This window comes from Actinokineospora alba, assembly GCF_004362515.1.
Lineage (GTDB): Bacteria > Actinomycetota > Actinomycetes > Mycobacteriales > Pseudonocardiaceae > Actinokineospora > Actinokineospora alba.
Genome location: NZ_SNXU01000001.1, coordinates 3,882,019 through 3,937,282 on the forward strand (window position 1 = coordinate 3,882,019; position 55,264 = coordinate 3,937,282).

The window sequence follows — 55,264 nt, forward strand, 5'->3', positions numbered from 1 at the left end:
GCTGCACCGAATCACACCGCCCGGGCAGCGGAAGGCACAATGACTCGGTGACCAGCAGCACCGAAGGGCATCGATCCGGTTTCGCCTGTTTCGTCGGCAGACCCAACGCGGGCAAGTCCACGCTCACCAACGCCCTCGTCGGCAGCAAGGTCGCGATCACCTCCAGCAAGCCGCAGACGACCCGGCACGCCATCCGCGGCATCGTCCACCGGGACGACGCCCAGCTCGTCCTCGTCGACACCCCGGGCCTGCACCGGCCGCGCACCCTGCTCGGCCAGCGGCTCAACGACATCGTCCGCGAGACGTGGTCCGAAGTGGACGTCGTCGGGTTCTGTGTGCCCGCCGACCAGAAGGTCGGACCCGGCGACAAGTTCATCGCCGCGGAACTGGCGAAGGTGGCCAAGCGGACCCCGATCATCGGCGTGATCACCAAGACCGACCTCGTGTCCCCGGACCAGGTCGTCGAGCAGCTGATCGCGCTGCAGGACGTGATGGAGTTCGCCGAGCTGATCCCGGTCTCGGCGGTCGACGGCTTCCAGGTGCAGACGCTCACCGACCTGTTGGTCGCGCGGCTGCCGGAGGGCCCGCAGCTCTACCCGGGCGGCGAGCTGACCGACGAGCCGGAGGCGACCCTTGTCGCCGAACTGATTCGCGAAGCGGCACTTGAGGGCGTGCGCGACGAGCTGCCGCACTCCATCGCGGTGACGGTCGACGAGATGATCCCGCGCGAAGGCCGCGACGACATGCTCGACATCCACGCGCTGCTCTATGTGGAACGGCCCAGCCAGAAGGGCATCATCCTGGGCCACCGGGGCGAGCGGCTCAAGGCGGTCGGCTCGACCGCGCGCAAGCACATCGAGGCCCTGCTCGGCACGCGCGTCTACCTCGACCTGCACGTCAAGGTCGCCAAGGACTGGCAGCGCGACCCGAAGCAGCTCCGCCGCCTGGGGTTCTGAGTTGGCCTCAGCACACCGCGCGGACCTGGAACGGGTCGAGATCGGCGAGCTGGGCGAGGTCACGTTGGCGACGGTCGCCGGGCGGTGCGCCGCCCGGCTGATCGACACCGTCGCCGTCGCGGCTCCGGCGGCCATCGCGGCGACCCTGATCTGGCCGGGAAACGGGCTGCTCGCCCTGCTCCTGATCGCCGCTGTCGGGATCGCCTACGACACCGCGCTCGTGGCGGCCCGAGGGTCCACTCCGGGTAAGGCACTCCTGCGGCTCGGCGTCGTCGACGCCGAGACGGGCGCCGACCCGGGCCCGCTGTCGGCGGGATTGCGGGCCGTGGGCCACTGGACCTTGCCGGGCGCTGCCGGGATCGTGGTCTACGGGCTGCTGGGGCTCCTTCTTCCCGACGCCCTGGCGGGCGTCTGTGCCGTCGCTGCCGGGTTGCTGGTGGTGGTGAGCCCGCTCTTCGACGAGGGGCGCAGGTGTGGCCTGGCGGACCGGGCGGCGGGAACCGTGGTCCTGCTGCACCCGCGGATCTGACCGGTGCTCGTCCGGTGGGCGGCACTCGGCGCGGGCGTGGTCGCGGGGTGCGCCTACGTGCTCGCCACCGACCCGACGACGCCGGGTGGGCTCGTCTGCCCGTCGAAGTGGGTCGGCCTGTGCTGTCCAGGCTGCGGTGGTCTGCGGATGGTCTACAGCCTGCTCCACGGCAGGGTCCTCGACGCGGTCCACTACAACGCGGTGACCCTGCTCGTGCTGCCCCTGTTCGTCTGGGCGGCGGTCCAGTGGGCGCGGGGGAGGGCTCTGACCTGGCCGCGGTGGGGTCCGCCGGTGTTGATGGGCGTCCTCGCGGCCTGGTTCGTGGCGCGGAACCTCCCGTTCGAGCCGTTCAGTCGGTGGTACGTGTGAGAATGTGCCGGTGAGCCTGTATCGCGACACCGGCGTGGTGCTGCGCGTGCAGAAACTCGGTGAAGCCGACCGGATCATCACGCTCATCACGCAGAAGCACGGCAAGGTCCGCGCCGTGGCCAAGGGTGTGCGCCGCACGACCTCGCGGCTCGGCGCCCGGGTCGAGCCGTTCGCGCACGTCGACGTCCAGTTCTACACGGGACGGACCCTCGACGTGATCACCCAGGTCCAGACCCTCGACGCGTTCGGCGCGGGCATCGTCAACGACTACCAGCGCTACACGGCGGCGTGTGTCGTCCTGGAGACCGCCGACCGGATGTCGGCGGAGGAGGGCGAACCCGTCTTCCGGCTGTACCTGCTCGTCGCCGGGGCGCTGCGCGCACTGGCCGACGGCCAACGCGACGCCTCGCTGGTCCTCGACGCGTTCCTGTTGCGCGCCATGGCTTTCGCCGGCTGGTCACCGGCGATCACCGAATGCGCCCGTTGCGGCGACCCCGGTCCGCACCGGGCGTTCAGCGTGCACGCGGGCGGGTCGGTGTGCCCCAAGTGCAAGCCCCCGGGCTCGGCGAGCCCGCCGTTCGAGGTGCTGTCTCTCATGGACGCGTTGGCCACGGGCGTCTGGGACATCGCCGAAAGGTCCACTGAGTCATCGCGGCGCGAGGCCAGCGGCCTGGTCGCGGCTTTGCTGCAGTGGCACCTCGAACGCCAACTCCGGTCGCTGCCGTTGGTCGAACGCCGTCGCGTCGAGGAACGCACGCCTGCCCGCGAATCGCCGTAGCGGTCCGGGAATCAGTCGGTTGAAGGTCCCGCGCCGTCGGTCAGTACTGTCATTGCGGTCAATCCGGCGAGTGAGGGAGTTGCGGTGCTGCGACGGCGGCGGGACAGCAGGCGCGAGTCGGGACGCCCGGTGGCGCCCCCGGAACCGCACCCCTCCGGCGCCCGCCCACCCGCCATCCCGGCCGAGTTCGTGCCCAAGCACGTCGCGATCGTCATGGACGGCAACGGCCGCTGGGCCAACCAGCGCGGCCTCACCCGCATCGAGGGACACAAGCGCGGCGAGGCGCAGGTCGTCGAGGCGGCGCGCGGCTGCATCGAGATGGGCGTCAAGTGGCTCTCCCTCTACGCGTTCTCCACCGAGAACTGGCGGCGCAGCCCCGAGGAGGTCCGCTTCCTCATGGGCTTCTCCCGCGACGTCATCGGCCGCCGCACCGACGAACTGGACGAGATGGGTGTCCGCGTCCGCTGGGCGGGCCGCAAGCCGCGGCTGTGGCGCAGCGTCATCAACACGCTCGAGTCCGCGCAGGAGCGCACGAAGGACAACGACGTGCTCAACCTCGCCATGTGCATCAACTACGGCGGCCGCGCCGAACTCGGTGACGCGGCCCGCGAGATCGCCCGGCTCGCAGCCGCCGGGAAGATCAACCCCGAGAAGGTCGACGAGCGCACGATCGGGAAGTACCTCTACCAGCCCGAGATGCCCGACGTGGACCTCTTCATCCGGCCGTCGGGGGAGGAGCGCACGTCGAACTTCCTGCTGTGGCAGTCGGCGTACGCGGAGATGGTGTTCCAGGACGTCCTGTGGCCCGACTTCGACCGCCTCCACCTCTGGCAGGCGATCGAGACCTACGCCCGCCGCGACCGCCGGTTCGGCGCCGCGGCCGACTCGGCCGAGGTGGCCGCCCAGCTCAACCCAGGAGGAGGCGCATGACCAGCGAGGCCGTCACGACCGCTGACCTGCTCACCAAGGCCCGTGAGGCCCTGGAGAGCTACCACGACGTCAACGTCGACGACGACGGCGCGCTGACCTTCCGGCACGGCGACGTGCCCTCGGCCGTGCAGGCGATGCAGCTCGCCGAGGGCCTCACGGTGCTCAGCCTGACCTGCGTGGTCGCCTGGGACCTGCCCGACGAGCCCGCCCTGGCCATCTCCGCGGCCGAACGGGCGGGGCAGGGGCTGTTCGGGACACTCGGCGTGGTCCATACGGACCGGGGGATGGATGTGACCCTCCGTTACGCGTTCCCGGCCGACGGCCTGGGGGTCAGCGCGCTCGGGACCCTGCTCATGCTGGTCGTTTCCACTGCTTCACAGTTGAGGACCGAGTTGCTGGGAACAGCCAGTGAACAAAGTGCTACTGGGGACTCCCCAACGTGATGCGCATAATGGCATCATTCGCCGCGTGACCACCCTGCACCGTCGGAGCCTGCGCTGATGAGCAAAGAACCGGCTGACCAAGCCGACCCTGTCGAGGCCGTTTCGCCTGCTCAGGACGGCGCCACCGCGCAGTCCGAGGCCGAGGCGACGTCCAGTGTCGCTGTGGCCGACCGAGCCGAGACCAAGCCGGCCGAGCAGCCCAAGCGCGGCATCACCTCCCTTGAGGTGCTGTGCGGCCTGCTGGTCGTCGCCCTGATCGGGCAGCAATGGCTGGCGTCCTGGCTCGACGTCCCGGCCATCCAGACCGGCTCGACGATCTTCGTCGCCGTCTGCGTCCAGGCGCTGCCGTTCCTCGTCCTCGGCGTGATGATCAGCGGCGCCATCGCGGCCTTCGTGCCCGCGACGCTGCTCGACAAGATGTTGCCGAAGAAGCAGGCCTTCGCCGTCCCCGTGGCGGGTGTCGCGGGCGTGGCGCTGCCGACGTGTGAGTGCGCCGCGGTCCCGGTGGCCCGCAGGCTCATGCAGCAGGGCGTGCCGACGTCGGTCGCGCTGGCGTTCCTGCTGGCCGCGCCCGCGGTCAACCCGATCGTCCTGGTCGCCACCAGCGTCGCGTTCCCGAACAGCCCGGGCATGGTCGCGGCCCGCCTGGTCGGCTCGCTCGCGACGGCGATCATCATGGGCTGGCTGTGGGCCCGCTTCGGCAAGGCCGAGTGGATCATCGAGCGGGCCCTGCGCAGGCTGCCTGAGCAGGACGGCCGCTCCCGCTGGCGGATGTTCTTCGAGACCTCCCGCGCCGACCTGGTCGACGCCGGCGGCTTCCTGGTCATCGGCGGCTTCACCGCCGCCGTGCTGAACGTCGCGATCCCGCGGGAGTGGATCAACACGCTCGGCGAGCAGATCATCCTGGGCGTCATCGTGATGGCCGTCCTCGCGGTGCTGCTGGCCCTGTGCAGTGAGGCCGACGCGTTCGTCGCCGCCTCCATCGCGGGCATGCCGCTGCTGCCGAAGCTGGTCTTCCTGGTGGTCGGCCCGGCCATCGACGTGAAGCTGTTCGCCCTGCAGGCGGGCACCTTCGGCAAGTCCTTCGCGATCCGCTTCGCACCCGCCACGTTCATCGTGGCCGTGGCGTGCGCGGTCATCTCAGGCGTGATCTTCCTCGGGGGTGTCGGATGAGGCGCGAAACGCAGAACATCCTGCTGGTCCTGGTCGGCGGTGCGCTGCTGAAGATCTCGTTCACCGGCACCTACCTGCTCTATGTCAAGCCCGCCCACCAGTACTGGCTGATCGCGGGCGGCCTGATCATGGTCGCCTTGGCGGCGGTGTCCATCGGGCGTGACCTGATGTCGACCCGTGAGCCCGCGCAGCCCGCGGTGAAGCTCAACTTCGGCGCCGACAGCGACGGTGCCGAGCCCGCCCCGGCCCCGGCCGCCCACGGCGACCACCACGACGATCACACCGACGAACACGGCGACCACCACCACTCCGCGAAGAGCGCGTGGCTGCTGCTGCTCCCGGTGCTCGCGATCTTCCTGGTGGCCCCGCCCGCCCTGGGCGCCGACTCCGTCATGCGCGGCGACAACCGTGCCGCCGCCACCCGCTCGTCGGGCACCGACGGCTCCACCGCGTTCCCGCCCATCCCTCAGGGCGACGTCGTCTCCCTGGCGATGAGCGACTTCGCCGCCCGCGCGGCCTGGGACTCGGGCAAGTCGCTCGACAACCGGACGGTGCGCCTGACCGGCTTCGTGGTGACCCAGGACGGCGCCACCTACCTGGCCCGCCTGTCCATCGCCTGCTGCGCCGCCGACGCCTTCCCGGTCAAGGTCAAGCTCGACGGCCCGGGCACCGCGGGACTGGCGAACGACACGTGGCTGGAGGTGACGGGCCAGTTCCAGCCGGGCACCGCCACCAAGGAGACGGACTACGTCCCGTCGATGACGGTGGCGTCCATGGTCCAGATCCCCCAGCCCGAAAACCCGTACGAGGCCTGACAAGCTGACCCGGCCCGCGACACATCGGCGGGCCGGGTCAGGCGGTAATCGGTGATCTGGCTCGCGCGAGCTGGTCTGTCACGGTCCGTCGCCGGCGACTGCCGCGCGCCAGTTCCGGTGAGAGCGGCACGGCCCGATGCGGCGCGGCTTTCGCGCGGCACCGGCCCCCTGTCAGGTAGGCCAGGTGAGTGGGGCGAGTTCGCTGGTTCTTGGTCGGGCGAGTTGGTTTGTCGGGGTTCTCCGCTGAGTCGGCCTGGTGAGCCCGGTGGGTGGGGCGGGTTGGCTGGTTCTTGGTCGGGCGAGTTGGTCTGTCGGGGTTCTCCGTCGAGTCGGCCAGGTGAGCCCGGTGGGTGGGGCGAGTTCGCTGGTTCTTGATCGGGCGAGTCGGGGGTTCTCTACTGAGTCGGCCTGGTGAGCCACGCGGGCGAGGAGAGTTCGCAAGCCTTCGGCCGGGCATGGCTGGGCCGCAGGCCGTGTCAGACCGGAACCGTGTGCTTCAGCCCCTCTTGCGGTGCTGCGCCGTGCGGGCCACCGAGTCGAACCGGCTCGCGGTGTGGTGGGCGGCCAGTTTTCGCCAAGGCTCGGCTTGCGCGGCCGCCATGCGGCGCCACAGCGTGGCCAGGGCGTGCGCTGCCGCCTCGATGGCTACGGCGTCGTCCTCCGGGCTCCCGTAGCCACTCTTGAAGTTCGCGTACGCCCGCGACTTCGCCTTCATCAGATCTGCTGAGGCCTGCTGGACTTCCAGCCAGAGCGCGCCCGGGTCCTCGCCGCTTACCCCGTGCAGGTGCGACATCTCCGCCAGGCGCCTGCGGGCCTTCTCGCGGATGTCGCCGATCGGACCGCCCGTCTTGGCGTCCAGGTGGTAATCGTTCGTGCCCTCGTCCCGCAGCACCGTCAGCGCGAGGTCGACGGCCTCGCCGTCCCACCCGGTCGTGTCGGCGATGAACGCCCGCGCTTCCGCTTCGTGATCCACCGGGCGTTCATACCACTCGCGCGTTGCCCCAGACTGAGGTTTGCCGCGATCTCGCGTTGGCGGTCAGACGCAGTTGGCGCAGGTGCCGAAGATCTCGACGGTGTGGCTGACCTGGGAGAAGCCGTTCTCCTCGGCCACGCGGTCGGCCCACCGCTCCACGGCGGGGCCCTCCACCTCGACGGTGTGTCCGCATTCGCGGCACACCAGGTGATGGTGGTGGTGGCTTGAGCACCGGCGGTAGATGGCCTCACCGGAGTCAGTGCGCAGTACGTCGATCTCGCCCGCGTCCGCGAGCGACTGCAGGGTGCGGTAGACGGTCGTCAGGCCGATGCCCTCGCCGCGCTTGCGCAGTTCCTCGTGCAGTTCCTGAGCGGAGCGGAAGTCGTCGAGTTGGTCGAGCAACTGGGTCACGGCGGTGCGCTGCTTCGTCGAACGCTTGCCGGGGACAGTGGCTGAGGCGCGGTCGGTCGCGGTCACTGCGGGTTGCCTTCCTCCACGTGGGCGACTGCGTCGACGACGATGTGGGACAGGTGTTCGTCCACCAGCCGGTAGACGACTTCGCGGCCGTGTCGTTCGCCGTAGACGACGCCCGCGGACTTCAGCACGCGCAGGTGCTGGCTGATGAGCGGCTGAGCCACATTCAGCGCGTCCACCAGTTCGTGGACGCAGCGGTCGGCCTCCCGCAACTCCAGCACGATGGCGATCCGCACCGGCGCGGCCAGAGCGCGCAGGAGGTCTCCCGCGGCGGTCAGCGTGGTGGCGGGCCGTCGGTGCGCGGGGGGAACGGCGGGACGGTCAGGGGAGTGCTCGTGCTGCTCGGCGGCTGCCCGCAGCTCGTGCGACGCGGCTTCCGAGGTCACGATCGACGTCCTCATCTCCTGCTGTACCGACAGTGGACTCCGCCGGATTTGGTTACCGTGTTCAACATCCTAGGCGGTCACTCTATTTCCAGGTCACGGCGACGTGCGGGCATTGCTCACACCACCGACAAAGCCACCGCGACGAGCAGTACGAGGACGAGCACCCGCCCGAGCCGGTGCCCCGGCGAGAGCGCCTGCCAAGTGGCGGCCAACAACACGGCGACCCCCGCCGCCAGCAACCCCAACAACGCCGCGCCAAGCACCCCGCGGACCAGCACGCCCGCGGTAAACAGGCCGATGACCACGAGAAACGCCAACAGCGGCGGCACCTTCGCCAACGGCCCCTGACCGGCGATGAGCGGTGCCCGAGTGGACCGACCCTGGCGCAACGGTGCCTCCTGTGTGATCTCGCTCCGAGTGGAACCTGCCCCAACAGCACTCGACCTGCGGCCAAGAGCTTAGAAGGCGCCCGCCCGCTCCGCTCCGTCTGCCGCGCCATTCAGAGCCCGCCGACCACACCAAGCAGGCCAGCGCCGCCACTGCCAGCACCGTCACCGCGGCAGCCACCGCCACCGCAGCGCAGCCCGCCGACAGCGCTGCCGTGCGCAAAGCGCCGCCGCCACCGTTGCCGCTGTGGCCAGCCCCAGCTTGGGACCAGCGCCGCGGGAGTCAGCGCAGCCCGGCGCAAATCCGGGCAGCCCGGCGTGGCCGCCGCCACCGCTACCGCCGCGCTACCGCCACCGTCGGTGCCGCGCTGCCGCGCTACCGCTGCCGCGCTACCGCTGCCGCGCTACCGCTGCCGCGCTACCGCTGCCGCGCTACCGCCGCCGCAGTCAGCGCAATTAGCGCAGCCGTCTCCACCGCCGCCGCTGCGGCCAGCCCCCGCTCGGTACTAGCGCCACCGCCGCAGCCAGCGCTGCCGCCGCAGCCGTCGCCGCCGCGCTGTCGCTGCTACAGCGATGCAGTCGTCATCACCACTACCCGCTGCAGCCCCGACCGGCCGTGGGGCAGCAGGATCGTTCCCGCCTCCGCCGAGCATGGCGTGGAAGCCGCCGCGGGTGGGCGATGGTGGCCACGGGCGGGCTCGCCGGGTGGGCTACCGTGCGGCGTCCTCGCACCACCGCCTGGAAGGCCGCCGCCGTGTTGCTGATCGCCCGGTTCACCGTCACCGAACCCGAGCCGTTCACCACTCGCGCGCACCGGGCGCTGGAACTGCTGCTTGCCCAGCGCGGCTGCCTTCGTGGGCTGCTCGTGCGGTCCACCGAGTCCGCCGAGACCTGGGTGTTGACGGTCGAGTTCGCCTCCGTTTCCGCCTACCGCAAGTCGATGTCTCCCTTCGAGGTTCGTGAACACGTGATCCCGTTCCTCGCCGAGGCGGACGCCGCCGAGACCGCCGCGTACGAGATCGTGCTCGAAGCCGACCCCGCGACGGTCCGCAGGCACACGAGCCTGCTTGCCGCCGACGCCGCGACCGTGCGCCTCGGCGAAGCGGGCGGCCCTGCCGAACCTCGGTGACGAGTGACCCCGGTGCGACGTGGCCGTGAATGGCCCGCCTGTACTGGAACGCTTTCGGTGCAATCAGTCCAGTGGGTGAATATCCGCCATATCCGTAGTTCTTGACCTTGCTTGTTCATCCCTTTGAACACGCTCATTCCCCCGATCGAGGAAACGATTCGCCGGGATATTCTCCACGCCTGCGACTTTGAGTTCCCCGTGGAGGATCAGTGTCAGCCGACCGGATCGATACCGTGGTCAGTCTCTGCAAGCGTCGAGGCTTCGTGTACCCGTGTGGCGAGATCTACGGCGGCACGAGGTCGGCGTGGGATTACGGCCCGCTCGGCGTGGAGCTCAAGGACAACATCAAGCGCGCCTGGTGGAAAACGATGGTGCAGGGACGCGACGACGTCGTGGGTCTCGATTCGTCGGTGATCCTGCCGCGCCCGGTATGGATCGCATCCGGGCACGTCAACGCCTTCCACGACCCGCTGGTCGAGTGCACCTCCTGTCACAAGCGCTTCCGCGCGGATCAACTGGCCGAGGAATACGCGGCCCGGACCGGCAAGGACGTGGCCGTCGGCGCGGGGGAGGCCACCCCGGTCTTCGACCTGTCCGACGTGCCGTGTCCGAACTGCGGCAACCGCGGGCAGTACACGGAGCCGCGCGAGTTCAACATGATGCTCAAGACCCATCTCGGCCCGGTGGAAACCGAAGAGGGAATGCACTACCTGCGCCCCGAAACCGCGCAGGGCATTTTCGTGAACTTCCTGAACGTGCAGACCACCTCCCGTCGCAAGCCGCCGTTCGGTATCGGTCAGATCGGCAAGTCGTTCCGCAACGAGATCACTCCTGGCAACTTCATCTTCCGCACCCGCGAGTTCGAGCAGATGGAGATGGAGTTCTTCGTCGAGCCCGGCACGGACGACGAATGGCACCAGTACTGGATCGACGAGCGGACACGCTGGTACACCGATCTGGGTATCGCCAAGGACAACCTGCGGGTCTACGAGCACCCGCAGGAGAAGCTGTCGCACTACTCCAAGCGGACCGTGGACATCGAGTACCGCTTCAGGTTCGGCGGCCAGGAATGGGGTGAGTTGGAGGGCATCGCCAACCGCGGCGACTTCGACTTGACGACGCACTCCAACCATTCCGGGGTCGACCTGTCGTACTTCGACCACGCCACCGGAAACCGTTACCGGCCCTATGTCATCGAGCCCGCCGCAGGCGTGGGCCGCCCGATGATGGCCTTCCTCCTCGACGCCTACTCCGAGGACGAAGCACCCAACGCCAAGGGCGGTGTCGACACCCGGATCGTCCTGCGGCTCGACCGCAGGCTGGCGCCGATCAAGGTCGCTGTCCTCCCGCTTTCGCGCAACGCGGACCTCTCGCCGAAGGCCCGTGATCTCGCGGCGAGCCTGCGCAAGCACTGGAACGTCGACTTCGACGACGCCGGGGCGATCGGCCGCCGGTACCGCAGGCAGGATGAGATCGGCACCCCGTTCTGCGTCACCGTCGACTTCGACACCCTCAACGACCACGCGGTGACCGTCCGGGAACGCGACACCATGTCGCAGGACCGTGTTTCGATGGACCAGTTGGAGTCGTACCTGGCTGGTCAGCTCATCGGCTGCTGAGTGCCGCTCAGGAGGCCACCACCTCCGGCCTCGGTCGGGCCGACGCCAACCGGTAGGCGCCGCGCAGTTCGTCCACGACGGCCGCGGTGTCGTCGCGGATTCGGCCTGGTGTGGTGTGCACGGACACCACACCGTGCGCGGTGAGGCGAGCGGCCCTGGTCGACACCGTGTGTTCGGTGCGCGGTGCCCAGGGACGGTGGATGTCGGCGTCCCAGGCCATCGCGATGTCGTCCCACCACGCGTCGACCAAGCCGAGGTGGACATCGTCGGGCGTGCTCAGGCGCGCACCCCACTGGGGCGGTGGCAGCCCGGCCCGCTCGACCAGTTCGCGAGCGATCCGGCCGCCCGCCAACCGGATGCCCCGATCGATGTCGCCCAAGACCTGCCGCAGCAACGTCGTTCCGCGAGTGGAGCCGCGCGCGAGTTCGTCGTGCACGGCGTCGAGGCTCACGCCGCCCCGGTGCACGGCTTCGAGCACGAGGATGCGGACCTCCCCGAATGTCGGTGTCCGCCGACAGGCATCCACAGTCGCCCGAGCGAGTGGGGCCGTGGCGAAACCCTTACGCCACAGAGGGTCCGGTGGACGATGGGTACGCTCCACGGTGACCGAGCCGTCGGTTCGCTGCGGCCCGCGGTCCGGGACAAGCAGGTGGATGGCTCCCATCGGGGGCAGCGGCAAACCATGCAGCCACATCGCTTCCCGGCCGGTCACGACACCCTCCGGGCCCACCATTCGCAGCGCCGCCTGCAGACGTTGGGTGCGCACCGGCGGGGCGTCGCTGAGCAGCACGACCCCCGGCTGAAGTCGTTGCCACGGCCCGTCTCGCCGACATCGGTGCTGGATGCTGCGCCCGGAAAGCCCCAGTGCGACAAGTTCCGACGCGCGGGCGACACGGTGTGGGAACAGGCTCGGGAGATGGTCGAGATCGAGCACGGCTCGGTTGGATTCCATGCCTCGAGCAAATCGTGATCTTGGCGGCTTCACCAGGGTGGCGGGTTCCGCTGTGGATGATGTGGCGTGTCTGTGGACAACTCGGTCCGGGGTGTGGGGATTCGTCATGACCATCACGTACAGTCCCCGGGCCACCCCCGTGCGCGATTGGTGAAAGGATGCGGACTGTGTCTCCCCACCCCCGTCCCGTCCTGCGCTTTTTCCGCCGGCTGTTCATCGGAATGACGCTGATGAGCATGCTGGTCGTCGGCGGCACGGCGTTCCGGGTGTGGCAGGTCGGCCGGGTCGATGATCGTGATCACGCCGATGTCGTCGTGGTACTCGGCGCCGCCCAGTACGCGGGCAAACCGTCGAAGGTCCTGGAAGCCCGCCTGCGCAAGGCGAAAGCCCTCTACGACGAAGGTGTCGCCGAGTACGTCGTCACCGGTGGCGGCAGGCGCGCCGGGGATCGTTTCACCGAAGCGGAGGCGGGCCGAAAGTGGCTCGTCGACCGGGGGGTGCCCAAGGAGAAGGTCATCGGTGTCGGCGAGGGCAATGACACTCTAGGCACCATGCGCGCCGTCGCGACCGAGGTCAGGCAGCGCGGCTGGGGCTCAGCGGTGATCGTCAGCGACCCGTGGCACTCCCTGCGCGCCCGCACCATGGCGCACGACGCGGGGATCGATGCCTGGACGTCGCCGACGCATTCGGGGCCGATCGTGCAGACCCGCGAGACGCAAGCCCGCTACATCCTTCGCGAGACCGCCGCGCTGCTCTATTACCGCGCGACCAAAGCCCCGGCCGATGGGATCGTGCTCGACAGCGAAGTCGGCTGACCGGCACGTACCCTCAGCCCGTGAGCCCCGGCTACTCAGATCATGACAGCGAACGGCTGTTCGCCGAGCCGCCCAAGGTCGCGGCCCTTCCCGGCTCCTGGCCTGCCGTGCGCACCCCGTTCAGCCGCGACCGCGCGCGAGTCCTGCACTCGGCCGCGTTGCGGCGGCTCGCGGGAAAAACCCAGGTCGTAGGCCCCAATGAGGGCTCCGAGGTGCACGGCATCCCGCGAACCCGGCTGACCCACTCGCTCGAGGTCGCCCAGATCGGCCGGGGGATCGCCGAGGAACTCGGCTGCGATCCGGACATCGTGGACACCGCGGGACTCGCCCACGACATCGGCCACCCGCCGTTCGGTCACAACGGCGAACGCGCGCTGGACGAGTCGTCGCAGGCCTGCGGGGGTTTCGAGGGCAACGCACAGACATTGCGGATCCTGACCCGCCTCGAACCGAAGATCCTCGGTCACGGCCTGAACCTGACCAGGGCGTCGCTCGACGCCGCCACGAAGTACCCGTGGCCGCGCCGCGCGGGCATCCGGAAGTTCGGTGTCTACGAGGACGACCTCGCGGTGTTCGACTGGATGCGCGACGGCGCCCCGGGTGATCGCCGGTGCATAGAGGCGCAGGTCATGGACTGGTCCGACGACGTCGCGTACTCAGTGCACGACGTCGAGGACGGGGTACGGGCAGGCCGCATCTCACTGAGCGCCCTGGCCGACTCGACGGAACGCGCGGTGATCGCCGAGCTGGCCGCCAAACATTTCTCCACCGAACCCATCTCGGCGCTGGAGGAGGCAGCGACCGTGCTGCTGGACCTTCCGGTCGTCGGCGACCTCGCGGAAAGGGAGTACGACGGGTCGCTCGACGCCCAGGTGGCGCTGAAGCGGCTGACCAGCGAGCTGGTGGGCCGGTTCGCCGCCGCCGCGGTCACCGGTACGCGCGAAGCACACGGTCCAGGGCCGCTCATCAGGTACGCGGCTGATCTGGTCGTGCCGGAGCGGGTGGCCTCCGAGGTCGCACTGCTCAAGGCGATGGCCGTGCACTTCGTTTTAAGCGACCCGGTTCGGCTGGCCATGCAACGCGAACAGCGCGCTCTGATCGCCAGTCTGGTGGAGACGTTGACCGAACGCGGCCCAGCTGTGCTGGAGCCCGCGTTCCTGCCCGCATGGCATGCCGCGGCGGACGACGCGGAACGGCTTCGGGTGGTGGTCGACCAGGTCGCGTCGCTGACCGACGCCCAGGCGATCGTCTGGCACGCGGAGCTTGTGGACAACTTCCGAGCCTGATCGCTGTGAAGTGGCACACTCGACTGACGGACATCACAAGTCGGGGAGTCAAGCCGTGTCGCATCTCGATTTCGCTCTTGCTCTGCACCGCGCGGTAGCGGGCAAGCCCACCGAACAAGTGTGTTGGTCGCCTTACTCGGTGGCCAGCGCGCTCGGTTTGCTTGCTCTAGGCGCCCGTGGCGACAGTCGCCAGGAACTGGTCGACCTCCTTGGTCCGCTGGACGAGCTGACCGCCACGATCGCGGGGGCGGCCACCTTGGACAAACCGGCACGGGACGAGGACGAACCCGCGATCGCCGTCGCGAACACGCTTTGGGCGGATGCGAAGATCACAGTCGAGGACGCCTTCGTCGACGAGCTGTCCCGGTGGTCGGACGGATCGGTGCGCAACGCGCCTTTCCAGCACGAGCCCCAAAAGGCACGCGACGAGATCAACGCCGACGTCGCCGAGACGACGCGGGGTCTCATCCCCGAGTTGCTGCCCGAGGGGTCGATCGACACCGACACCGTGTCGGCCTTGGTCAACGCGCTGTATCTGAAGTGCGCGTGGCGCAAGAAGTTTCGGGAGCACGCCACCGAGCCGAAGTCGTTCCAGACTCCGGCGGGTTCGGTGGACGTGCCCACGATGGAGTTGAACGAACAGGTCGGTTATGCCAAGGCTGATGGCTGGGTCGTTGTCGCGCTGCCCGCGGTCGGAGGCGTGGAGGCGGTGATCCTGCTTCCGGACGGCGACCTAGCCGACATCGAACCGACGCTCACCGCCGAAGCCCTTGGCGCACTGCTCAGTGCGCCTGAGTCGACGCAGGTCGCGTTGAGCCTGCCGAAGCTCAAGCTGACCACGCAAGCCGAGCTGTCGATCGCATTGCGGGGGCTCGGGGTGACCACGGTGTTCGGCGACAAAGCGGACCTGTCGGGAATCAGTCCCGACCCGCTCGCCGTGCAATCGATCCTGCACGAGTCGGTGCTGAAGGTCGACGAAGACGGATTCGAGGGCGCGGCGGCGACGGCGGTGATGATGCGGTTGATGTCGATGCCCGCCGAACCGGTAGAGGTGGTCGTGGACAAGCCGTTCCTGTTGCTCGTCCGGCACGTCGACACCGGCGCGGTGTACTTCATGGCGCGGGTCACAGACCCGTCCTGAGTCGAGCTGTCACACCTTCTCGAGGTGTGTCGTCCTCATCGTGAACGGCCCGGATCGGGGGCCGACCTGAGGAGGTCGACATGTCGCGAATCGCTGGTGTCACGCAGAAGGACGCGCCGCTGCTGGTGCGGGCCATGTACTGGTTCGCCAAGCGCCGCTTCGGGGCCGTGCCGGAACCGTTCGCGGTGTCGGCACACCACCGCAAGCTGCTCATCGCCAGTGCTCGACATGAGATGGCGGTGGAGAAGGCGTCGAAGGAACTGCCCGCCAGTGTCCGGGAGCTGGCGGTGTACCGGGTGGCGCAGCAGTTGGGCTGCTCGTGGTGCGTGGACTTCGGCACCATGTTGCAGCGGCACGAGGGGCTGGACATCGAGCGACTGAAAGAGATCGACAACTACGCCGAATCGGATGCCTACAGCGCGCACGAGCGACTCGCCATCGCCTACGCGGACGCGATGACCGCCAGCCCGGGCACCGTGACCGACGAGCAGGTCGCTGAGCTGAAGGAGGCGTTCGGGGAGAAAGGGGTGATCGAACTCAGCTACCAGATCGGCCTGGAGAACATGCGGGCCCGCGTCAACAGCGCTTTGGGCATCGTCGACCAGGGCTTCACCAGCGGCGACGCCTGCCGGGTGCCGACCAACTGATCCGCACGTCCCGCGCGGGCCCACGCGGGAAAGAGCAGTGGGAGGACCGAGGTCGCAGAGCGGTTAGGCGGCGACTGGCTCGGCGCGCTACGGGGACTACGTGGCGGCGGCGTGCGGGTGTGCTGGTCGCGCGCCGGGGGCTGTCGGGGCGCTGTGGGGGCGGGGCTGAGGTGTCCCGCGCCCGATCGGTGCGGTGCCCAGCCAGCCAGTCTGTGCCGGCGGGTTGGACCTGAACGTGCGGTGCAGTGTCGGGTTGCGTTAAGCGGGGCTGAGCTGAGCCGTGTGTCCGGCTGGGCCGAGCCGTGTCCGCTGAGCTGAGCTGAGCCGTGTGTCCGGCTGGGCCGAGCCGTGTCCGCTGAGCTGAGCTGAGCCGTGTGTCCGGCTGGGCCGAGCCGTGTCCGCTGAGCTGAGCTGAGCCGTGTGTCCGGCTGGGCCGAGCCATGTCCGCCTGCGCTGTCTGGCTGGGTCGGCTGCGCCGAGCCGTGTGGGGCTGCGCTGGGCCGGGCTGTGCCGAGTTGGGTCCGGCTGGGTCGAGCCGTGCGTCCGGCTGAGTTGAGCCGTCCTGTGCCGTGCCGGGTCACCGGGGCGGGGCTGGAAGGGCCCCGGGGATTGGTGGCCTCAGTGGTGGTGGAGCGCCTGCCCGGTCAACTCGTGTAGTGGGTGAGCTTGTCCGGGTTCACGATGTCGTAGATCGTGGCGATCTTGCCGTCGCGGACGGCGAAGGTGGTCACCCGTCGGGACAGTTCTCGGTGGGTGCCGTCGCTGGGGACGTCCGGTAGGGCCATGCCGATGTCGCCGTTGACGAGGACCAGTTGGCCCGCGCCCATGCTGTCCAGGCCGTACATCTGGATAAGGCCCAGCAGGAAGCGGCTGATCTTGTCGGGTCCGACGACGTGCTGGCGGGCGGTGCGGGCCTTGCCGTCGCTGTCGCCGATGAGGACGGCTTCCGGGTGCAGGAGGCCGACTATCCGACCAAGGTCGCCGGAGGCGAGGGCGGCCAGGAAGTCCTGGATCAGGGCGCCCTGTTCGGCCATGGCGGCGCGCGGTGGTGGGTCGGCGTCAGCCGCGGCTCGGCGGCCGCGGGAGGCGTGTTGGCGGGCGGTGGCGTCCGTGCAGCCCAGGGTGGCCGCGATCTCGCCGAACGGGACACCGAACGCGTCGTGGAGGACGAACGCCACGCGCTGTTCCGGCGTCAGCTTGTCCAGGACGACCAGCGCCGCCATGCGGACGCCGTCGTCGCGGACCACCGCGTCCAAAGGGTCCTCGCTGGTCGGGGTGCCGAACGGGGTGATCACCGGCTCGGGCAGCCAGGGGCCGACGTACCGCTCCCGGCGGGCCGTGGCCGAGCGCAGGCGGTCCAGGCAGATGCGGCCGACGACGGTGGTGAGCCAGCCGCGCAGGTCGCGGATCTCCTCGCGGGCCTGTCCGTCCAAACCGGACAGTCGCAGCCACGCCTCCTGGACGGCGTCCTCGGCGTCGGTCAGGGTGCTGGTCAGGCGGTATGCCACGCCGAGCAGGTGGGTGCGGTGCTCGGTGAAGCGCTCGGCCAGCGCGACGTCGCCTACGGTCACGGCTCCATCCTAATGACCGGCCGGTCGTCGCTCAGGGCACCGCGCCTAGACTCGTCTGTTGTGGCTGGGCGAATCCGGGAAAGTGACATAGCGCAGGTACGCGAGCGCAGCCGGATCGACGAGATCGTCGGCGAGTACGTGGCTCTCCGCAGCGCGGGTGGCGGCGCGCTCAAGGGGCTGTGCCCGTTCCACGACGAGAAGACGCCGTCGTTCAACGTGCGGCCGACGCATGGGACGTTCCACTGCTTCGGCTGCGGCGAGGGCGGCGACGTGATCGCCTTCGTGATGAAGATCGACCACCTCTCGTTCGTCGAGTCCGTCGAGCGGCTGGCCGAACGGGTCGGGCTGCAGCTCACCTACGAAGGCGGCGGGACCAGCGTCCAGCGCGACCGCAGCACCCGCTCGCGGCTCGTCGACGCGCACCGCGCCGCCGCCGAGTTCTACGCCGAGCAGTTGCGCGGCCCCGACGCGATCGTCGCCCGCGAGTTCCTCGCCGAGCGCGGGTTCGACCAGGCCGCCGCGGCCACCTTCGGCTGTGGATACGCCCCCGCGGGCTGGGACAAGCTGACCAAGCACCTCCTCGGCCGCGGCTTCGAGGTGCAGGAACTGATCAAGGCCGGTCTCGCCAAGGAGGGCAGGCAGGGCCCGATCGACCGGTTCCACCGCAGGCTCCTCTGGCCGATCAAGGACATCGGCGGCGACGTCGTCGGCTTCGGCGCGCGCAGGCTCTTCGACGACGACCAGATCCAGGCGAAGTACCTCAACACCAGTGAGAGCCCGATCTACAAGAAGTCCCAGGTGCTCTTCGGCCTCGACATGGCCAAGCGGGAGATCGCCAAGCGGCACCAAGTCGTCGTCGTCGAGGGCTACACCGACGTCATGGCCATGCACGCCGCCGGTGTGCTGACCGCGGTCGCGTCCTGCGGCACGGCGTTCGGCTCCGAGCACATCCTCGTCCTGCGTCGCCTGCTGATGGACGACGACGCCTTCCGCGGTGAGGTGATCTTCACCTTCGACGGCGACGAGGCCGGTCAGAAGGCCGCGTTGAAGGCGTTCGACGACGACCAGCAGTTCTCCGCGCAGACCTTCATCGCCGTCGCCCCCGACGGCATGGACCCCTGCGAGCTGCGGCAGGCCAAGGGCGAGGTGGCCGTGCGCGACCTCGTCGCCCGCAGGCAGCCGCTGTTCGCCTTCGCGATCCGCGCCGAACTCGCCTCCCACGACCTCGACACCGCCGAGGGCCGGGTCGAGGCACTGCGCCGCACGGTCCCGATGGTGGCTCGGATCAAGGACCACTCCCTACGTGACGAGTACGCGCGCCAGCTCGCGGGCTGGGTCGGCTACGAGGACGTGGCCACCGTCGTGCGCCGGGTCCGGGAGAACGCGGGCGGCCCCACACCGGTGCGCCGCGGCAGGCCCGTGGACCCGAACCAGGGCGCGCTGGCCGTGGACGTCGAGGGACCGCCCAAGCCCGACCCGCGCGACCCGCGGCTCAACGCCCAGCGCGAGGTGCTCAAGCTGGCGCTGCAGGAACCGGCGCTCGCGGGCCCGATGTACGACTCGCTGCCGATGGAGGTCTTCACCGGCCCCGCGTACGCCGCGCTGCACCGCGCCATCCTGGACGCGGGCGGCACCGCGTGCGGGCTCGCCGGGATCGAGTTGCTGGAAGCGGTGACCAAGAACTGCACGGCGCAGTCGGTGAAGGCGCTTGTCAGCGAGCTGGCCGTCGAGCCGATGCCGCTGCCGAACAAGAACGCCGCCGCCGAGCGCTACGCCTCGGCCATCCTCGCCGCCTTGCAGCGTGAGCTTGTCGCCCGCCAGATCGCCGACATCAAGTCGCGGCTGCAGCGGGTCTCGCCGATCGAGCAGCCGGACGAAGCCCGCGCGCTCTGGGGTGACCTGGTAGCGATGGAAGAGTGGTACAAGGCGTTGGGCAAGCAGGCCGCCGGAGGCATGGCATGAGGTTCCTCGACCGGCTGCTTGGCGGTGTTCCCAAGGGTTTCCCGGGCAAGCTGGACGCCGACGAGGCGGTCGCGGCCGCCGCGACCGTGCGCGGTGGCGGACACCTTGTCGCCACTTCCCATGGTCTCTGGGTGCCCGATGGCGAAGGAGCCCGGCGGATCGGCTGGCACCGCGTCGCCAAGGCGACCTGGGCGAGCGGGGTCTTCGTGATCATCGAGGCCGAGGAGTCGGAGACGGTCGGAGACGCCGTCGTCCTGGCCGACCTCCCGCCGCTCAAGATCGTTGTCGAAGCCCCCGGCAAGCTGCCGCAAGCGGTGCACAAGCGGGTGACCGGGTCGATCCGGTCGCGGCACCACCGCGAGCTTCCCGGTGGGGGAGCGTGGTTCGTGCAACGCAAAGTGCCTGGTCAGGACGGCACTGTCCTGCAGGTGCGGCCCGACCCAGGAACCGATCTCGACGCCGTGCGCGCTGTCGTCGCCGAAGTGTCGGCCAAGATCGCCGAGGCGAAAGACCTCGCGGACCACGACCTGGACGGCTAGGCTAACAGTACGATCGTACTGTTAGCGGGAGGCTGCATGTGGGACCCCGAGAAGTACCTGGCTTTCGGCGACAACCGCGGACGTCCGTTCTTCGATCTGGTCGCCCGGGTCGGCGCTGAGTCGCCCAGGGCGGTGGTCGACCTCGGGTGCGGCCCGGGAAATCTCACCGAGACCCTCGCGCTGCGCTGGCCGCGAGCCGAGCTGACCGGGTTCGACTCCTCGCCGGAGATGGTCGAGGCCGCCCGCGCTCGCGGGGTGGCCGCGCACGTGCGCGGCATCGAGAGCTGGCAGCCCGCCGACGACACCGATGTCGTGATCAGCAACGCCGCCCTGCAGTGGGTCCCCGGCCATGTCGAGCTGCTCCGCGAGTGGGTCCGGCGGCTCCCGTCCGGCGCGTGGATCGCCGTCCAGGTGCCGGGCAACTTCGCCGCCCCGTCGCACCGGATCATCCGCGAACTGGCCCGTGAACCGCACTGGCGGGAGCGCCTTGAGTCGATCGTCCTGCGCGAGGACGGCACCGTGCTCGACCCCGCCGGGTACGCCGAGGTCATGGCGGACGCGGGCTGCGACGTCGACGCCTGGGAGACCACGTACCAGCATCGCCTCAGCGGCCGCAATCCCGCGCTGGAGTGGGTCACCGGGACCGCGCTGCGACCGATCCGCGCGGCGCTGTCGGACGGCGAGTGGGCGGATTTCCGCTCGGCCATCGCCCCGCGCATGCTGGAGGCGTATCCGCCGCGTTCGGACGGCACGACGTGGTTCTCGTTCCGTAGGATCTTCTTCGTGGCGAGGACTCCGTGAGCGGCGCGTTGAAGGTCGAGTTGGTCGCCCGCTACCCGGTCAAGGCGCTGCGCGGGGAGTCGATCGAGGTGATCGAACTCGACGAGCGCGGAGTCGTCGGCGACCGCCGATGGGCGCTGCGCGCCGAGAACGGCAAGTTCGGGTCGGGCAAGAGCACTCGGCGGTTCACCTACCTGCCGCGTCTGCTGGAGATGTCCTCACGGGTGCTCTGGGGCATCCACACGGTCGTCGAACTGCCCGACGGCCGCGAGTACGCCACGGTCGACCCGAAGGTGCACGGGGCCGTCTCGGAGGTCGTCGGCGCACCGGTGACGGTGGCCGAGGAGGCCGAGATCTCCCACCTCGACGACTCGCCCGTGCACCTGCTGACGGGCGCTTCGCTGCGCTGGATGGCCGACCAGGTCGGCGACGCCGAGGTGGACTGGCGGCGGTTCCGGCCCAACATCCTCGTCGACTGCGCGGGCGACAACCGGGTCGAGGACGACTGGATCGGCCGCAGGCTGGAGATCGGCACCGCCGAGGTCGAGATCACCGGCCTCGCCGTCCGCTGCGCCGTCATCGGCCACGCGCTCGACCGGGAACCGGACCGCCCGGACCTCCTCGCCGCGCTGACAGACCACGACCTGACGATCGGCGCCTACGCGAAGGTCATCCGACCGGGCGTCGTCGGAACCGGCGACCCGCTGCGCTTCCGCTAGCGGCGGCGGACCTTCTCGCCGACCTTCTCCCCGATCTTCGCCCGCGCGATCCCCGCCGCACCCTGCACCGCGGGGTGATCGGCGATCCGTCGGTAGGTGCGCATGATCTGGTCGTAGCGGGCACGGCCGGCCTTGGAGCCGAGCACGTACCCCACACCGGCCCCCAACAGGAACCCCATCACGATGCTTCGCCTCCCGGATGCGCGGACTTTGCCCCGCCCATCCTTCCCTACCTGGGCGCCGCGTGCCGAGGCCGCATATGGGTACCCCCTTGCGAAAGGTCGTTGCCGGGGTGCGATAGAGTTGCTCCAACGTTGAGCCACGGTTCAACGGAGCAATCCTCCATAGCTCAATTGGCAGAGCATGCGACTGTTAATCGCAGGGTTGTTGGTTCGAGTCCAACTGGAGGAGCTTCCGCCCCAGGTCAGCGCACCTGGGGCGTTTACTTTCCCTCGATTTCGGCAAGATCGCCCATGGCTGCGGCCTGGGTAGGATCGGTCGGGTGGGGGCGGTAGCTCAGTTGGTCAGAGCAGGGGACTCATAATCCCTTGGCCGTGGGTTCGAGCCCCACCCGCCCCACCACTTGACCAGCGGAAACGCTGGAGTCATGATCCAAATGACTGCGGATGACTGTGCAGATGACGGCAAGCGTTGCTAGGCTCGCCGTCACGCCACGTCCCAAGGACGACATATCGCAGATCCGGCAGCGGGGGAACTCGCTCCAGGTCTCCGTCTTCGCAGGCACCGATCCGATCGCCGGGAAGCGCCTGTACCTCTCGGACTCGACTACCGATCCAGCCGAGGCCAAGCGCATCCGAGCGAAGTTCCGCGCGCAGGTCGCCGAGCAGCGCAGCGCCAGGACCAAGGCGACGTTCCGCCACACGATCGACGAGTGGCTCAAGGTCCACGAGATCGAGGAAACGACGCGGCAGAGCTACGACATGTACGTGCGGCTCTACATCGGGCCAGCTCTGGGGAAATCTCCCGCCGGCAAGATCACCGCGCGCGTGCTCGAACAGTTCTACGCTCACCTCCGGCGCTGCGCCCGCCTCTGCGACGGCAAGCCGTTCGTAGAGCACGTGCAGGAAGGCCCACACGAGTGCCGCACGGTGAAGCACCGGCGCCCGCCCGGCCGGATGCCCGCGGCTGGATACCCGCCGCACGACTGCGCCGACAAGGGCTGCCGTGTCATCGAGTGCAAGCCGCACGAGTGCACGAGGCTCTCGAACTCGACGATCCTCAAAATCCACTTCATGATCAGCGGCGCACTTGCCGCTGCGCTTCGGTGGGAATGGATCGTGTCTAACCCGGCCGAGGTAGCCCAGAAGCCGCGCCAGCCGATTCCGCAGCCCAATCCGCCAACGGTCGAGCAGGCTGGGCAGATCCTCGCCGCGGCGTGGGAGCAGGACGAGGACCGGGGCACGTTGGTGTGGTTGGTCATGGTGACCGGCCTACGCCGCGCGGAGGTTCTCGGATTGCGGTGGAGCCACTTCGACCTCAAGGGCCGGACTCTCAAGGTCCAGCGGAACTACCTGTTCTCGCACGAGCCCAGCCGAGACCGCCCTTATCACCCCGATGCGTGAGCCACCGCTACGCCAACATGTGCGCCGCCATCGGTATCGACTCTCACCTGCACGCTCTGCGCCACTACTCGGCAACCGAGTTGATCACAGCGGGCGTCGACCTCCGCACAGTCGCCGGACGCCTTGGACACGGCGGTGGTGGCGCCACCACCTTGCGGGTCTATGCAGCCTGGGTAGGTGAGTCTGACCGCCGAGCGGCTGACATTCTCGGCGGCCGTATGCGACGGCCACCATCACCGAACCCGTAGGACGCATATCGACGGCGTAGTAGGGGGTGTCCGATACGCAGACATGTGCGCCGCCCTGGGCATCGACAGCCATCTCCACGCCCTACGGCACTACTCGGCGACTGAGCTGCTACCGCTGGAGTCGACCTCTGCACGGTCGCAGGCCGCCCTCGGCCACGGCGGCGGCGGAGCGACGACTTTGCGCGTCTGCGCGGCTTGGGCGGGCGAGTCCGACCGACGAGCGGCTGAGATTCTGGGTGGCCGGCTCAAGCGGCCCGGCGGCTAGCGGCCCTCTGTCGCAGCCTCGTTTGTTGCCGCCTTCTCGTGTAGCTGGATGACTTTCAGAACTTCGCGCGGTGTGCCGAGTGTGAAGGTTGCGCTATGGAGCCAGGGATCGTCCCCATTGAATGTTGTCCCGACAAAGTTGGCGGGTCCGTCGAAGATGGTTCCAACAAAACCACACTCGCCCGAAAAAGTGGCATTTGAGAAATTAGCTCGACCGGAAAATTGTGCCGCATCGAGTTGAACGCCCTCAGTAAATTTTACGCCCGCAAAATGTGCCTCGTCAGCGAAAGTCGCGCCGATAAACAATGCTGGACCCATGAATATCGATTGTCGAAAGAGCGTCATTCCGGAAAATTGCGCATCCCCAAAAGATCCGCCCCGGTTGAACGTGCAGTCAACGAAATTTGCGGAGCTGTGAAACCTTGCTCCGCTAAATCCTGGGCCGAACGTGAATGTCGTCTTTATGAAGTATGCACCCTCGTGGAAGGATGCGCCGGTGAACATGGCTGTCCGGACATGGGCGCCTACCAACTGGAAGTTGATTAGCGCTGCCCCAGTAAGGTCGAGGTCGATTTCCTCCCAAAACATGTCTTCGGGCTGAGGTGTTAGGTGCTGCTTGAGTAGGCGTTGCGCCGCAAGACGAACCTCGCGTTCCTGTATCCGCTCGTTGTAGAGGGAAATGACATCGTTATCCGCGCAGTCGTCGAGCGGCTCGCCTGGAAGCGTATAAGGCATCCGTAGGTACGCGCACAATACGTTGACGATCGTTTGACGTTGAGCAGGATTATTTTGAGCCACTCTCTCGAGGGCGTAAAGCCCGCCCAGTCGTACATGGGCCTTGTCTGAGCCCAATTGTTCGACGGCCTTCGTGTATTGCTCGGTGATGCGTTTCTCTCCCGCGTCGTGGGATAAGTCTGCTGCCGCCGCTTCCTGATGCCATTGCCTACGGACAGCTAGCAAGAGGGCGAATATGCCAGCAGTGGCCGCGCCGATGCTCAGTCCAGTTTTGATGGCATCAACACGGGCGGCTGCGGGGTCGGTCGCTCTGATGGCTTCGCTAAGGAGCCAAGATGTTGATCCCCAAGTTACCCCGGCGACAATAGCAGCTGCGATTGCAACCATCCACCAGGTCAGGCGGGGAGGAGTCTTTCCGGGTCGGCCGATGCCGAGTAAGCGGCAGGCGAGAACCACCGCGATTAGGGCTGCATTGATGAGTGCAATCAGCAATCCATGGCGCCAAATCCAGCCGAGGAAGGCTGGCCAGTCGATCCAGCCAGCGATGGCAGTTGCCCTCCACAGAGCGAGGCCCGCGAGCAGGATCAGGAGGATGCTCACAAGTTCGCGACTCGCGGAGGTAGATTTCATGTCGATTGCCTCACGTGTCCTGTTGCAAATAGGCGGGGAAATAGTTAGAAGTCTCCAGGGCGGGCTGCATCCCCGCCCTGGAGGTGTGCATCCAGTTGGAGTCCCAGATGCGCGTTCAAGGCTAGCGCCTGTCTGCTTTGGGTCAGCAGTGCTTGAATGGCACGTCCGTGCCTAGCTGCCCGTCGTACCCTCAGAGCTGATCTCCAAAATTGGGAGGAACGCGGTGCCTACAGTCAATCGCCCACGTGATGGGTCGAATCTGGGCGAAGTCATTCAGACCTACATGCGCGCTCATGACGTGACCACGCATGGCGAGATGGCCGCCATCCTTGGCGTTGACCGCACGCTGGTGTCGAAGTACGTCAGTGGTTCCCGCAGGTGCCAGGACGTCACGCAGCTGCGCAGGTTCGCCGTGGCGATGGACGTTCCTCCCTCCACCTTCGGCCTGGTCGACGAGCCCGACGAGGCTGACGCCGACGACGGCGCCAGGAGCGACGAGAACGAGCGCTGGAAGGCGACGCGGCAGACGCTCAACCGCAACCGCCACGCTCTGTCGAAGGTGGCTGCAGACCAGGACGCGCGGAACGATCCTGGTCGGGTCGGGGTCTAGCCGAGACCGAACCGACGGTCATCGAAGCCGACCAGATCCGCGTGCCGAGCGCGGACGAGACCGCCGAGACGATCGCCCGCGCCCAGCGCGCCCTCGCCGAGATCCAGGCCCGCCAGGCCGCCGACGAACAGCGCGCAGCCGACGAAGCCCGCGCCGAACAAGTCGCCCGCTGGGCAGCCGACGACGCCGCAACCGAAGCCGCCGCGCACGCTGACGAAAATGCGCTCAGCCGGGGCGGTGGCTGGTGATGAGGTCAGCCAGGTTGGGACATGTCGATGGGTGGAACGCCGGAACCGCGCCACGCCCAGTTCAGCGTGTCGACCACGGCGTCAATCCAGCCGGGCCGTTTGTCGAGCCAGGCCGGGTGCCGCATGGCCAGCTTCTCGGCCTCCAGGCACTCAGCGGCAATGACTTCCTCATGCGCCGCGCCGGTCTGCTCGGTGACCGGCGCAGAGGGGGAGTACCAAGCGCCGCCGGAGGCCGGGCGGACGGTCGCGCAGGCCAGCCACCGGCAAGTGCCGACGACACCGGCAATGCGCCAGTCCTTTTGGGTGAGCGTCCTGGTGCTGTTCCGCAGCAAGCCACACGCGAGCGAACTCCGCGCGCGGCACCCGGAAGTTGCCGCGCGGGATCTTGTCGAAATCCGCACCAGTCAGCTCCATGGCTTCGATGGTCGCACGGGGCACCGACACGGGCAGATCCGTTGCACGGCCAGGGAAAGGGACGCCCTTCCTGGCGGTCGGGAATTGGTCGGCCTTCGGCCGCGGAAAGCCCTTTTGACGCGACAAACGTAGCCACTCGCCAACCGGGTGCACACAAGTCCGGCTACCACGGCGCGTCTCCCGGTAAAGGGCGCCCTTCGGGCGTCGCTGCGCGATGCGGCAAGCCGCCCCCTTGGCCGCGAGCCTCTTTGCGCCGTGGTGGCCTGCGCCCGCGGTCAGGCCCCCCAAGGGCGGGGGGACCAGACCACCGGCCCAAAGGCCGTGGACCCAAAGCAAAGCCCCTAGTCAGCACCGGAAGGACACCGAGATGGCCCTCACCACCGCCGAGATCGAGACCCGGATCCGCAGCGCCTATTTCCAGCTGGCCCGCAAGCGCCAGGACTGGGTGGGCATGGTCGCGCTGCGGGCTCTGCTCACCGACATCAGCCGCGACGAGATCGACGACACGCTGCGCCACATGTCCAGGACCGACGGGCGGCGCGTGTTTCTCGCGCCCGAGTCCTGCCAGATCGACCTCACCCAGGCCGACCGTGACGCCGCCGTCCGTTTCGGCGGCGACGACAACCACCTCCTGGTGATCCTGCCCGACTGACCCCTGTCCGGGAGGCCACGCCGCCGGGTGTGGCCTTCCCCCCTTCCGACCGCCGACAACCTGGAGCCAGTCATGGGAACCGTCTACAGCGGACCGTATGCCGACCTGATCGACGCCTACAGCCACGAGGGCTACGCCGACCGCAAAATGCCGACGGCGGCTACACCAGCGGGGAATGGTCGGCCCGCTACCCGTCCGACGCGCACACCGCGTTCGTCGCCGCCTGCGCCTGCGGCTGGCATGGGGACACCGAGCACCCGCCCACCGACGCCGGTGAGGCAGCCGCCTACGACCAGTGGCGCGCCGAGCACCTCAACCCGATGCTGCGCGCCGAGGCCGACCGCCACACCATCCGCGCCGCCGACCTGTTGCCGTTCCTCAACTCGCTGCGCCGGGCCGAGGCCGTCGGCGACACGCTGACCGACCGCGCGCATGGCCGCCTCGACACGATCGAGGCCGTCGAGGAGTTCCTCGACCTGTGCGCCCGCCAGACCGGGCGGGGCTGGCGATGAGCGCCCCGACGGTTCCCGCCGGTCTGGTCGCCGCCCGCGACCAGGTCCGCGACGAGTTGCGGCGCGCCGACGCCAAGGCCACCACACTGCTGGTCGCTGGTCGCTGCCGCCCTGGCCGGGATCATCGCCCTCACTGGTCGCCCGCTACCGGTCGTCGCGGCGGTCACGCTGTGGCTCTCGGCCGCGCCGATCTCGGTCAGCGTCCTGCTGCTGCTCGCCGCGATCCGACCCCGCCTGACCGACAACCCCGCCACCGGATCCTGGCTCGACGCCGCCCACCGCGGCCCCGCGTCACTACTGGCCACCTACCGCGCCGACACCGAGACCGGGCTGGCCGCCGCGCACGACCTATGCGGCCTGGCCGTCATCGCCCGCGCCAAATACCGGCGCATCCAAACCGCTGTGACCGCACTCGTCATCGGCCTCGGTGTGCTCACTGTCGCGCTCGTCCTGTCTGTGATCACCGCTGAACCATGAGGAGGTGAACCGCTATGGCCTGCACGCACTGGAGCGTCTACGTACTCGCCGGAATCGCCACGTGCCTGGACTGCGGAAAGCAATGGCACATCTGAGATAACCAAAGAGAATCACTGTGGGGCGGACGGGCCGGGTCATGACCGGCCCGTCCGCCCTTGTCAGCTTAGTGACGCGGTGGCCGCACCTCGCCGAATGGCCGGAGGCTTTGAAGCGCCGTGACCGCCAGACCCAGGTCGGGGCTGCGTGGACGGCGAGGTTTGGTAGTCAACCCTGCTGGTAACGGTGTGTCGTTGATCGGCGACACTGGCGTTATCAGTGTTTGTTTGTAGAGCGGGGGTCGCCGTGGGTGGCAACGGGGTTGATGAGTCGACGGGTGTCGATTTGGCGAGCGCGATCGAGGCCGTGCGCGCTGGGTTGGTTGAGGCGCAGCGAGCTGGTCAAGGCAAGCCGTTGTCATTTGCGGTGGGCAAGGTGGAGATCGAGTTCGGTGGCGAGGTCAAGACGGTCGTCGGTGGTGGCGGCGGGGTGAAGTTCTGGGTAGTGAGCGTGGACGGAAAGGGCGAGCGGTCGTCAGCCGCGACGCACAAGGTCCGGGTGGAGTTGACGCCGCAGGACGCCGAGGGGCGCTCGTGGCGGGTCGCGGGCAACACGAACGCTCCCCCAGCCAGGTAGCGCGCCATGCGCGGCGAGGTCGAGGTCTGGGCCGAGCGGCCAAGTGAGTCGGGCTGGTCGTGCGGCTCCGGTTACGTCGTGGGTGGTCGGCTGGTGTTGACCGCGGCACACGTGGTGTGTATCGGTGGTCGGCCGATGCCGACCGTGCGGGTGCGGATCGAGGGCGACCCGGAGCTGCGTGACGCCGAGGTTGCTTGGAGCCGGTACGACGATGTGGTGGACGTGGCGCTATTGCTGGTCACCGATCCAGCGTGGCCGATGACGCGCCGCCGACGGGCGCGGTTGGGCCGGTTCGTAACGCGGGAACCGGGGCAGCGCTGCGTGGCGACCGGGTTTCCCAACGTCGTCGCGACACCGGAGATGCGCGATACCGAGCAGGCGTCAGGAACGGTCAATCCGGGGTCGTTGGTGAAGGCCGGGTGGTTGTCGGTCGCGGTGGACTCCCCGCCAGCCCGTGTGGTGTCGAGCGCCTCGCCGTGGCAGGGCATGTCCGGCGCGGCGCTGACGAGCCGAGGACTTCTGGTCGGCGTCGTGATCGTGGACCCCGCCGGATTCGCCCATGATCGTCTTGTCGCGGTGCCGGTGGCCACGTTCGGCGCGGACGAGGGGTTCGCCCGGTTGTGGGTCGAGCACGTTGGCGGCGACCCGGTGCTGGAACCGGTCGAATTCGTTGACCTGACGACGCGGTCGGCACGGGTGGATTCGCCTGCGGCGCTGCTGCGCGCAGACGTCGCGCCGATGCCCTTTCGGGATCGGCCGGAGGTCGATGTTGTCTTGGATTGGTGCGATACGGATGCGCACCTGGCATCGTTGCTGGTTCACGGGCCGGGTGGTCAGGGCAAGACGCGCCTGGCGCGGAAAGTGTCGGCGCTGCTTGCGGCCCGCGGGTGGGCCACCGTAGCGCTCGCCGAGAACGCGCCGGCCGACAGATTGGCGAGTGTGGCGAGCGCGACGTGCCCGGTGTTGGTGGTGGTGGACTACGCCGAGAACCGGCGCATCCAACTCTCTCAACTGGCCGAGGCCCTGCAGGACACCGCGGTGCGGACGCGGGTGCTATTGCTGGCGAGATCCGCAGGTGCCTGGCGCGAGGAGTTGACCGTCGGCTCGATCCACGCTGGTTTCCTCGCCACCGGACCTGACCGTCTGCTCGCGCCCGTCGACCCCGACCCGCCAGGCCGCCGCGAGGCTTGGCAGGAGGCTGTGATCGCGCTCGCTGCGGAGTTGGCAACGGTCGAGGGCTACACCGACCAGCCGTGGGACACGCTCGCTGCCGGGCTAGACGCACCGCCGCTGACCGAGGAGCGGTACCGGACCGTCCTCGGAGTGCACATCGACGCCCTCGCTGCGTTGCTGCAGGCCGCCGACCCGCAGCCCAGTCCGGTCGATCCGATGGACGTGCTGCTGGAACACGAACGCCGGTACTGGACCAAAGCCGCGGAAGCGGTTGGGTTGACTGGCCTTAGCGAGACGACGCAGCGGCGCGCAGTGGCTGCTGCGGCGTTGTTCGGTGCCGCCGACGAGGGCGAAGCGACCACGGTCCTTGGTGCAGTGAAAGGACTCCGTGATCTCACCGAAGACCAACAGATCACAGTTGCCAATTGGCTCAACCGCCTTTACGAGGCAGACAAGGGCTATTGGTCGCGGCCTCAGCCTGACCGTGTCACAGAACGACTGGTTAGTAAGGTCCTGTCCGCGAACGACTCTCCAGCGCTGGTGCTCGACGTCCTTGACACGGCGACACAGAATCAGGTCACCCACGCGCTGGCCCTGCTTGGTCAGGCCAGCGTCCACGCACACCACCTCGATGAGGTGATCACGTTAGCTGTCACTGCGGGGCGGCTCAAGGCTAGCCGCGCCGCGATCGCGGTCGCCGCCCGAGCCGAACGACCAACCCCCATCATCACCGGACTTGACCGCGCATCGGCCGCCGCAGACATCGACGAACTCACAGCGATTGCTGCGTCGCTTCCGGACCGAAGTCTGATCTTGGCCGATGTCGCCGTGACTATCGCCGAGCGCATTGTCGACTCCCTGCGAGTCAACACAACCGACAGGCCAGCCTTGGCGGCGGCGTTGAACAACCTCGCGATCAGGTTGGCGGACGTGGGGCGGTGGGGTGAGGCATTGGAGTTGGCTCAGGAGGCGGTGGACATTCGTCGTGAGTTGGTGGCAGCGTCGCCGATCGCCTACCTGCCAGCCCTTGCCATGTCGTTGAATACCTTGGCGGTCAGGTTGGCCACAATGGGGCGCCGGGGTGAGGCGTTGGCGACGGGCAAGGAGGCGGCTGACCTGTATCGGGAGTTGGTTGCCGTGGCGCCGGATGCCTACCGTCCACACCTGGCGGGGGCGTTGAACAACCTGGCGAACAGGTTGGCGGAGGTGGGTCGGCGGGGTGAGGCGTTGGCGCCGGCGCAGGAGGCGGTGAACCTGTATCGGGAACTTGCTGAAGCATCGCCGGACGCCTACCGGCCGGATCTGGCCATGTCGTTGAATAATTTGGCGGCAAGCCTTGCGGAGGTGGGGCGGCGGGATGAGGCGTTGGCGTTGGCGCAGGAGGCGGTGGACATTCGGCGGGAGTCGGCGGCGGCGTCGCCGGATGCCTACCGGCCGGATCTGGCCACGTCGTTGAACAACCTCTCGAATGCCTTGGGAGAGGTGGGTCGGCGGGGTGAGGCGTTGGCGCCCGTGCAGGAGGCGGTGAACCTGTATCGGGAACTTGCTGAAGCATCGCCGGACGCCTACCGGCCGGACCTTGCCACGTCGTTGAACAACCTCTCGAATACCTTGGCAGAGGTGGGTCGGCGGGGTGAGGCGTTGGCGCCCGTGCAGGAGGCGGTGAACCTGTATCGGGAACTTGCTGAAGCATCGCCGGACGCCTTCCGGCCGGACCTTGCCATGTCGTTGAACAACTTGGCGATCAGGTTGGCGGCGGTCGGGCAGTGGGATGAGGCGTTGGCGCCCGTGCAGGAGGCGGTGGACATTCGGCGTGAGTTGGCGGCGGTGGCGCCAGACGCCTACCGGCCAGCCCTGGCCATGTCGTTGAACAACCTGTCGATCAGCCTTGGGGATGTGGGTCGGCGGGGTGAGGCGCTGGCGACGGCGCAGGAGGCGGCTGAGCTGGATCGGGAGCTGGCCGAGGCGTCGCCGGATGTTTACCGGCCAGCCCTTGCCGTGTCGCTCAACAACCTGGCGAACAGGTTGGCGGAGGTGGGACAGTGGGATGAGGCGTTGGCGACAGCGCAGGAAACGGTGGACATTCGGCGTGAGTTGGCGGCGGTGGCGCCGGATGCCTACCGACCGGCCCTGGCGGGATCGTTGAACAACCTGGCGAACAGGTTGGCGGAGGTGGGTCGGCGGGGTGAGGCGTTGGCGCCGGCGCAGGAGGCGGTGGACCTGTATCGGGAGTTGGTTGCTGTGGCGCCAGATGCCTACCGGCCGGATCTGGCCCTGTCGTTGAATAACTTAGCGGCAAGCCTTGCGGAGGTGGGGCGGCGGGATGAGGCGTTGGCGTTGGCGCAGGAGGCAGCAGACGTGTATCGAGAGTTGGCCGAGGTTGAGCCCGCCCTCTTTGAGAGCACCCGTATTGACGCTGAACGTTTCGTAGCGGGCTTGCAATCAATCCACTGATTGTGCCGACAAGTCGCGCGCTACAGCTTCCACCCGTCGCTCAACTTGGCCGACCTTTGCTGGGCACGATGACTGCAGCGATGACTGCAAACAGCGTCCGTTTGTCTCCAACGCAGGCAGCAGAGACATATCGAAGGCCGCTCTGACCAGGTCTTTCCGGTCTACGTGGGCTGGGGCCGGGGACTCATAATCCCTTGGCCGTGGGTTCGAGCCCCACCCGCCCCACCACCTTCACCGGTCCATGCCGGATTCAGCCGGCTGGATCTTCGATGCGGTAACCCGCCCAGGCATGGTCATGATGGCCCTGCGGCTCCCCAGATATTGGCCCACTATCGCGACCTTGCTCATGGTCGGTGGGCGACGGTATAGCGGACGGCCTGTTTCATCCGCACACATCCGTCCGGATCACGCAGCGGCGCCAAGCGGCTGAGCACTTCGGCTCGGACCGCGGGCTGCTCGGCGGGCGGGATGAGTTCCCAGAAGAGCCGCTGGCCGTGCGACCACGACCAGTCGACCCAGTGCGTGGGGTCGGCGAAAGTGATCTCGTGCTCTCGGATCACCGAGGAAGGTGATGTGAAACCGGCCGACCCCAGGGCGCTCTCGAAGTTCTCCGTCGAGGCCATGGGGTTCGCCGGGTTCACCATCGACCAGATCATCTCGGGCGGGATGTAGGGGCCGAAGACCTCGCGGACCGGGGACCAGCGGGGGTCGTCGCCGCAGAAGGTCGTGAGGCCGATGCGGCCGCCGGGTCGCAGGAGGTCGTGCCAGGCGCGCAGGGCCGCGATGGGGTCGGGGAGGAAGAAGACCACGCAGGAAGACAGGATCGTGTCGAAAAGGCGGCCCGGCAGCACGGGGTCCTGCGCGTCCATCACCGCGACGGTGATGTCGAGTCCGAGGTCGGCAATGTCGCGCTCGGTGCGGGCGACCATGGCGGGGGACAGGTCGATGCCCAGGACCGAGCCGGTCGGGCCGACGCGTTCCGCGGCCGGGAACAGGACCGCGCCGCGGCCGCAGCCGATGTCCAGGACGTCGTCGCCCGCGATGGGGCCGACGTCGTCGAGGAGTTGGCGGGCGAAGACGCCGAAGAAGTCCACGCCGACCGCGTCGTAGGTGTCCGCGGTGCGGTCGAAGGTCTCGGCGATCGTCTGCCGTGTGTCGTCCAGCTTCATGTCCACCCCGCCCCGTCAGGCTCCCAGCCGGGCGAAACGTTAACTGCGTTCAGCTTCTGCGGGTATCCCCGTTGTCGCCCTGACCAGCACCTTTGTCACTTATGCACGAGTCGCGCGGGGGCGAATCAGCCGTGCCGGTTGGATACCGGCCGGTAACCCCTTGACCCCACCGAAACAAAGACGTACAAAGATGAAACAACAGTGAAATGAAGGGAATCCCACTTCATGTATGCCGCCGAACGCCAGCAGCTCATCGCCGACCGTGCTCGCGCGGCGGGGCGGGTGGAGGTCGCCGGGTTGGCCGAGGACCTGGGTGTCACCACCGAGACCGTTCGGCGCGACCTCGACGCCTTGGAGAAGCACGGTGTTCTCCGGCGGGTCCATGGCGGTGCGATTCCCGTGGAGCGGCTGCGGTTCGAGCCGGAGCTGGCCGCCCGGGACGCCGAGTCGACCGGAGAGAAGCAGCGCATCGCCAAGGCGGCGCTCGCCGAGTTGCCCGCCGAGGGCGTGATCCTGTTGGACGCGGGCAGCACGACCGCCCGGCTCGCCGAGCTCGTGCCCGCCGACCGTGACCTCACCGTGGTGACCAACGCGCTGCCGATCGCGCTGGCGTTGGCGAACCGCGGGGTCAATGTGCTCTGCCTTGGCGGAAGGGTCCGTCCCAAGACGCTGGCCGGGGTCGACACCTGGGCGCTCAACGCGTTGCGTGACCTTTACGTCGACGTCGCTTTCGTCGGCACCAACGGGCTGACCGCCGACCGCGGACTCAGCACCCCGGACCAGGCCGAGGCCGCGGTGAAGTCCGCCATGGTCACGGCCGCCCGCCGGGTCGTGGTGCTGACCGACTCCTCCAAGGTGGGAACGGAGTGCTTCGCGCGATTCGCCACCCTGGACCAGGTCGACGTGATCGTCACCGACGACCGGCTCAGCGACGCCGAGGCCGCCGAGTTCGAGGCGGCCGGGCCGACGGTGGTGCGCGCATGATCGTCACCGTCACCGCCAACCCGAGCGTCGACCGCACCATCGAGATCGACAGCCTCCAGCGCGGCGCCGTCCTGCGAACCAGGTCCGCGCTGCTCGACGCGGGCGGCAAAGGCGTCAACGTCGCCCGCGCCCTCGCCGCCAACGGGGTCGCCGCCACCGCCGTCCTCCCGACCGGGGGCGCCGAAGGCGTCCAGCTGACCGCGCTGCTCGCCACCGCGGGCATCACCGTCGTCGAGGTGCCCATCGCGGGCGCGGTGCGGTCCAACATCACGATCGCCGAGGCCGACGGCACCACGACCAAGCTCAACGAGCCCGGCCCCCGGCTCGACGCCGCCGAGCGGGCGCGGCTCGTCGCCGCCACGCTGGACGCCGCCGAGGGCGCCGACTGGGTCGTCCTCTGCGGCAGCCTCCCGCCCGGCCTCCCCGCGGACTTCTACGCCGACCTGACCCTGCGCCTGCGCGAGCGGGGCGCCCGGGTCGCGGTCGACACCAGCGGCGACGCCCTGCGCGCGGCCGTCGCCGGACGTCCCGACCTGGTCAAACCCAACCGCGAAGAACTCGCCGACCTGGTCGGCCACGAAGTGCGGACCCTCGGCGACGCGCTGAGCGCCGCCCGGGAGGTGCTCGACCAAGGCGTCGCCACCGTGGTCGCCAGCGTCGGCGCCGAAGGGGCGCTGCTGGTCACCGCCGACGGCGCCTGGCATGCCCACAGCACCTTCGTCGAACCACGCAGCACCGTCGGCGCGGGCGACGCGCTGCTCGCGGGATTCCTTGCCGCGGGCCACCTCGGGCCCGACGCCCTGGCCGACGCCGTCGCGTGGGGCGCCGCGGCCGCCGCTCTGCCCGGCAGCCGGATGCCCACTCCCGCCGAACTCGACCGGGCCGCCGTGCGCTGCTCACCCGCCTTCGATCCCGCCGCCACCCTCACCGAGAACTGAGACGCCGATGCCCCTCATCACCGAAGACCTCGTCCTGCTCGACCTCGACAGCACCGACCGCGCCTCGACCACCCGTGCGCTCGCCGAACGGCTCCACGCGGCCGGTCGGGTCACCGACGTCGAGGCGTTCCTCGCCGACGTCGCCGCCCGCGAGGCGCAGATGCCGACCGGCCTCGAAGGCGGCATCGGCATTCCGCACGCCCGCTCCGCCGCGGTCGCCGAACCGTCGCTCGCCTTCGCGCGGAGCGATGACGGCGTCGACTGGGGCGCCCCCGACGGTCCCGCGCGACTCATCTTCCTGATCGCCGCGCCGGACGGGGCGGGCGGCGAGCACATGAAGATCCTTGCCTCGCTCGCCCGCAGGCTCGTCCACCAGTCCTTCAAGGACGCCCTCGCCACCGCCGCCGATCCCGCCGCGGTCGTCAAGCTCATCACCGAGGAAGTGATCGACCGATGAAACTCGTAGCCGTCACCTCTTGTCCCACCGGCATCGCCCACACCTACATGGCCGCCGAGGCGCTGGAACAGGCCGCGAAGGACGCGGGCCACGAACTGCTGGTGGAGACCCAGGGCTCGGCGGGCATGGATCCGCTGTCCCCGCAGGACATCGCCGACGCGCGGGCGGTCATCTTCGCCGCCGACGTCGAGGTCCGCGAGCGTGACCGGTTCGCGGGCAAGCCGCTCGTGCAGGCAGGCGTCAAACAGGCCATCAACAATCCCGGTGAGCTGATCGCCCAAGCCGTCGGTCGTGCGGCCGATGGTCCCTCGGCAGTCTTGGTGTCCAAAGTGGACGAATCGGGCGGCGTGGGAACCCGGTTGCGGCAGTGGCTGATGACCGGGGTCAGCTACATGATCCCGTTCGTCGCGGCGGGCGGTCTGCTGATCGCGCTGGCGTTCCTGTTCGGCGGCGCGGAAGTCGCCAACAAGGTCAATGGCGGCACCTTCGGCGGTGTCGAGTACGCCGGTGTCACCGACCTGTCGCAGCTGTTCGCGACCGCGGGCCTGCCGGGTGTGCTGTTCAAGATCGGCGCGGTCGCCTTCTCCATGCTGGTCCCGATCCTGGCCGGGTTCATCGCCTTCGCGATCGCCGACCGGCCGGGACTCGTGCCCGGTGTCGTCGGCGGTCTGCTGGCGACCGCGACCGGCGCCGGATTCCTCGGCGGGCTGCTCGCGGGTCTGCTGGCTGGCGGTGTCGCCTACGCGCTGACCCGGATCTCGCTGCCGCGTGCGTTGCAGGCTGTGATGCCGGTCGTGATCGTGCCGCTGATCTCCACGGCCGTGGTCGGCACCGTGATGCTGCTGGTCATCGGGTCCCCGGTCGCGGCCGTGCAGACCGGTCTGACCGACTGGCTCACCGGGATGACCGGCACCGGCGCGGTCGCCCTGGGGCTGCTGCTGGGCGCGATGATGGCCTTCGACATGGGCGGTCCGGTCAACAAGGTCGCCTACACCTTCGCCGTCGGCACCCTCGCCTCCGGCACCCCGTCGGCCGCGATGGCCGCGGTGATGGCCGCGGGCATGGTGCCGCCGCTGGGACTCGCGCTGGCGACGGTGATCCGGCGCAAGCTGTTCACCGACGCCGAGCGCAAGGCCGGCGAGGCGGGCTGGCTGCTGGGCGCGTCGTTCATCACCGAGGGCGCGATCCCGTTCGCCGCGGCCGATCCGCTGCGCGTGATCCCGTCGATCGTGCTCGGCTCCGCCGCCACCGGCGGGCTCACGATGCTTGTCGGCGCGACCTCGCTCGCCCCGCACGGCGGGATCTGGGTGGTCGGCCTGATCGGCAAGCCGCTGTTCGTCGTGCTCGCCATCGCCGTGGGCACCGTCATCACCGCGGTGTGCGTCCTGGCCGCGAAGTCGTTGCGTGGCAGTGAGAAGTCCGCTGTCGCCGCTGTGCCCGCCACTGTCTGAGAGAGGACCGTCATGACCGAGTGTCGAGTGACAATCGCATCCGCAGTGGGCCTGCACGCCCGCCCGGCGAGCCTGTTCGTGCAGGCCGCCGCGGCGCAGCCGGTGCCGGTGACCATCGCCAAGGACGGCGGCACCCCTGTGGACGCCCGCAGCATCCTGTCCGTGCTCGGACTCGACGTCCGCGGCGGCGAGGAGGTCGTGTTGTCCGCTGACGGCGACGAGGCGTTTCAGGCGCTGGCCGCCCTCGCGGCCGTCCTGGAAGTCGACCACGACGCATGACCAGCTTCAGCGGTATCGGCGTGAGCCCTGGGGTGGCGACCGGCCCGGTCGCCCGCCTCGGGGAGCCGCCCCGGCTGCCTGCCGCTCAGCCTGCGGTCGGTGCCGACGACCAGGACCGGGCCGCCACAGCGCTGGAGGAGACCGCCGCGGAACTGGAGCGGCGGGCCAAGCTGGCGAGCCCGGAAGCCGCCGAGGTGCTCACGGCCGCGTCGATGATGGCGCGCGACCCGGCGCTCGCGTCGAACGTCCGAGACCTTGTCGGGCAAGGGATTCCGGCCGCCTGGGCGGTCGACCGTGCCATCGGCGGGTATCGGGAGCTGCTGGCCGCGGCCGGGCCGTATATGGCCGAGCGGGTAGCCGACCTCGATGACATCCGTGACCGTGCGGTCGCACAGCTGCTCGGCCTGCCGATGCCCGGTCTGCCCGAGCCGGGATACCCGTATGTGCTGGTGGCGAAGGATCTCGCGCCCGCGGACACCGCGCTGCTGGACCCGGCCATGGTGTTGGCCGTGGTCACCGAACGCGGTGGGCCGACGAGTCACACGGCGATCCTGGCCAAGTCGCTGGGCATCCCGGCGGTCGTGGCCTGCGCCGACGCTGTGTCCTTTGTGGATGGTATGCCGGTGGTCGTGGACGGCGGATCGGGCCGGGTCGTGGTGCATCCGACGGAGGCCGAGGTCGCCGAGGTCGCCGCCCTGCGCGCGGCACGGGTCGCGCGGGCCGCTGTGCGCGGTCCCGGTCGAACGGCCGACGGGCACCCGATCGCGTTGCTGGCCAACGTCGGCGGCCCGGCGGACGCGGTGTCGGCCGCCGCCCTCGATCTCGAGGGGGTGGGCCTGTTCCGCACCGAGTTCCTGTTCCTCGACCGCGCCGAGGCGCCGTCGATGGAGGAACAGCGCCGGGTGTACCGGCGGGTCCTGGAACCGTTGGCGGGCCGCAAAGTTGTGGTCCGCACGCTCGACGCGGGCGCGGACAAGCCGGTTCCCTATGCCTGTCCCGATCCGGAGGACAACCCGGCGCTGGGGGTGCGCGGACTGCGGACATCGTGGCGACGGCCGGAGCTGCTGCACGACCAGCTGGAGGCGCTGGCGTTGGCCGCGGGCGACACCGGAACGTCGCCATGGGTGATGGCGCCGATGGTCGCCACGGCAGCGGAAGCCGCCGACTTCGCCGAAGTGGCGCGCTCGCACGGGATCGCGAAGGTCGGCGTGATGATCGAGGTGCCCGCCGCCGCCTTGCGCGCGGCGTCGGTGCTGGCGGCCGTGGACTTCGTCAGCCTCGGCACCAACGATCTGGCGCAGTACACCTTCGCCGCCGACCGGCAACTCGGAGAGCTGGCCGCGCTGCTGGACCCGTGGCAGCCCGCGCTGCTCGACCTGATCGCCGCGACCGCGCGGGCCGGTCAGGAGGCCGGGAAACCGGTCGGCGTGTGCGGGGAGGCGGCGAGCGATCCGCTGCTCGCGCTGGTGCTGGCCGGTTTGGGCATCGAGTCGCTGTCGATGGCGGCGGTCAGCGTGCCGGATGTGCGGGCGGCGCTGGCGGAACGCACGATCGAGCAGTGCCGGGAGATCGCCGCGGCGGCGCTGGCGGCGGAGTCGGCGGTCGAGGCGCGCGAGGCGGCGGCCCGGTTCTGATCCGGTTACGGTGGACCGCATGCGGGTAGCGACGTGGAACGTCAACTCCGTCAAGCAGCGCGAGCCCCGGCTGTTGCCCTGGCTCGACCAGCGCGCGCCCGATGTGGTCTGCCTCCAGGAAACCAAGCTCACCGACGAGGCGTTCACCGACCTGCTCGGAGCGAAGCTCGCCGACCGCGGGTACGAGGTGGCGCTCAGCGGTGAGGGGCGGTGGAACGGGGTGGCGATCCTGTCGCGGGTCGGGCTCGACGACGTCTCCGTCGGGCTGGCGAACGCGCCGGGGTTCCCGCATCAGGAGGCGCGGGCGGTGGCGGCGACTTGCGGCGGTGTGCGGGTGCACTCGCTGTACGTACCGAACGGGCGGGTGCCGGGGTCGGACCACTACGAGTACAAACTCGAATGGCTGGCCGCGCTGCGGGCCGTCGTCGCCGCCGGACCACCCGAGGTGATCGTCTGCGGCGACATGAACATCGCGCCGACCGACGCCGACGTGTTCGACCCCGCCGCCTACGTCGGGCAGACCCATGTCACGGCCCCGGAGCGGGCCGCGCTCGCCGACCTGCAGGCGTTGGGCCTCAGCGACGTCGTGCGTGACCGGTGGCCGACCGAGACTGTCTTCACCTATTGGGACTACCGGGCCGGGATGTTCCACCAGAACCTCGGCATGCGCATCGACCTGGTGCTCGCCGGCGCGCCGGTCGCCTCGCGCGTCGAGGCGGCCTGGGTCGACCGGCACGCGCGCAAGGGGACCGGGCCCAGCGACCACGCTCCGGTGATCGTGGACCTGGACGAGGCCCCGGACGGCGACATCGGGCCGGTCGTGCCGCCGCCGTCCGCGGGTCGTCCTCGCCGAACCGTGCGGTTGCCGCAGGCTCGCTAGCTAGAAGATGTGGAACGTGCGGATCGAGCCCCACGTGCCGCCGTCGCCGGGGGAGGGGCCGGTGAACGTGCCGCCGAGGACCTGGCCGCCGAGGAACGAGTCCGGGACGCCCACGACGGCGCCGTAGCCGACCATGTGCATCAGGACGAGGTGGCCGTCGGTGTCGCCGATGACGGTGTAGATGCCTCCGGTGGACAGGAAGTTGCCGCCGACGTAGGTGCCGATCTGGTTGATGTGGAAGTCGCCGATCGGGAGCGCGCCCTTGTGCGGGCCGGTGAGGACGGCGGCGAGGAACGGGTACTCCGCGGCGGTGGTCTGCGCCGGTTCGGCCATCTTCGCGTCGGTGACCGCGGCGATGGGGCCGCTGTGGCCGTCGGTGGTGGTGAAGGTGCCGGAGAAGCCCTTCGCGCCCGCGTGCCACGACGTGCCGGTGAGCCAGCCGTCGAACGCCGAATAGCGGACCTCGGGGGCGAGGAACGGGCGCTGCACGACGGTGAGCTGGACGGAGCCGGTGCGTTCGGTCTCGGGCATGTTGACCCGGGCGGCGCGGGCCTTGCCGGACAGGACGGTCGTGGTGGTCTTCCACCAGAGCGGGCCGGAGGTGCTCTGGGAGACCACGGTCGTCGGCGTCAGCTCACCGCGCCAGAAGGGGTTGGTGTCGTGGGCGTCGTCGCCGAAGACGAAGCCGATCGTCAGGTGTTCGGCGTACCGGGCCGCCGTGGGTGCGGCCGCGGCGCTGGGCACGGTGATGCTCGCGGCCAGCACGACGGAGACGACTGCCGCGCGGAGGAATGCCCGCATGTGGTGACTCCTCGGGGACGGGGCTCAAGGAGGTCCAGTGTCGTGGGCAGCGTGGTGCGGAGGCTATGCGCTGGGGGACAAAGGGTGTTGTCACTCGGAACAAGCCGGGAACTCTCCCGGGCGTGGCGGAGTTTCTCTGGTTGTGTGGGTCGGGATGCTCTTCGCGCTGTCGCTGCCGGGCTTGGTGGTGCTGCTGATCGTGCTCGCCGCTGTCGAGCGGTGGTCGCCATGGCGGCGCAAGGATCTCCCGGCGACGACGGTGGGCTTTGAGGAACTCGACGCGTTCTTCTCCGGCGGCAAACGGCTGGAACTGGAGGACCGCAAGTCCCAGTCCCTGATGCGCGACGACGAGGAATCGGGTGCGCCGCCGCATCTGCGCGTGGACTTGGACGGCGGCGCGGTGCGGATGGTCAAGCGGGACTAGGTCTGCCAGGTCTCGCGGTAGCGCGCGGCTTTGGCGGCTTCCTCGGCGGCGTGCCGCCTGCGGCGGATGGCCGTGGCATGCCCCGCCGGAAACCCATGCTGCGCGACGCGGGCGTCGACGTTGTCCTGGGCGAACGCCAGGATGATGCGCAGCGCGACCAGGAAACCGAGCAGCGTCGACCCCAGCGCCAACGGCCACGACCCACCGAAGACCACCAAACCGGCGAGCAGCGCGCCGAGGATGGGCGCGAGCTGCATGAGCCCCCGCCCGAACGCGCGAACCAGCCAAGTTGGGCAGGTGGCGACGTGCAGCACCCAGTCCCGGTACCGGTCGGGGAGTCGGCCACCGTAGACGAAGTAGAGCCACCGAAATGGGCCCGGGCGGTTTCCGGCCATAGGGGCATCGTAGTTATCCACAGGCAGCCCGCGACCCCTGCCCTCGCGGCCCCCGCGCCGATAGACTGGCCAAGGGCAGCCCCCCAGGGTGGGTGGGGGTTTGCGCTGGTGGGGCGCTTGCTCTCGAATTGGCCTGCCGTATTGGGTTGGGATGAATCGCCGCTTGATTTCGGCATTCGACGCGCCGATCGGTGATTCCGGGAGCTGTGGTTCGGAACCGCTGCGACAGGGGATCTGCTGTCACAAGCGGTCGCCCGAAGCGGGGCGCGACTTGCCCGTGCCGGCGCCGCGTGCACCGCGACCCTGGACGCGGGCTCGGTCAGGTCGGGCCTCACCTTCGCCAGGCCCAGGTTCATACCGGGACCTGGCGCGCGAAGTCGAGCCCGAGGGCGGGATGGGCGAGTGGGTTGCGCCCGCTCGGCCTTGAAGTCGTCGTGGAAGCGTGAGAAGCCGGTCCTATGGCATGTCGAAGCGCCAGCGGAGGTTGAGGGAGCCGCCCCAGTCGACGGTGCCTCGGGCTTCTTGCGGTTGCCACTTCAGGTCCAGGTCGCCGTGGATGAAGATGTCGACGTTGCGCAGCGGCCGCACGCCGAATTCGGCCTCGTTGTCCAAGCCCAGTTCGAAGCCGTGGTCGCGGGACCAGTCGAGGGTCAGGCGGGTCGTCTCGGTCAGGAACCAGTTGCGCCACAACGGGATTTCGCGGTTGAACAGCTGGACGCTCCCGTTGCCCGCCAGCGGTCCCGCGCCCGATCCCAGGGTGAGCCTGGCGCCGGGGTGGGTGGCGAGGTCGAAGGTGTCGAAGTCCTGCAGCATCCGTTCGATCGTCGTGTCGTCCCAGTGCAGTGCCAGCTGAACCGGGATGCGCAGGTCGATCGGGCTCGCGGTGGTTGCGGTGGCGGCGCTGGTGTCCTCCAGTGCCTGCCACGTGGCGTCGTCGACGATGCCGGTGTCGGGGAGGCCTTCGCGTTGTTGGAAGTAGCGGACCGACCCCTCCGTGAGTGGGCCGAACAGGCCGTCGACGGGGCTCAGTCGCACCGCGCCCGCCGCCGCCTCCGCTTCGAGCTTCGACGCGAGGAGTTGCTGCAGATACTCGACCCAGGCGGTCTCGCCGCTGTCGCGGGCGAGTTCGGGGTTGCCCATGGCGCGCTCCTAGGCGATCGCGGGGCCCTCGGCGGCCCCATAGACGATGGTCTGGTCGACGCCCTCGACGCTGTCGGGCACGGGTTCGCCCTCCAGCCAGGCGACCCAGTCGGCGTCCAGGTCGACGGTGCTGCCGGGGGCCACCTCGTGGTCGAACTCGACTCCGGTGATCTCGCTGTCCATGCCGACCATGGTGTGTGCGAGCCGCCCGCCGCCGACAGGTCCGCGTGGGCGGACGGAAGGGCAGTCAGTCCCGGACGTATCGGGTGACCGAAAGCAGGTCGAGCGGGTCGAGGGACGCCGGGTCCGGTTCGACGGCGTCGGTGAGGGTCTTGGTGATGAGCTCGGCGTCGAGGGCGGCGCCGATCATGACCAGTCGGGTGCCGTGCGGCTCGGGCTCGCGTCGTAGGTCGATGTAGCCGCCGACGGTCTGCAGCGCGTACTGCTCGCCGTCGCCGAAGTGGGCGTAGCCCTTCATCCGGTACAGGCCCGCGGGACGGTCGGCGAGGAAGCGGGCGAAGCGGATCGGGTTCATCGGCTGGTCGGATTCGAACGTGACGCTCTCGTATTCCGCGTGCACATGCGGTTCGTGTTCGATCAGGTCGTCGAAGGACAGTTGGCGTTCGGCCCAGTCCGGACGGTCCACCGGGTCGAACAACAGGTGCGGGTCGACGCGGCCGTGGTCGGTCGGGACGACGGGGACCCCCGCCGCCAGCTCGCGCACCAGCGCCAGCACCCGCTCGCCAGCCGCGGCGTCGATGCGGTCCATCTTGTTGAGCAGCAACAGGTCCGCGTACCGCAGGTGCTTGTCGAGCTGGGGGTGTCGTTCGCGGGTCGACTCGAACTCGGCCGCGTCGACGACCTCGACGAGGCCGCCGTAGGCGACGTGCGGGTTGGTGCTGCCGAGAACCAGCTTGACCATCGCGGGCGGTTCGGCCAGGCCGCTGGCCTCGATGACGATCACGTCGACCGGCGCGTCCGGTTTGGCCAGCCGCGCGAGCATGTCGTCGAGATCGGAGACGTCGACCGCGCAGCACAGGCAGCCGTTGCCGAGGGTGACCATCGAGTCGACCTGGGCGGCGACGGTCATCGCGTCGATGTTGACGCTGCCGAAGTCGTTGACGATCACACCGATGCGCAGACCGGTTCGGGCCCGCAGAAGGTGGTTGAGCAGGGTGGTCTTCCCGGATCCGAGAAAGCCCGCGACGACCAGGACCGGGATCATCTGCACCCGCCCAGAATACCGGCCCGCTCGACCAGCGTTTCGACGACACACGGTAAGCGATCGGTCGCACACCGACAGTGGGAATCTGGTTCCAGTAAACGCTTTCGTTCGTACAAGTGGACCAACGGCGAAGGAAGCTCGGCGATTGTCCCGCCTGGGCGCCGTTTTCTCTGTAAGAGTAGGACGGACGTGCGCACAATTGCGCCACAAGGCCGTTGACATAAGCGCGATCCACAGTCCACAGTCGTGCCGTCCCCCTGCTGACACGAGAGGTACCCATGAAACGCCGTGCCCTGCTGCTGATCGCCGCGCTCGTCGCCGCCGCCGGCCTCGCCATCGCCGCCCCGACCGCTTTCGCGGGCTCGTTCGACAACACGGTCGACGAGAGGTGCTGCGCCACTCCTAAAGCGGGTTAGCCCATTCTGGGGAACGCCGGTGCTTTCGCGAATGATTCTTCCGGACTGACGATCTAGACAGTCGGTTCCGACCAAATGCGGCTCCCAGCCCGGATACGATCCCGGCGGGCCAGGGAGAGTGTGCGATGACCGTGGGATCAAGCGCGGCGAGAACCGTTCGCCGTTTTTTCAGCAAGCGTGGACGCGGCCGTGAATCGGCCAGCTTCGGCGCCGCCGCCTTAGGGGTGCTCCTGCTCGCCGGGGCGGCACTGGGCAACGGGATCTCCCGCACCGCGGTCGAGGTCTCCGACGGGCTGACCTGGCTCGCCGACGAGCAGCGCGGCGAGGTCGTCCAGGTCAATCCCGCCTCCGGCAGGCCGGAGACCCGACTGCAGGTCTCGGGCGCCGACGCGCAGCTCGACATCACGCAGAAAGACGGGATGCTCGTCGTCCTCGACCGGCGGACCGGGCAGATCACCGTGATCGACCTGTCGACGCTGCTCGCCAGCGGTCGCAGGCAGGCCCCGGCGGGCGGGGCGAGCAAGGTGCTCCTCGCCGACGGCAGGCTCTACATCGTCGACCGGGCGGGCGGGTCGGTGGTCAACGCCGACCCGATCACCCTCGCCGACCTCGGCGCCCCGTGGCTGTCGGGTCAACCGATCGCCGACGCCGTCACCGACGAGGAAGGCGTCCTCTGGGTCGTCGACCACGGCGGCAACCTGCGCGCGCTGGACTGGTCCGAGGAGGACAACCGGTTCGTCGAGAAATCCAACCGCCCGGTCGCGGGCGCGGGCCCGCGTGCCGCCCTGGTCCCGCACCGCCAGGGCGTCACCGTGCTGGGCCTCGAAGGTGGCGTCGTCCTGCAGGACGGCACCGGCGCCGACGTGAGCGCCACGACCGCCCGGCAGATCGGCGACGTCCTCGCCGCGCAGACCAGCCCGAGTGGTCTGGTCCCCGCGTCGATCCCGGAGAACGGCACGGTCGTGCTCGTCTCCGGCGACGAGGTGCTGCGCGTCGACGTCGCGGGCCTGGGCTGCGCGCGGCCCGGCAGGCCCGCGGTGTTCCACGACAAGATCTACGTCCCCTGCAAGGGCACCGGCAAGGTCGTCGTGCTCGACCGCTCCGGCGGGCGGGCGGGCGACGACGTGCGCACCGGTGGCTCCGGCGACCCGCAGCTGGTCTTCGACGACGGCAGGCTGTTCATCAACACCCCGGGCGCCGAGACGGGGGTGATCGTCGACGCCGACGGCAAGACCCGCTCGGTGGTCATCCGCAGCCCAGAGCTGCAGGTCACCAACCCGGACCGAACGACGCCGCCGACGCCGCCGAGCCCGCCGAAGCCGAACCCGCACGAGCCGACGCGGACCCGGCCCAACCAGCCGACGACCACGTCGACGGTCGAGGTCAGCCCACTGCCGCCGACGGACAGCGGGTCACCCGTGCCGACGACGTCGGTCGACCCGCGGGCCGGTGTGCCGGGCGTGCCGCCGGGTATCACGGTCTCGCTGGTCTCCCGCACGGCCGACGAGATCTCCGTCGCCATCCGCTGGGGTGAGGCGACCGCGGGCGCGTCCCCGGTGTCCGGGTACGCGGTGGCGGCGACCGGCGCGTTCAGCGGCGGGTCGAAGTCGGCTCAGGTCACCGGGACGTCGACCCAGTTGACTCTGCCCTGCGCGGGCACGCAGTTCTGCCAGAACGGCAGGCTCGACGTCACGGTGCGCGCGGTCAACCAGACCGGTCAGGGCGCCGCCGGGTCGACGGTGTGGACGGTGCCGCCCGGGGCCACGACCAACCCGCCGCAGCCGACCACCACCGTCGCGAACCCGCCGCCGCCGACCACCACGGTCGCGCCGCCCCCGGTGACCACGACGACCACGCCGCCGCCACCTCCGCCGCCGCCGCCGTCGCTGCCGACCGCGGGCGCGGTGGTGATCACAGGTGTCTCGGGTACCAGCTACAGCAGGCGGCTGACGATGGCGCCGCCCGCCGACTGGGCCAACCACAACGGCACCTGCGAGGTCGTGAACAAGACCTACGACTACTCGCAGCCGATCGCGTGCTCGGCCACAAGCGCGACGATCACCATCGAAGAGGGGATCAACAGCGTCGTTGTCCGCGCGCACGCCGCGAGCGGTGGCGCGTCGGTCGACTCGGCGAGCCGGTCGATCCGGATGATCTCGAGCGAACCCTGCCCGGGCGGGCGGATCTGCCAGCAGCCGAAGGTGGCCAGTGACCAGGGCAGCACCGAGCTCTCCTCCGGGTCGATGACCGGGGCGGGCCTGGGCCTGATCGCGACCGCCGTGCTGCTGCGCGTCGGTGTGCGGCGGCGGGAAGACGAGGACGAACAGCGGTGACGACGATGACCGGCGCGGCGATCGGTGAGCACGAGATCGCCGCGTTCCAGGCGCTGCACAAACGCGTCGGCGACGCCGTCGAGACCGCGCTGCGCGGCAAGCGCGAGGTGGTCGACCTGGTGCTGGTGGCCATGTTCGCGGGCGGGCACGTGCTGCTCGAAGACGTTCCCGGCACCGGCAAGACGACGCTGGCGCGTGCGGTCGCCGGCGCCCTGGGCGGGCTGTCGCGGCGCGTGCAGTTCACCCCGGACCTGTTGCCGTCGGACGTCACCGGCACTTCGGTCTACGACCCGAAGAGCGGACAGGTCGGGTTCCGGCCGGGCCCGGTGTTCGCGAACGTCGTCCTCGCCGACGAGATCAACCGGGCGGCGGCCAAGACGCAGTCGGCGCTGCTGGAGGTCATGGAGGAGCGCACGGTCACCGTCGACGGTGTCGCGCACGCCGTGCCGGACCCGTTCCTGGTCGTGGCCACGCAGAACCCGATCGACCTCGACGGCACGTACCGGCTGCCGGAGGCGCAGCTCGACCGGTTCATGCTGCGCACCTCGATCGGCTACCCGGAACTCGTCCACGAGTTGGACGTGCTGCGCCCGGGCAGCGGCGCGGGCCGGATCGGCACGGTGCCCACGGTGACCAACCCGCACCAGGTGGCGGAGTGCGCGCGCAGGCTCGCCACGCTGCACGTCGCCGACCCGATCCTGCGCTATATCACCGAGTTGGGCACCGCGACCCGGGCCGACGACCGGCTGCGGCTCGGCGCGAGCACCCGCGGCCTGCGCGCGCTCGTGCGGTGCGTGCAGGTGTACGCGGCCTCGCACGGCAGGCACTTCGCCGTGCCCAGCGACGTGCAGCGGCTGTGCGGCCCGGTGCTCGCCCACCGGCTGGTGCTCACCCGCGAGGCCCAGCTCGCGGGCGCGACGACCACCGAGGTGCTGGCCGAGATCACGGCCAGGGTCGAGGTCCCGCGCCCCACACCGCAATGACCGCGCGGGGTGTGACCGCGCTCGTCCTCGGCGTGCTGCTCGGCGGACTCGGACTGTGGTGGCGCTATCCAGGACTCGCCGCGCTGGGCATCGCGTTGACGGTGACGGCGCTCGCCGGGCTGGGTTCGGTGCTGTTCGCGGCCCCGGTGACGTCGTCGCGCACCGTCCGGCCGCGGACGGTGCAGCGGCTCGGCGTGTGCACCGGAACGCTCGAGATCACCAGCGTGCGCAAACGCTTTCCCGTGGTGCTCGACGGGACCGATGAGGTGGCGGGCGAGCCGGTGCCGGTCGACATCCCGGTCCTGGCGGCGGGGGAACGGACCCTTGTGGAGTACCGCATCCCGACCGACCGCCGCGGTGTCTGGCGGGTCGGCCCGCTGACTCTGCGCAGGCGCGGGCTGGCCGGTCTCGCCGAGTCGCGCACGACCGTGGGCGAGGTCGTGGAGGTGCGGGTCGTGCCGCGGGTGCTCCCGGTCCGGGGTCTGCCGTCGGGGGCGCGGCGCGGCCAGATCGGCGCCGACGAGCGGGTCGAGCGCGGCGGCACGGACCTGGTGGGCTTGCGCGAGTACGTGCCCGGCGACGACCTCCGCAGGCTGCACTGGGCGACGAGCGCGCGCACCGGAACCCTGATGATCCGGGAGGACGCCGACCCGGCGCGGCCGCATCTCGCTGTCCTGCTCGACGACCGCGCGTCGGGATACCCGCGGGAGCGGCAGTTCGAGGACGCGGTCGAGGCGGCCGCCTCACTGCTGACCTCCGCGATCGCCGACGCCCATCCGGTGCGGCTGCTGACCGTCTCGGGGTCGCTGGACATCGAGGCAGCCGACGGCGACTCGGGCTTCGTCCTCGCGGCACTGGCCGATGTGGCGCTGGTGGACGACGCCGGGGACGCCTCGGTGCCCGCGCGTGATCTCGACGTGGTGGCCGTGATCTGCGGTGAGTCGGCGGACCTCTCGGCGATGCTGCTCGAAGCGGGCCGCGCGTCCTATGGCGTGGTGCTGACGGTGGCAGACGAGGGCGCGGGCCTGTCGGCGATGGGGAGTGTGTTGGTGGTGCGGGCCGCTGATGCCGAGGGGTTGTTGCGGGCGTGGGATTCCGGGGTGGCTCGGTGACCGGGTGCGTCGGATGGGTGGGTGACTCTGCGGGGGTGTCGATGTCCGCGGGTGGTCTCGAGGTGGTGGGCTGTGATGAGTCGGTTGCGCTCTCGGCGATGCGGCTGACGGTCGCGGGCGATGGCGTGGGTGTGTCCGCGATGGGGAGTGTGCTGGTGGTGCGGGCCGCTGATGCCGAGGACCTGTTGCGGGCGTGGGATACCGGGGTGACCTGGTGACCGGGTTGCGCGCTGGGTGGGCGGCCGTCCTTCTTGCTGTGGCGGCGTTTCCGCTCGCCGGGGGATGGTCCGGTTCGGTGGCCTGGCCGTTGTTCGCGGGCGCTGTCGTGGTCGCGTTCGGCGTGGTGGTGCTGGCTCGACGTTTCCGGCTGACGACCGGGATGACGTTGGTGGGCTCGGGTGCGGTCGGTCTGCTGGGCGGGTACTTCGTCGCCCGGGGTGCGATCGCGGGTGGGCCGTTGGAAGTGTTGCGTGACAGCGTTCCCCGGCTGCTGACCTCCGCGCGTCCGGCGCCGCCGACGCCAGACCTGCTGATGCCGGGTGTGCTGATGGTGTTCCTCGTCGCGCTCGTCGTGGCGGTTTCCGTTGCGGGGGAAAGGCGTTCGCTGATCGGACCGCCGGTAGGGGCCGTCGTGCTCTACACGGCGGGCGCGTTGGTCACCGCCGGCCGGGCGGATGCGCGCGGTCTGGTGGCGGTCGCGGTTGTCGTGCTGGCCGCGTTCGGGTGGGTGGTCGTGGACCGGGCCGAGTCAACCCGCCGGGTCTCCCTCGGTCCGCCTGGCGCTGTGCTCGCCGTCCTGGCGGCGGTAGCGCTGCTCGCGGGCGTGCTGCCGAGCCGCGACGCGTTCGAGCCGCGGGAATTGGTGCGTCCGCCGGTCACCGACCTCGCGGTGTCGAACCCGTTGCCGCGGCTGGCTTCCTGGGCGGCGATGGCCGACACCGAACTGCTCCGGATGCGTGGCCCGGAGCTGCCGGTGCGGCTCGTCGTGCTGGCCGACTACACGGGCGCGGCGTGGCAGGCGTCGTCGCTGTACGGGCCGATCGGGGCGGTGGCCCCGCCGGACCTGCCCGCGGGCCGCCGGGCGCGGGAGGCCGACGTCGAACTGGTCGTCGGCGCGCTCGACGGCAACTGGCTGCCCACCGTCGGCAGGCCCGTCTCGACCAGTCTCGGCGACGTGTTGGTCGACCCGGACTCCGGCTCACTGATGCTGCCGCGCGGAGTGGGTCCGGGCCTGTCCTACGACGTGCGTGGCGTGGTCGACCGGCCCAACGACGACGACCTGGCGGGCGCGAAGGTGCCCACCGGCGATGCCATCCGCCGCTACCTGGACCTCCCCGGACTGCCCGCGACCCTCGCGGACTACGCGCGGCAGGCCGTCGCCAACACGAGGACGCCCTACGAGCAGGCGGTGGCGCTCGAACAGGTCGTGCGGCTCGACCGCCACCCCGACGCGGAGGCACCGGTCGGGTCGTCCTACGCGCGGATCGAGCAGTTCCTGTTCGGCCCGGCGGGCGACGCGGGCGCGGGCAAGGGCACCGCCGAGCAGTTCGCCACGGCGTTCGCGGTGTTGGCCAGGGCGGTCGGTCTGCCGACCCGCGTGGTGGTCGGATTCCAGCCGGTGCCCGAGGGGCCGGACGGCTACCGGGTGATCCGGGGCGTCGACGCCACCGCGTGGCCCGAGGTGTACTTCGCCGACTGGGGCTGGGTGCCGTTCGACCCGGTGTCGGGCACCGACAGCGGACCGAGCGCTGCGTCGAAGCGGGAGGTGCTCAACCGGCTCGCCTCGACCACGGCCCAGCCCACGGTCCCGGCGAAGGACGGGCCGCCGCTGGTGGTCCCGTCGCAGCAGGCTCAACCCGATGCGGCGCAGGCGAAGCCCCGGTCTCGGCACTGGCTGCTGCTGTTCCCCGCGCTCCCGCTGTCTGCCCTGCTGGTCCTCGCCTGCCTGCGGGCCGTGCGGCGGGCACGGCTGCGTCGCGCGGGAGCCCTTGGCGCGTGGGCGTGGGTGCTCGATGTGCTGCTGCTGGCCGGTCGGCAGCCCGCCCGGCACCTCACCGCGCCCGACATCGCCGCGCTGGTCCCGGATCCGGAGCCCGCGCTGCGGCTGGCGGCGCTGGCCGACCGGGCCGCGTTCGCCCCCGACACCACCGGCCCGGACGACTCGTGGCGGCTCGCACGGCAGGTCCGCGCGGGTATAAAGCGGGTGGTTCCCTGGTACCGGCGACTCTTCTGGGCGGTCGACCCGAGGCCTCTGAGGCGTTAGTTGCGGACCGCGCACACGCGGGCGGAGGAGCCCTTCTTGGTGGTGGGGTCGTCCAAGCCGATGGCGACGAGCTGGAAGCAGTACTGCTTGGCCTTGGGGTCGAGGTCGGGGACCACGAAGCTCGTCTCGCCGGGGTCCACTCCGGACACGAACTTGGGCTTGGCCGCGGGGTCGGTGACGTCGTAGAGCACGAAGTGGGCCCGGCCCCCGGTGGGGTCGGTCCAGTGCACCTCCACGGTGCTCCCGTTGTCCGCCAGGCGTTTCAGGACGGGAGCCGTCTTCGGGTCGCCGCCTTGGGCGATGGGCGCCGCCGCCGAGGTGGTGGTGGTCGTCGCCGGGACCGTGGTCGTGGGCACGCTCACGGTGGTACTGGTCGTCGTCGCCGGGGGTGCGGCGGCCGGCGTGTCACCGCGGTTGGCGAAGATCCCGATGCCGACTCCGGCCACGACGGCGACGAGGCCCGCCACCGCGAACGCCCAGCCGCGTCGACGGGCCGGTGGCTCGTCCGGGTCGGGTGTGCGGTCGGTGGCGTCGACATCGACGAGATCCCAGTCATGCGGCGGAACAGCCAACGGCGGGGGAACGGCCGCCAGTCGGACGGCGGGCGGAGCGGCCGGCAGGGGAGCAACAGCGGGCGTGACCTGCTCCGGGGCGATCTCCGGCGCGGCCGGGCCGAAGTCCGGGGCAGCGGGCGCCGGGGCGTGTCGGACCGTCAGGTCGGCCAGCCTGCCGGTCATCGTCCCGCGCGCCTCATCCACCACGGGCGCGCGAGGCGGCTCCGCTTCCGGCTCGGGTTCCGGCGTCGGGAGCGGTCCGAAGTCGGCCGAATGGGTCAGCGGCACGCTTTGGGTGCGCTCCACCGGCGACACGGCGGTCGCCTCGGAATCCACAATGTCCACAGTGGACGGAATGGCGGGTGGGCCCCACTTGCGCACCTCGGTCCCGACCTCGGCGAGCGCGTCGCGCAGTTCGGCGGCGTCGGCGAACCGGTCGGCCCGGTCCTTGCGCAGGCAGCGCCGGATCACCGACACCAGGTCGGCGGGCACCTCCGGGCGGGTCAGCGCCCGCGGCTCGGCCGACCGGACCCGGCCCAGGTAGGTCAGCACCGTGTCCTCGTCGGGGTTGTCCGACGCGAACGGCGGCACCCCCTCCAGCAGCGTGAACAGCGTCGACCCGAGCGACCACAGGTCGTCGGCCGCCGCCGGGGCCACGCCCTCGATCATCTGTGGCGCCGCATGCCGGTAGCTGACCAGTTCCAGTGACGCCGAGTGCCCCGCGTCCGCGCCGCGGGCGATCCCGAAGTCCGCCAGCACGTACGACGTCGGCAGCACCAGCACGTTCTGCGGCTTGACGTCGCGGTGCAGAAACCCCTGCGCGTGGGCGAAAGCGAGCGCGTCGGCGACCGCGATGCCCGCCGCGACGACCTCGGAGACCGGCAGCGGCCCCCGCGCGCGGAGCCGGTCGTGCAGTGAGCCCAGGTCGTAGAACTCCATCACGATGCAGGGCTGCCCGTCCGCGACCGTGCCGGTGTCGAGCACGGTCACGATGTGCGGGTGCTGACGCCCCAGCCGGACGGTGATCTCCAGTTCCCGCCGGAACCGGGCGAGCGTCGCCGGGTCGGCCACCTGCAGGACCTTCACCGCGACATCGCGGCCCAACCCGTCCTGCCGAGCCCGGTAGACCGTGCCTTCGCCTCCCTGGGCGACCAGCCGGAAGTCGCTGTAGCCGGGCAGCCCGATCTCCGGCCGCGGGGGCGCTTTCGGTGCCCACGCCAGCAGTTCGTCGTCCACCCGGCCGCCTTCGCCCTCGGGTGCCGCCGGTCGCGGCACACACGCGGCATCGTATCGGCCATGGTCCGGCAAGGATGGTGTCCAGGCCGAGTCGCCCCGGCCTGGACACCGATCCGGTGTTAGCTGACCGCCTTCAGCGCGTCGACCTCACCCGAGCCGTAGAAGCTGTTGTGCGCCGGACCGCCTTGGCAGGTCTGGGGCGCACCGCTGTTCTGCGGGAAGTCGGCGTAGATCGACGTGTCCGGGCAGGCCAGCGGGTTGGTCGCCTGCTGGAGCCGGGACGCCAACTGGCCGGAGGACCCGTCACGGACCGAGGCCAGCAGCGCGGCGACACCCGCGGCGTGCGGGCCCGCCATCGACGTGCCCTGCAGGTAGCAGTACTTCGCGCCGGTCCCGGGGTCGATGACCTGGCGTGCACAGGGGTTCGCCGCCGGATAGGTCGAGAGGACCCGTCCGTTCGGTGCGGCGGCCGTCAGCTGCAGCCGCGAGTCGCCGCCGGGGGCGGTGACGTCGGCGGTGGAGATGCCGTAGGAGGAGTAGAAGGACTTGAGCCGCAGGTTGCCCGTCGCGGTCACGCCGACGACTCCGGGGACCTCGACCGGGACCACCGAGCAGGCGTTGGTGATCTCGCGCTCCTGCTCGCTGCCGGGCGGGAAGTCGGGGCTGATGACGTCCACGGTCGGGTGCGACAGGTCGGTGCTGTCATTGCCCTGCGACGCGACCACGAGCACGCCGTTGGACTGCGCGTAGCGGATGGCGCGGCGTTCGGCTTCCCAGATCGCCCGCTGGTCGGGGTCGTTCTTGCAGTTGAACAGCCAGGGGTCGGCGAAGTAGCTGTTGTTCGTCACGTCGATGCCGTTCTTCGCGGCCCACATGAACGAGCAGATCACCATCTCGGGGAAGAAGAAGCCGTCGTCGTTGCTCGACTTGATGCCCGCGATCTTCACGTTCGGGGCCACCCCGACGATGCCGGAGCCGTTGGCCGCCGCGGCGATCGTGCCCGCGGTGTGCGTGCCGTGGCCGTTGGCGTCGTTGCCGGGCAGCAGCGGTGCCGGGGCGCCGCTGGAGCAGTCGGCGCTGCGCGCGGCGTCGTAGTTCGGCGCGAGGTCGGGGTGGGTGAAGTCCAGCCCGGTGTCGATGTCGCCGACGACGACGGAGCCGGAGCCTCCGGTCACCTCATGGGCCTGCGGAACGTTGATCTGGACCATGTCCCACTGCAAGCCGGACAGCGTGTCGCCCCAGGTCGCCTGCACGGCCTCGACCGCGGCTTCGTCGGCCGCGGCGGGTTCGTTGCGGATGCCGAAGCCGGAGGTGGCGCTGACGCCGTCGACCTTGCTCGACTTCTTGACCGTGTTCGCGAACCCGGTGTTCGCCGAGCGGGCCACGATGACGCCGATCTCGGCGTAGTTCGCCACGACGGTCCCGCCCGCGGCGGCGATGGCCTGACTCGCGTCCGCGGTCGACGAGCCCTGCCGGTAGAGCACGACATAGGTCGAATCCGTGGCGCTGGTCGCCGCCGTGCTCGTGGTGGCCGCGGGTGCGACGACCAGTGCCGCTGTCAGGCCGAGAACGGCGGACAGCCTGCGTCTCGAATACTTCATTTCTGGACCTTCCGGTAGGACGGTCCCCGACCTGGCTGTGGGTAGAACCCCAGGAGGGGTCTACCAGGTGGGATGGCCGGTGTCCATGGCCGGAAGTCAGCTCTCCACGAGCGCGGCCAATTCGAGGTGCATCGGATCCGTGGAGGGCTGCCGCCAGTCCCCGCCCCAGGAAAAGCCCCACTTCTTGAACACCGAAACCACGCGCCGATCGATCTGCCCGGCCGTGCCGGGCAGATTGCCGGGGACGTTGAGGTCCACGGCGATGCCCCAAGTGTGCAGCGACAGTCCCCGGCGCGGGTCACGGCCGATGAACCTGGGCACGTAGCAGCCGCCGTACTCGCCGGGGTGCACGAGCGCGCCCAGCCCGGCACGCTCGATCTCGGTCAGGGCGCCGCGCAGCTGGCTCAGCATCCGCCGGTGGCAGGTGACCCGGCCCAACAGGGGAACGGTCTCGGTGCGGATGTTCGCCGACACCCAGCGGGCATCGGGTTCGACGCTCCCGTCGGGGAAGTACCGGTAGCTGAACGAGCCGACCGCCTTGGCCACCGAGCCGCCCGTGAGGTACGCGGCCTGCCGCTCTCCGCCTGCCCCGCGGGCGGGCTCGGAAAGCGGCTGGACCGAGGCTGTGCCGCCCGTGACCCGCTCGAGGGTCTTGCGCACGTCCGTCGAGTCCACGGAGAGCAGGATGGCGTTGCCGGGAACCATGCCCAGCTGTTCGGCGCGGCGGACGTTCACCAGGGCGTCGATGGTGGGGACGGTCGAGGCGTAGGCGCCGATGCGCAGCCGGAAGTCCTGGCTCTGGTCCCGCAGCGCCAGCTCGCCGCCGAGATCCTGTCCCAGGTCGCGGCCGATCTCGTGGGTGATGACCGCCTCGCCCGCTGCCAGCGCCCGCCAGACCGGCTCGGATTCGGCGGTGACCTTCGCGGCGAACCGCCGGTAGGGCGC

57 protein-coding genes, 2 tRNA genes and 1 pseudogene (2 of these 60 running past the window's edge) are annotated in these 55,264 nt (G+C 69.8%); 41 read left to right on the top strand and 19 right to left on the bottom strand.

All coding sequences use genetic code 11. The features are described 5' to 3' along the window. From C8E96_RS17840 to C8E96_RS17880, 9 genes are all read left to right on the top strand, one after another. A protein-coding gene (locus C8E96_RS17840; protein ID WP_091372203.1) for a hypothetical protein crosses the window boundary here: on the top strand, nucleotides 1-43 show its 3' portion. It extends 302 nt beyond the left edge of the window; the window shows 43 of its 345 coding nt (coding positions 303-345); its start codon lies off the left edge, out of view; the stop codon is at nucleotides 41-43. A gap of 4 nt (nucleotides 44-47) precedes the next feature. Further along, the gene (gene era / locus C8E96_RS17845; RefSeq protein ID WP_091372200.1) at nucleotides 48-956 is read left to right on the top strand and encodes a GTPase Era; all 909 of its coding nucleotides are present in this window, start codon (nucleotides 48-50) and stop codon (nucleotides 954-956) included. 1 nt (nucleotide 957) lies between these two features. Next, nucleotides 958-1,485, top strand: a complete 528-nt coding sequence (locus C8E96_RS17850) for an RDD family protein (RefSeq protein WP_091372198.1) — start codon at nucleotides 958-960, stop codon at nucleotides 1,483-1,485. Nucleotides 1,486-1,488: 3 nt separating this feature from the next. Beyond that, entirely contained in the window at nucleotides 1,489-1,854 is a 366-nt protein-coding gene (locus C8E96_RS17855) for a DUF2752 domain-containing protein (RefSeq protein WP_091372194.1), read from the top strand. Nucleotides 1,855-1,864: 10 nt separating this feature from the next. Next, nucleotides 1,865-2,632 carry a DNA repair protein RecO gene (gene recO, locus C8E96_RS17860; protein ID WP_091372949.1) on the top strand — a complete coding sequence of 256 codons (768 nt, stop codon included), beginning with the start codon at nucleotides 1,865-1,867 and terminating at the stop codon, nucleotides 2,630-2,632. An 84-nt stretch (nucleotides 2,633-2,716) separates the two neighbouring features. Then, a complete protein-coding gene (locus C8E96_RS17865) occupies nucleotides 2,717-3,562 on the top strand; it encodes an isoprenyl transferase (RefSeq protein ID WP_091372191.1) in 846 nt (281 codons plus the stop codon). Further along, nucleotides 3,559-4,005 (top strand): hypothetical protein, encoded by a 447-nt coding sequence (locus C8E96_RS17870; protein ID WP_091372190.1) that lies wholly within the window; start codon nucleotides 3,559-3,561, stop codon nucleotides 4,003-4,005. The genes C8E96_RS17865 and C8E96_RS17870 overlap by 4 nt, the downstream gene beginning before the upstream one ends. Nucleotides 4,006-4,062: 57 nt before the next feature. After that, nucleotides 4,063-5,178, top strand: a complete 1,116-nt coding sequence (locus C8E96_RS17875; protein ID WP_091372187.1) for a permease — start codon at nucleotides 4,063-4,065, stop codon at nucleotides 5,176-5,178. Next, nucleotides 5,175-5,993 (top strand): TIGR03943 family putative permease subunit, encoded by an 819-nt coding sequence (locus tag C8E96_RS17880; RefSeq protein ID WP_091372184.1) that lies wholly within the window; start codon nucleotides 5,175-5,177, stop codon nucleotides 5,991-5,993. The genes C8E96_RS17875 and C8E96_RS17880 overlap by 4 nt, the downstream gene beginning before the upstream one ends. Nucleotides 5,994-6,489: 496 nt before the next feature. Here C8E96_RS17880 and C8E96_RS17885 read toward each other — a convergent pair whose 3' ends face one another. From C8E96_RS17885 to C8E96_RS17900, 4 genes are all read right to left on the bottom strand, one after another. Continuing rightward, the gene (locus C8E96_RS17885; RefSeq protein WP_091372182.1) at nucleotides 6,490-6,966 is read right to left on the bottom strand and encodes a hypothetical protein; all 477 of its coding nucleotides are present in this window, start codon (nucleotides 6,964-6,966) and stop codon (nucleotides 6,490-6,492) included. Between the two features lie 63 nt (nucleotides 6,967-7,029). Next, entirely contained in the window at nucleotides 7,030-7,443 is a 414-nt protein-coding gene (locus tag C8E96_RS17890; protein ID WP_091372179.1) for a Fur family transcriptional regulator, read from the bottom strand. Then, nucleotides 7,440-7,841, bottom strand: a complete 402-nt coding sequence (locus C8E96_RS17895) for an ArsR/SmtB family transcription factor (RefSeq protein ID WP_091372174.1) — start codon at nucleotides 7,839-7,841, stop codon at nucleotides 7,440-7,442. The genes C8E96_RS17890 and C8E96_RS17895 overlap by 4 nt, the downstream gene beginning before the upstream one ends. Before the next feature lie 101 nt (nucleotides 7,842-7,942). Next, nucleotides 7,943-8,215, bottom strand: coding sequence for a DUF6703 family protein (locus C8E96_RS17900; protein ID WP_228769762.1), 273 nt, complete (start codon nucleotides 8,213-8,215; stop codon nucleotides 7,943-7,945). Between the two features lie 712 nt (nucleotides 8,216-8,927). Between C8E96_RS17900 and C8E96_RS17905 the strand changes: the two genes are divergently transcribed. Continuing rightward, entirely contained in the window at nucleotides 8,928-9,341 is a 414-nt protein-coding gene (locus C8E96_RS17905) for an antibiotic biosynthesis monooxygenase (protein ID WP_228769761.1), read from the top strand. A gap of 209 nt (nucleotides 9,342-9,550) precedes the next feature. Beyond that, nucleotides 9,551-10,960, top strand: coding sequence for a glycine--tRNA ligase (locus tag C8E96_RS17910; RefSeq protein WP_091372170.1), 1,410 nt, complete (start codon nucleotides 9,551-9,553; stop codon nucleotides 10,958-10,960). A 7-nt stretch (nucleotides 10,961-10,967) separates the two neighbouring features. On the opposite strand, the gene C8E96_RS17915 is transcribed toward C8E96_RS17910, so the two are convergent. Next, a complete protein-coding gene (locus C8E96_RS17915) occupies nucleotides 10,968-11,912 on the bottom strand; it encodes a hypothetical protein (protein WP_133794552.1) in 945 nt (314 codons plus the stop codon). 230 nt (nucleotides 11,913-12,142) lie between these two features. On the opposite strand from C8E96_RS17915, the gene C8E96_RS17920 reads away from it, so the two are divergent. The 4 genes from C8E96_RS17920 to C8E96_RS17935 all read left to right on the top strand — a co-directional run bounded on the left by C8E96_RS17920 (nucleotide 12,143) and on the right by C8E96_RS17935 (nucleotide 15,801). After that, nucleotides 12,143-12,727: a YdcF family protein gene (locus C8E96_RS17920; RefSeq protein WP_407642632.1), complete on the top strand. Its 585-nt coding sequence runs from the start codon at nucleotides 12,143-12,145 to the stop codon at nucleotides 12,725-12,727. Nucleotides 12,728-12,747: 20 nt separating this feature from the next. After that, complete coding sequence (locus C8E96_RS17925) at nucleotides 12,748-14,013, top strand: deoxyguanosinetriphosphate triphosphohydrolase (protein WP_091372161.1); 1,266 nt, start codon at nucleotides 12,748-12,750, stop codon at nucleotides 14,011-14,013. 55 nt (nucleotides 14,014-14,068) lie between these two features. After that, entirely contained in the window at nucleotides 14,069-15,154 is a 1,086-nt protein-coding gene (locus C8E96_RS17930) for a serpin family protein (protein WP_091372158.1), read from the top strand. A gap of 80 nt (nucleotides 15,155-15,234) precedes the next feature. Further along, nucleotides 15,235-15,801 (top strand): carboxymuconolactone decarboxylase family protein, encoded by a 567-nt coding sequence (locus C8E96_RS17935; RefSeq protein WP_091372155.1) that lies wholly within the window; start codon nucleotides 15,235-15,237, stop codon nucleotides 15,799-15,801. A 644-nt stretch (nucleotides 15,802-16,445) separates the two neighbouring features. Here C8E96_RS17935 and C8E96_RS17940 read toward each other — a convergent pair. Beyond that, nucleotides 16,446-17,372, bottom strand: a complete 927-nt coding sequence (locus tag C8E96_RS17940) for a sigma-70 family RNA polymerase sigma factor (RefSeq protein ID WP_091372152.1) — start codon at nucleotides 17,370-17,372, stop codon at nucleotides 16,446-16,448. A 60-nt stretch (nucleotides 17,373-17,432) separates the two neighbouring features. Here C8E96_RS17940 and dnaG point away from each other — a divergent pair, with 60 nt between their 5' ends. Genes dnaG through C8E96_RS17960 form a run of 4 tightly spaced genes read left to right on the top strand, consistent with a single transcriptional unit; the run spans nucleotide 17,433 to nucleotide 21,372 of the window. Further along, a complete protein-coding gene (gene dnaG / locus C8E96_RS17945; RefSeq protein WP_091372149.1) occupies nucleotides 17,433-19,334 on the top strand; it encodes a DNA primase in 1,902 nt (633 codons plus the stop codon). Then, a complete protein-coding gene (locus tag C8E96_RS17950) occupies nucleotides 19,331-19,873 on the top strand; it encodes a hypothetical protein (RefSeq protein WP_091372146.1) in 543 nt (180 codons plus the stop codon). Before dnaG ends, C8E96_RS17950 begins: the two co-directional genes overlap by 4 nt. 36 nt (nucleotides 19,874-19,909) lie before the next feature. Continuing rightward, nucleotides 19,910-20,674, top strand: a complete 765-nt coding sequence (locus tag C8E96_RS17955; RefSeq protein WP_091372143.1) for a trans-aconitate 2-methyltransferase — start codon at nucleotides 19,910-19,912, stop codon at nucleotides 20,672-20,674. Next, a complete protein-coding gene (locus C8E96_RS17960) occupies nucleotides 20,671-21,372 on the top strand; it encodes an MOSC domain-containing protein (protein ID WP_091372140.1) in 702 nt (233 codons plus the stop codon). Before C8E96_RS17955 ends, C8E96_RS17960 begins: the two co-directional genes overlap by 4 nt. On the opposite strand, the gene C8E96_RS17965 is transcribed toward C8E96_RS17960, so the two are convergent. Then, nucleotides 21,369-21,551, bottom strand: coding sequence for a hypothetical protein (locus C8E96_RS17965; RefSeq protein WP_222719624.1), 183 nt, complete (start codon nucleotides 21,549-21,551; stop codon nucleotides 21,369-21,371). The genes C8E96_RS17960 and C8E96_RS17965 overlap by 4 nt on opposite strands. A gap of 159 nt (nucleotides 21,552-21,710) precedes the next feature. Here C8E96_RS17965 and C8E96_RS17970 point away from each other — a divergent pair. From C8E96_RS17970 to C8E96_RS34705, 3 genes and pseudogenes are all read left to right on the top strand, one after another. Beyond that, a tRNA-Asn gene (locus tag C8E96_RS17970) sits at nucleotides 21,711-21,783 on the top strand. Between the two features lie 94 nt (nucleotides 21,784-21,877). After that, a tRNA-Ile gene (locus C8E96_RS17975) sits at nucleotides 21,878-21,954 on the top strand. Nucleotides 21,955-22,010: 56 nt separating this feature from the next. After that, nucleotides 22,011-23,468 (top strand): annotated as a pseudogene (locus tag C8E96_RS34705) (tyrosine-type recombinase/integrase). Here the strand turns inward: C8E96_RS34705 and C8E96_RS17990 are convergent. Next, nucleotides 23,465-24,832 (bottom strand): pentapeptide repeat-containing protein, encoded by a 1,368-nt coding sequence (locus tag C8E96_RS17990; protein ID WP_091372131.1) that lies wholly within the window; start codon nucleotides 24,830-24,832, stop codon nucleotides 23,465-23,467. The pseudogene C8E96_RS34705 and the gene C8E96_RS17990 sit on opposite strands and share 4 nt — an antisense overlap. Nucleotides 24,833-25,130: 298 nt before the next feature. On the opposite strand from C8E96_RS17990, the gene C8E96_RS17995 reads away from it, so the two are divergent. Then, nucleotides 25,131-25,442 carry a helix-turn-helix domain-containing protein gene (locus C8E96_RS17995; protein WP_091574704.1) on the top strand — a complete coding sequence of 104 codons (312 nt, stop codon included), beginning with the start codon at nucleotides 25,131-25,133 and terminating at the stop codon, nucleotides 25,440-25,442. Here C8E96_RS17995 and C8E96_RS18000 read toward each other — a convergent pair. Together C8E96_RS18000 and C8E96_RS18005 are read right to left on the bottom strand one after the other, a co-directional pair. After that, a complete protein-coding gene (locus C8E96_RS18000; RefSeq protein WP_091372123.1) occupies nucleotides 25,439-25,651 on the bottom strand; it encodes a hypothetical protein in 213 nt (70 codons plus the stop codon). The genes C8E96_RS17995 and C8E96_RS18000 overlap by 4 nt on opposite strands. Nucleotides 25,652-25,695: 44 nt before the next feature. Continuing rightward, a complete protein-coding gene (locus C8E96_RS18005; protein WP_091372120.1) occupies nucleotides 25,696-26,022 on the bottom strand; it encodes a hypothetical protein in 327 nt (108 codons plus the stop codon). A gap of 449 nt (nucleotides 26,023-26,471) precedes the next feature. On the opposite strand from C8E96_RS18005, the gene C8E96_RS18010 reads away from it, so the two are divergent. From C8E96_RS18010 to C8E96_RS18025, 5 genes are all read left to right on the top strand, one after another. Next, complete coding sequence (locus C8E96_RS18010) at nucleotides 26,472-26,756, top strand: hypothetical protein (RefSeq protein ID WP_091372117.1); 285 nt, start codon at nucleotides 26,472-26,474, stop codon at nucleotides 26,754-26,756. 29 nt (nucleotides 26,757-26,785) lie between these two features. Further along, on the top strand, nucleotides 26,786-27,268 hold the full coding sequence (locus C8E96_RS18015; protein ID WP_133794554.1) for a hypothetical protein: 483 nt from the start codon (nucleotides 26,786-26,788) through the stop codon (nucleotides 27,266-27,268). Nucleotides 27,269-27,391: 123 nt separating this feature from the next. Beyond that, nucleotides 27,392-27,745, top strand: coding sequence for a Pycsar system effector family protein (locus C8E96_RS34660; RefSeq protein WP_407642679.1), 354 nt, complete (start codon nucleotides 27,392-27,394; stop codon nucleotides 27,743-27,745). Between the two features lie 342 nt (nucleotides 27,746-28,087). Next, entirely contained in the window at nucleotides 28,088-28,417 is a 330-nt protein-coding gene (locus C8E96_RS18020) for a trypco2 family protein (RefSeq protein WP_267463812.1), read from the top strand. Between the two features lie 6 nt (nucleotides 28,418-28,423). After that, nucleotides 28,424-32,044, top strand: a complete 3,621-nt coding sequence (locus C8E96_RS18025) for a tetratricopeptide repeat protein (RefSeq protein WP_091574707.1) — start codon at nucleotides 28,424-28,426, stop codon at nucleotides 32,042-32,044. A 344-nt stretch (nucleotides 32,045-32,388) separates the two neighbouring features. On the opposite strand, the gene C8E96_RS18030 is transcribed toward C8E96_RS18025, so the two are convergent. Further along, nucleotides 32,389-33,213 (bottom strand): class I SAM-dependent methyltransferase, encoded by an 825-nt coding sequence (locus C8E96_RS18030; RefSeq protein ID WP_091372103.1) that lies wholly within the window; start codon nucleotides 33,211-33,213, stop codon nucleotides 32,389-32,391. Nucleotides 33,214-33,438: 225 nt separating this feature from the next. Here C8E96_RS18030 and C8E96_RS18035 point away from each other — a divergent pair, with 225 nt between their 5' ends. Genes C8E96_RS18035 through C8E96_RS18060 form a run of 7 tightly spaced genes read left to right on the top strand, consistent with a single transcriptional unit; the run spans nucleotide 33,439 to nucleotide 39,836 of the window. Continuing rightward, complete coding sequence (locus C8E96_RS18035) at nucleotides 33,439-34,197, top strand: DeoR/GlpR family DNA-binding transcription regulator (protein WP_091372099.1); 759 nt, start codon at nucleotides 33,439-33,441, stop codon at nucleotides 34,195-34,197. Next, the gene (gene pfkB, locus C8E96_RS18040) at nucleotides 34,194-35,135 is read left to right on the top strand and encodes a 1-phosphofructokinase (RefSeq protein WP_091372096.1); all 942 of its coding nucleotides are present in this window, start codon (nucleotides 34,194-34,196) and stop codon (nucleotides 35,133-35,135) included. The genes C8E96_RS18035 and pfkB overlap by 4 nt, the downstream gene beginning before the upstream one ends. Before the next feature lie 7 nt (nucleotides 35,136-35,142). Continuing rightward, entirely contained in the window at nucleotides 35,143-35,592 is a 450-nt protein-coding gene (locus tag C8E96_RS33345; RefSeq protein WP_166658035.1) for a PTS sugar transporter subunit IIA, read from the top strand. Then, nucleotides 35,589-37,043, top strand: coding sequence for a PTS fructose transporter subunit IIC (locus C8E96_RS18045; RefSeq protein ID WP_166658036.1), 1,455 nt, complete (start codon nucleotides 35,589-35,591; stop codon nucleotides 37,041-37,043). The genes C8E96_RS33345 and C8E96_RS18045 overlap by 4 nt, the downstream gene beginning before the upstream one ends. A 12-nt stretch (nucleotides 37,044-37,055) precedes the next feature. Then, entirely contained in the window at nucleotides 37,056-37,322 is a 267-nt protein-coding gene (locus tag C8E96_RS18050) for an HPr family phosphocarrier protein (RefSeq protein WP_091372093.1), read from the top strand. Further along, nucleotides 37,319-38,956: a phosphoenolpyruvate--protein phosphotransferase gene (ptsP, locus tag C8E96_RS18055; RefSeq protein WP_091372090.1), complete on the top strand. Its 1,638-nt coding sequence runs from the start codon at nucleotides 37,319-37,321 to the stop codon at nucleotides 38,954-38,956. The genes C8E96_RS18050 and ptsP overlap by 4 nt, the downstream gene beginning before the upstream one ends. 19 nt (nucleotides 38,957-38,975) lie before the next feature. Continuing rightward, on the top strand, nucleotides 38,976-39,836 hold the full coding sequence (locus C8E96_RS18060) for an exodeoxyribonuclease III (RefSeq protein ID WP_091372087.1): 861 nt from the start codon (nucleotides 38,976-38,978) through the stop codon (nucleotides 39,834-39,836). On the opposite strand, the gene C8E96_RS18065 is transcribed toward C8E96_RS18060, so the two are convergent. Next, complete coding sequence (locus tag C8E96_RS18065) at nucleotides 39,837-40,637, bottom strand: SH3 domain-containing protein (protein WP_091372084.1); 801 nt, start codon at nucleotides 40,635-40,637, stop codon at nucleotides 39,837-39,839. 154 nt (nucleotides 40,638-40,791) lie between these two features. On the opposite strand from C8E96_RS18065, the gene C8E96_RS18070 reads away from it, so the two are divergent. Continuing rightward, on the top strand, nucleotides 40,792-41,061 hold the full coding sequence (locus tag C8E96_RS18070; protein WP_091372938.1) for a DUF6191 domain-containing protein: 270 nt from the start codon (nucleotides 40,792-40,794) through the stop codon (nucleotides 41,059-41,061). Here the strand turns inward: C8E96_RS18070 and C8E96_RS18075 are convergent. The 4 genes from C8E96_RS18075 to C8E96_RS18085 form a co-directional block, all read right to left on the bottom strand. Beyond that, nucleotides 41,058-41,456: a DUF5313 family protein gene (locus tag C8E96_RS18075; protein ID WP_091372081.1), complete on the bottom strand. Its 399-nt coding sequence runs from the start codon at nucleotides 41,454-41,456 to the stop codon at nucleotides 41,058-41,060. The genes C8E96_RS18070 and C8E96_RS18075 overlap by 4 nt on opposite strands. 456 nt (nucleotides 41,457-41,912) lie before the next feature. Continuing rightward, a complete protein-coding gene (locus tag C8E96_RS18080) occupies nucleotides 41,913-42,596 on the bottom strand; it encodes a peptidoglycan-binding domain-containing protein (RefSeq protein ID WP_228769759.1) in 684 nt (227 codons plus the stop codon). Nucleotides 42,597-42,605: 9 nt separating this feature from the next. Then, nucleotides 42,606-42,779: a hypothetical protein gene (locus C8E96_RS33355; RefSeq protein ID WP_166658037.1), complete on the bottom strand. Its 174-nt coding sequence runs from the start codon at nucleotides 42,777-42,779 to the stop codon at nucleotides 42,606-42,608. 64 nt (nucleotides 42,780-42,843) lie between these two features. Beyond that, the gene (locus C8E96_RS18085) at nucleotides 42,844-43,821 is read right to left on the bottom strand and encodes a CobW family GTP-binding protein (RefSeq protein WP_091372934.1); all 978 of its coding nucleotides are present in this window, start codon (nucleotides 43,819-43,821) and stop codon (nucleotides 42,844-42,846) included. Nucleotides 43,822-44,099: 278 nt separating this feature from the next. Between C8E96_RS18085 and C8E96_RS33360 the strand changes: the two genes are divergently transcribed. The 5 genes from C8E96_RS33360 (at nucleotide 44,100) to C8E96_RS18105 (ending at nucleotide 50,928) form a co-directional block, all read left to right on the top strand. After that, nucleotides 44,100-44,237 carry a hypothetical protein gene (locus tag C8E96_RS33360; protein ID WP_166658038.1) on the top strand — a complete coding sequence of 46 codons (138 nt, stop codon included), beginning with the start codon at nucleotides 44,100-44,102 and terminating at the stop codon, nucleotides 44,235-44,237. A 125-nt stretch (nucleotides 44,238-44,362) separates the two neighbouring features. After that, nucleotides 44,363-46,570 carry a fibronectin type III domain-containing protein gene (locus C8E96_RS18090; RefSeq protein WP_133794558.1) on the top strand — a complete coding sequence of 736 codons (2,208 nt, stop codon included), beginning with the start codon at nucleotides 44,363-44,365 and terminating at the stop codon, nucleotides 46,568-46,570. A gap of 5 nt (nucleotides 46,571-46,575) precedes the next feature. Continuing rightward, nucleotides 46,576-47,553 (top strand): AAA family ATPase, encoded by a 978-nt coding sequence (locus C8E96_RS18095; RefSeq protein ID WP_091372929.1) that lies wholly within the window; start codon nucleotides 46,576-46,578, stop codon nucleotides 47,551-47,553. Nucleotides 47,554-47,564: 11 nt separating this feature from the next. Beyond that, the gene (locus tag C8E96_RS18100; RefSeq protein WP_228769758.1) at nucleotides 47,565-48,665 is read left to right on the top strand and encodes a DUF58 domain-containing protein; all 1,101 of its coding nucleotides are present in this window, start codon (nucleotides 47,565-47,567) and stop codon (nucleotides 48,663-48,665) included. 214 nt (nucleotides 48,666-48,879) lie between these two features. Beyond that, complete coding sequence (locus C8E96_RS18105; RefSeq protein WP_133794560.1) at nucleotides 48,880-50,928, top strand: transglutaminase family protein; 2,049 nt, start codon at nucleotides 48,880-48,882, stop codon at nucleotides 50,926-50,928. On the opposite strand, the gene C8E96_RS18110 is transcribed toward C8E96_RS18105, so the two are convergent. From C8E96_RS18110 to C8E96_RS18120, 3 genes are all read right to left on the bottom strand, one after another. Then, a complete protein-coding gene (locus C8E96_RS18110) occupies nucleotides 50,925-52,757 on the bottom strand; it encodes a serine/threonine-protein kinase (protein WP_166658039.1) in 1,833 nt (610 codons plus the stop codon). The genes C8E96_RS18105 and C8E96_RS18110 overlap by 4 nt on opposite strands. Before the next feature lie 80 nt (nucleotides 52,758-52,837). Beyond that, on the bottom strand, nucleotides 52,838-54,319 hold the full coding sequence (locus tag C8E96_RS18115; protein ID WP_091372060.1) for a S8 family peptidase: 1,482 nt from the start codon (nucleotides 54,317-54,319) through the stop codon (nucleotides 52,838-52,840). 96 nt (nucleotides 54,320-54,415) lie between these two features. After that, nucleotides 54,416-55,264, bottom strand: partial view of a M15 family metallopeptidase gene (locus C8E96_RS18120; protein WP_091372058.1) — the 3' portion only. It continues 303 nt past the right edge of the window; only the last 849 of its 1,152 coding nucleotides appear in the window; its start codon lies off the right edge, out of view — the gene reads right to left on this strand; its stop codon occupies nucleotides 54,416-54,418.

What these genes read in the sequence shown, in the direction of transcription:
- C8E96_RS18085 (WP_091372934.1), bottom strand. Translation starts at nt 43,821, where the DNA reads ATGATCCCGGTCCTGGTCGTCGCGGGCTTTCTCGGATCCGGGAAGACC.
- C8E96_RS18050 (WP_091372093.1), top strand. Translation starts at nt 37,056, where the DNA reads ATGACCGAGTGTCGAGTGACAATCGCATCCGCAGTGGGCCTGCACGCC.
- C8E96_RS17915 (WP_133794552.1), bottom strand. Translation starts at nt 11,912, where the DNA reads ATGGAATCCAACCGAGCCGTGCTCGATCTCGACCATCTCCCGAGCCTG.
- C8E96_RS18095 (WP_091372929.1), top strand. Translation starts at nt 46,576, where the DNA reads ATGACCGGCGCGGCGATCGGTGAGCACGAGATCGCCGCGTTCCAGGCG.
- C8E96_RS18030 (WP_091372103.1), bottom strand. Translation starts at nt 33,213, where the DNA reads ATGAAGCTGGACGACACACGGCAGACGATCGCCGAGACCTTCGACCGC.
- C8E96_RS17920 (WP_407642632.1), top strand. Translation starts at nt 12,143, where the DNA reads ATGAGCATGCTGGTCGTCGGCGGCACGGCGTTCCGGGTGTGGCAGGTC.
- C8E96_RS18090 (WP_133794558.1), top strand. Translation starts at nt 44,363, where the DNA reads ATGACCGTGGGATCAAGCGCGGCGAGAACCGTTCGCCGTTTTTTCAGC.
- C8E96_RS18115 (WP_091372060.1), bottom strand. Translation starts at nt 54,319, where the DNA reads ATGAAGTATTCGAGACGCAGGCTGTCCGCCGTTCTCGGCCTGACAGCG.
- pfkB (WP_091372096.1), top strand. Translation starts at nt 34,194, where the DNA reads ATGATCGTCACCGTCACCGCCAACCCGAGCGTCGACCGCACCATCGAG.
- C8E96_RS17935 (WP_091372155.1), top strand. Translation starts at nt 15,235, where the DNA reads ATGTCGCGAATCGCTGGTGTCACGCAGAAGGACGCGCCGCTGCTGGTG.
- C8E96_RS18025 (WP_091574707.1), top strand. Translation starts at nt 28,424, where the DNA reads ATGCGCGGCGAGGTCGAGGTCTGGGCCGAGCGGCCAAGTGAGTCGGGC.
- C8E96_RS17895 (WP_091372174.1), bottom strand. Translation starts at nt 7,841, where the DNA reads ATGAGGACGTCGATCGTGACCTCGGAAGCCGCGTCGCACGAGCTGCGG.
- C8E96_RS17955 (WP_091372143.1), top strand. Translation starts at nt 19,910, where the DNA reads ATGTGGGACCCCGAGAAGTACCTGGCTTTCGGCGACAACCGCGGACGT.
- C8E96_RS33345 (WP_166658035.1), top strand. Translation starts at nt 35,143, where the DNA reads ATGCCCCTCATCACCGAAGACCTCGTCCTGCTCGACCTCGACAGCACC.
- C8E96_RS18065 (WP_091372084.1), bottom strand. Translation starts at nt 40,637, where the DNA reads ATGCGGGCATTCCTCCGCGCGGCAGTCGTCTCCGTCGTGCTGGCCGCG.
- C8E96_RS17990 (WP_091372131.1), bottom strand. Translation starts at nt 24,832, where the DNA reads ATGAAATCTACCTCCGCGAGTCGCGAACTTGTGAGCATCCTCCTGATC.
- C8E96_RS18035 (WP_091372099.1), top strand. Translation starts at nt 33,439, where the DNA reads ATGTATGCCGCCGAACGCCAGCAGCTCATCGCCGACCGTGCTCGCGCG.
- C8E96_RS33355 (WP_166658037.1), bottom strand. Translation starts at nt 42,779, where the DNA reads ATGGACAGCGAGATCACCGGAGTCGAGTTCGACCACGAGGTGGCCCCC.
- C8E96_RS17880 (WP_091372184.1), top strand. Translation starts at nt 5,175, where the DNA reads ATGAGGCGCGAAACGCAGAACATCCTGCTGGTCCTGGTCGGCGGTGCG.
- C8E96_RS18045 (WP_166658036.1), top strand. Translation starts at nt 35,589, where the DNA reads ATGAAACTCGTAGCCGTCACCTCTTGTCCCACCGGCATCGCCCACACC.
- ptsP (WP_091372090.1), top strand. Translation starts at nt 37,319, where the DNA reads ATGACCAGCTTCAGCGGTATCGGCGTGAGCCCTGGGGTGGCGACCGGC.
- C8E96_RS17875 (WP_091372187.1), top strand. Translation starts at nt 4,063, where the DNA reads ATGAGCAAAGAACCGGCTGACCAAGCCGACCCTGTCGAGGCCGTTTCG.
- C8E96_RS17950 (WP_091372146.1), top strand. Translation starts at nt 19,331, where the DNA reads ATGAGGTTCCTCGACCGGCTGCTTGGCGGTGTTCCCAAGGGTTTCCCG.
- C8E96_RS17870 (WP_091372190.1), top strand. Translation starts at nt 3,559, where the DNA reads ATGACCAGCGAGGCCGTCACGACCGCTGACCTGCTCACCAAGGCCCGT.
- C8E96_RS18075 (WP_091372081.1), bottom strand. Translation starts at nt 41,456, where the DNA reads ATGGCCGGAAACCGCCCGGGCCCATTTCGGTGGCTCTACTTCGTCTAC.
- C8E96_RS18080 (WP_228769759.1), bottom strand. Translation starts at nt 42,596, where the DNA reads ATGGGCAACCCCGAACTCGCCCGCGACAGCGGCGAGACCGCCTGGGTC.
- C8E96_RS18060 (WP_091372087.1), top strand. Translation starts at nt 38,976, where the DNA reads ATGCGGGTAGCGACGTGGAACGTCAACTCCGTCAAGCAGCGCGAGCCC.
- C8E96_RS18070 (WP_091372938.1), top strand. Translation starts at nt 40,792, where the DNA reads ATGCTCTTCGCGCTGTCGCTGCCGGGCTTGGTGGTGCTGCTGATCGTG.
- C8E96_RS18010 (WP_091372117.1), top strand. Translation starts at nt 26,472, where the DNA reads ATGGCCCTCACCACCGCCGAGATCGAGACCCGGATCCGCAGCGCCTAT.
- C8E96_RS33360 (WP_166658038.1), top strand. Translation starts at nt 44,100, where the DNA reads ATGAAACGCCGTGCCCTGCTGCTGATCGCCGCGCTCGTCGCCGCCGCC.
- C8E96_RS17965 (WP_222719624.1), bottom strand. Translation starts at nt 21,551, where the DNA reads ATGGGGTTCCTGTTGGGGGCCGGTGTGGGGTACGTGCTCGGCTCCAAG.